Annotated in this window: 48 protein-coding genes and 1 pseudogene (2 of these 49 running past the window's edge); 17 read left to right on the forward strand and 32 right to left on the reverse strand. The window is 63.1% G+C overall.

The window, feature by feature from the left end; all coding sequences use genetic code 11:
* Positions 1-22: the end of a hypothetical protein gene (locus VM94_RS22980; protein ID WP_046685455.1), read on the forward strand. Its footprint begins 1,376 nt before the window's first position; 22 of the gene's 1,398 nt are visible here — the last part of the coding sequence; its start codon lies beyond the left edge, outside the window; it ends in the stop codon at positions 20-22.
* Here the strand turns inward: VM94_RS22980 and VM94_RS22985 are convergent.
* From VM94_RS22985 to VM94_RS23045, 13 genes are all read right to left on the reverse strand, one after another.
* A protein-coding gene (locus VM94_RS22985) for a PepSY-associated TM helix domain-containing protein (protein WP_046685656.1) crosses the window boundary here: on the reverse strand, positions 1-1,337 show its 5' portion. The gene continues 7 nt to the left of window position 1, outside the view; only the first 1,337 of its 1,344 coding nucleotides appear in the window; its start codon is at positions 1,335-1,337; the stop codon falls past the left edge of the window. The genes VM94_RS22980 and VM94_RS22985 overlap by 29 nt on opposite strands.
* Before the next feature lie 8 nt (positions 1,338-1,345).
* Positions 1,346-3,469 carry a TonB-dependent receptor family protein gene (locus VM94_RS22990; RefSeq protein ID WP_235432990.1) on the reverse strand — a complete coding sequence of 708 codons (2,124 nt, stop codon included), beginning with the start codon at positions 3,467-3,469 and terminating at the stop codon, positions 1,346-1,348.
* Between the two features lie 77 nt (positions 3,470-3,546).
* On the reverse strand, positions 3,547-3,954 hold the full coding sequence (locus VM94_RS22995) for a DUF2946 domain-containing protein (protein ID WP_235432991.1): 408 nt from the start codon (positions 3,952-3,954) through the stop codon (positions 3,547-3,549).
* Positions 3,955-4,001: 47 nt separating this feature from the next.
* Positions 4,002-4,598, reverse strand: a complete 597-nt coding sequence (locus VM94_RS23000) for a PqiC family protein (RefSeq protein ID WP_052755896.1) — start codon at positions 4,596-4,598, stop codon at positions 4,002-4,004.
* The gene (locus tag VM94_RS23005; RefSeq protein ID WP_046685457.1) at positions 4,595-6,226 is read right to left on the reverse strand and encodes a PqiB family protein; all 1,632 of its coding nucleotides are present in this window, start codon (positions 6,224-6,226) and stop codon (positions 4,595-4,597) included. The genes VM94_RS23000 and VM94_RS23005 overlap by 4 nt, the downstream gene beginning before the upstream one ends.
* The gene (locus tag VM94_RS23010; RefSeq protein WP_409929560.1) at positions 6,219-7,511 is read right to left on the reverse strand and encodes a paraquat-inducible protein A; all 1,293 of its coding nucleotides are present in this window, start codon (positions 7,509-7,511) and stop codon (positions 6,219-6,221) included. Before VM94_RS23010 ends, VM94_RS23005 begins: the two co-directional genes overlap by 8 nt.
* A 128-nt stretch (positions 7,512-7,639) precedes the next feature.
* Positions 7,640-8,989, reverse strand: a complete 1,350-nt coding sequence (locus tag VM94_RS23015) for an amidase (protein ID WP_046685459.1) — start codon at positions 8,987-8,989, stop codon at positions 7,640-7,642.
* Positions 8,990-8,993: 4 nt separating this feature from the next.
* Entirely contained in the window at positions 8,994-9,671 is a 678-nt protein-coding gene (locus tag VM94_RS23020) for a DUF2848 domain-containing protein (protein WP_046685460.1), read from the reverse strand.
* A 4-nt stretch (positions 9,672-9,675) separates the two neighbouring features.
* The gene (locus VM94_RS23025) at positions 9,676-11,004 is read right to left on the reverse strand and encodes an MFS transporter (protein WP_046685461.1); all 1,329 of its coding nucleotides are present in this window, start codon (positions 11,002-11,004) and stop codon (positions 9,676-9,678) included.
* 108 nt (positions 11,005-11,112) lie between these two features.
* Complete coding sequence (locus VM94_RS23030; RefSeq protein ID WP_046685462.1) at positions 11,113-11,784, reverse strand: DUF4286 family protein; 672 nt, start codon at positions 11,782-11,784, stop codon at positions 11,113-11,115.
* 174 nt (positions 11,785-11,958) lie between these two features.
* Positions 11,959-12,873 carry a LysR family transcriptional regulator gene (locus tag VM94_RS23035; RefSeq protein WP_046685463.1) on the reverse strand — a complete coding sequence of 305 codons (915 nt, stop codon included), beginning with the start codon at positions 12,871-12,873 and terminating at the stop codon, positions 11,959-11,961.
* Between the two features lie 57 nt (positions 12,874-12,930).
* Complete coding sequence (locus VM94_RS23040; protein WP_046685464.1) at positions 12,931-14,166, reverse strand: M20/M25/M40 family metallo-hydrolase; 1,236 nt, start codon at positions 14,164-14,166, stop codon at positions 12,931-12,933.
* A complete protein-coding gene (locus VM94_RS23045; RefSeq protein WP_046685465.1) occupies positions 14,163-15,395 on the reverse strand; it encodes a urate hydroxylase PuuD in 1,233 nt (410 codons plus the stop codon). The genes VM94_RS23040 and VM94_RS23045 overlap by 4 nt, the downstream gene beginning before the upstream one ends.
* Before the next feature lie 131 nt (positions 15,396-15,526).
* Between VM94_RS23045 and VM94_RS23050 the strand changes: the two genes are divergently transcribed.
* Together VM94_RS23050 and VM94_RS23055 are read left to right on the forward strand one after the other, a co-directional pair.
* Complete coding sequence (locus VM94_RS23050) at positions 15,527-16,465, forward strand: LysR family transcriptional regulator (RefSeq protein ID WP_034754583.1); 939 nt, start codon at positions 15,527-15,529, stop codon at positions 16,463-16,465.
* Between the two features lie 72 nt (positions 16,466-16,537).
* Positions 16,538-18,292 (forward strand): allantoate amidohydrolase, encoded by a 1,755-nt coding sequence (locus VM94_RS23055; protein ID WP_046685466.1) that lies wholly within the window; start codon positions 16,538-16,540, stop codon positions 18,290-18,292.
* A gap of 2 nt (positions 18,293-18,294) precedes the next feature.
* Here the strand turns inward: VM94_RS23055 and VM94_RS23060 are convergent, their stop codons facing one another.
* The 7 genes from VM94_RS23060 to VM94_RS23090 form a co-directional block, all read right to left on the reverse strand.
* Complete coding sequence (locus VM94_RS23060) at positions 18,295-19,530, reverse strand: Zn-dependent hydrolase (protein ID WP_046685467.1); 1,236 nt, start codon at positions 19,528-19,530, stop codon at positions 18,295-18,297.
* A gap of 10 nt (positions 19,531-19,540) precedes the next feature.
* On the reverse strand, positions 19,541-20,932 hold the full coding sequence (gene hydA / locus VM94_RS23065) for a dihydropyrimidinase (RefSeq protein ID WP_046685468.1): 1,392 nt from the start codon (positions 20,930-20,932) through the stop codon (positions 19,541-19,543).
* A gap of 17 nt (positions 20,933-20,949) precedes the next feature.
* Positions 20,950-22,434, reverse strand: a complete 1,485-nt coding sequence (locus VM94_RS23070; protein WP_046685469.1) for an NCS1 family nucleobase:cation symporter-1 — start codon at positions 22,432-22,434, stop codon at positions 20,950-20,952.
* Between the two features lie 122 nt (positions 22,435-22,556).
* Positions 22,557-23,837, reverse strand: coding sequence for an NAD-dependent dihydropyrimidine dehydrogenase subunit PreA (preA, locus tag VM94_RS23075; RefSeq protein WP_046685470.1), 1,281 nt, complete (start codon positions 23,835-23,837; stop codon positions 22,557-22,559).
* On the reverse strand, positions 23,837-25,204 hold the full coding sequence (locus tag VM94_RS23080; RefSeq protein WP_046685471.1) for an NAD(P)-dependent oxidoreductase: 1,368 nt from the start codon (positions 25,202-25,204) through the stop codon (positions 23,837-23,839). The genes preA and VM94_RS23080 overlap by 1 nt, the downstream gene beginning before the upstream one ends.
* 46 nt (positions 25,205-25,250) lie before the next feature.
* Positions 25,251-26,753, reverse strand: a complete 1,503-nt coding sequence (locus VM94_RS23085) for a CoA-acylating methylmalonate-semialdehyde dehydrogenase (RefSeq protein ID WP_046685472.1) — start codon at positions 26,751-26,753, stop codon at positions 25,251-25,253.
* A gap of 118 nt (positions 26,754-26,871) precedes the next feature.
* Positions 26,872-28,188: an aspartate aminotransferase family protein gene (locus VM94_RS23090; protein ID WP_046685473.1), complete on the reverse strand. Its 1,317-nt coding sequence runs from the start codon at positions 28,186-28,188 to the stop codon at positions 26,872-26,874.
* Positions 28,189-28,387: 199 nt separating this feature from the next.
* Between VM94_RS23090 and VM94_RS23095 the strand changes: the two genes are divergently transcribed.
* Positions 28,388-29,845 (forward strand): aminotransferase-like domain-containing protein, encoded by a 1,458-nt coding sequence (locus VM94_RS23095; protein WP_046685474.1) that lies wholly within the window; start codon positions 28,388-28,390, stop codon positions 29,843-29,845.
* A gap of 10 nt (positions 29,846-29,855) precedes the next feature.
* On the forward strand, positions 29,856-30,539 hold the full coding sequence (locus VM94_RS23100) for a TetR/AcrR family transcriptional regulator (RefSeq protein WP_046685475.1): 684 nt from the start codon (positions 29,856-29,858) through the stop codon (positions 30,537-30,539).
* A gap of 27 nt (positions 30,540-30,566) precedes the next feature.
* On the opposite strand, the gene VM94_RS23105 is transcribed toward VM94_RS23100, so the two are convergent.
* Positions 30,567-31,502 (reverse strand): choice-of-anchor A family protein, encoded by a 936-nt coding sequence (locus tag VM94_RS23105; RefSeq protein WP_046685659.1) that lies wholly within the window; start codon positions 31,500-31,502, stop codon positions 30,567-30,569.
* Between the two features lie 310 nt (positions 31,503-31,812).
* On the opposite strand from VM94_RS23105, the gene VM94_RS23110 reads away from it, so the two are divergent.
* The 4 genes from VM94_RS23110 (at position 31,813) to VM94_RS23125 (ending at position 34,465) form a co-directional block, all read left to right on the forward strand.
* Entirely contained in the window at positions 31,813-32,295 is a 483-nt protein-coding gene (locus tag VM94_RS23110; protein WP_046685476.1) for a hypothetical protein, read from the forward strand.
* A 142-nt stretch (positions 32,296-32,437) separates the two neighbouring features.
* A complete protein-coding gene (locus VM94_RS23115) occupies positions 32,438-32,707 on the forward strand; it encodes a hypothetical protein (RefSeq protein WP_046685477.1) in 270 nt (89 codons plus the stop codon).
* 160 nt (positions 32,708-32,867) lie between these two features.
* Entirely contained in the window at positions 32,868-33,290 is a 423-nt protein-coding gene (locus tag VM94_RS23120; RefSeq protein ID WP_034754561.1) for a VOC family protein, read from the forward strand.
* Between the two features lie 11 nt (positions 33,291-33,301).
* Complete coding sequence (locus VM94_RS23125; protein ID WP_138828919.1) at positions 33,302-34,465, forward strand: dipeptidase; 1,164 nt, start codon at positions 33,302-33,304, stop codon at positions 34,463-34,465.
* Here VM94_RS23125 and VM94_RS23130 read toward each other — a convergent pair.
* From VM94_RS23130 to xapA, 7 genes are all read right to left on the reverse strand, one after another.
* Complete coding sequence (locus VM94_RS23130; RefSeq protein ID WP_185982141.1) at positions 34,462-35,679, reverse strand: nucleoside deaminase; 1,218 nt, start codon at positions 35,677-35,679, stop codon at positions 34,462-34,464. The genes VM94_RS23125 and VM94_RS23130 overlap by 4 nt on opposite strands.
* A 4-nt stretch (positions 35,680-35,683) precedes the next feature.
* Complete coding sequence (locus VM94_RS23135) at positions 35,684-36,091, reverse strand: cytidine deaminase (protein WP_034754695.1); 408 nt, start codon at positions 36,089-36,091, stop codon at positions 35,684-35,686.
* 106 nt (positions 36,092-36,197) lie between these two features.
* Complete coding sequence (gene deoA, locus VM94_RS23140; RefSeq protein ID WP_046685479.1) at positions 36,198-37,520, reverse strand: thymidine phosphorylase; 1,323 nt, start codon at positions 37,518-37,520, stop codon at positions 36,198-36,200.
* Positions 37,521-37,596: 76 nt separating this feature from the next.
* Entirely contained in the window at positions 37,597-39,978 is a 2,382-nt protein-coding gene (locus VM94_RS23145; RefSeq protein ID WP_409929559.1) for an aldehyde dehydrogenase family protein, read from the reverse strand.
* 12 nt (positions 39,979-39,990) lie between these two features.
* Positions 39,991-40,950, reverse strand: coding sequence for a deoxyribose-phosphate aldolase (gene deoC, locus VM94_RS23150; protein WP_046685481.1), 960 nt, complete (start codon positions 40,948-40,950; stop codon positions 39,991-39,993).
* Positions 40,947-42,140 (reverse strand): phosphopentomutase, encoded by a 1,194-nt coding sequence (locus tag VM94_RS23155; RefSeq protein ID WP_046685482.1) that lies wholly within the window; start codon positions 42,138-42,140, stop codon positions 40,947-40,949. Before VM94_RS23155 ends, deoC begins: the two co-directional genes overlap by 4 nt.
* 120 nt (positions 42,141-42,260) lie before the next feature.
* Positions 42,261-43,100: a xanthosine phosphorylase gene (xapA, locus tag VM94_RS23160; protein WP_046685483.1), complete on the reverse strand. Its 840-nt coding sequence runs from the start codon at positions 43,098-43,100 to the stop codon at positions 42,261-42,263.
* A 364-nt stretch (positions 43,101-43,464) separates the two neighbouring features.
* Here xapA and VM94_RS23165 point away from each other — a divergent pair, with 364 nt between their 5' ends.
* The 7 genes from VM94_RS23165 (at position 43,465) to VM94_RS23200 (ending at position 51,704) form a co-directional block, all read left to right on the forward strand.
* Positions 43,465-44,622 (forward strand): carbohydrate kinase, encoded by a 1,158-nt coding sequence (locus VM94_RS23165; protein ID WP_046685661.1) that lies wholly within the window; start codon positions 43,465-43,467, stop codon positions 44,620-44,622.
* A gap of 3 nt (positions 44,623-44,625) precedes the next feature.
* Complete coding sequence (locus tag VM94_RS23170) at positions 44,626-45,555, forward strand: pseudouridine-5'-phosphate glycosidase (protein WP_046685484.1); 930 nt, start codon at positions 44,626-44,628, stop codon at positions 45,553-45,555.
* 85 nt (positions 45,556-45,640) lie between these two features.
* A complete protein-coding gene (locus VM94_RS23175) occupies positions 45,641-46,543 on the forward strand; it encodes a LysR family transcriptional regulator (RefSeq protein WP_034754538.1) in 903 nt (300 codons plus the stop codon).
* Between the two features lie 502 nt (positions 46,544-47,045).
* Complete coding sequence (locus VM94_RS23185) at positions 47,046-48,041, forward strand: BMP family lipoprotein (RefSeq protein ID WP_046685486.1); 996 nt, start codon at positions 47,046-47,048, stop codon at positions 48,039-48,041.
* Between the two features lie 81 nt (positions 48,042-48,122).
* Positions 48,123-49,652: an ABC transporter ATP-binding protein gene (locus VM94_RS23190; RefSeq protein WP_046685487.1), complete on the forward strand. Its 1,530-nt coding sequence runs from the start codon at positions 48,123-48,125 to the stop codon at positions 49,650-49,652.
* Positions 49,649-50,728, forward strand: coding sequence for an ABC transporter permease (locus VM94_RS23195; protein WP_046685488.1), 1,080 nt, complete (start codon positions 49,649-49,651; stop codon positions 50,726-50,728). Before VM94_RS23190 ends, VM94_RS23195 begins: the two co-directional genes overlap by 4 nt.
* 4 nt (positions 50,729-50,732) lie before the next feature.
* Positions 50,733-51,704: an ABC transporter permease gene (locus VM94_RS23200; protein ID WP_034754516.1), complete on the forward strand. Its 972-nt coding sequence runs from the start codon at positions 50,733-50,735 to the stop codon at positions 51,702-51,704.
* A 421-nt stretch (positions 51,705-52,125) separates the two neighbouring features.
* Here VM94_RS23200 and VM94_RS29245 read toward each other — a convergent pair.
* Positions 52,126-52,710: pseudogene (locus tag VM94_RS29245) on the reverse strand (NUDIX domain-containing protein); the annotation flags it as partial.
* 75 nt (positions 52,711-52,785) lie between these two features.
* Between VM94_RS29245 and VM94_RS23210 the strand changes: the two are divergent.
* Complete coding sequence (locus VM94_RS23210; RefSeq protein WP_046685490.1) at positions 52,786-53,550, forward strand: DeoR/GlpR family DNA-binding transcription regulator; 765 nt, start codon at positions 52,786-52,788, stop codon at positions 53,548-53,550.
* Positions 53,551-53,586: 36 nt separating this feature from the next.
* Here the strand turns inward: VM94_RS23210 and VM94_RS23215 are convergent, their stop codons facing one another.
* The 3 genes from VM94_RS23215 to VM94_RS23225 are packed head-to-tail and all read right to left on the reverse strand — an operon-like array spanning position 53,587 to position 57,605.
* Entirely contained in the window at positions 53,587-54,657 is a 1,071-nt protein-coding gene (locus VM94_RS23215) for a S1/P1 nuclease (RefSeq protein ID WP_046685491.1), read from the reverse strand.
* 2 nt (positions 54,658-54,659) lie between these two features.
* Positions 54,660-55,889: a phospholipase D-like domain-containing protein gene (locus tag VM94_RS23220; RefSeq protein WP_046685492.1), complete on the reverse strand. Its 1,230-nt coding sequence runs from the start codon at positions 55,887-55,889 to the stop codon at positions 54,660-54,662.
* Positions 55,890-55,907: 18 nt separating this feature from the next.
* Positions 55,908-57,605: a bifunctional metallophosphatase/5'-nucleotidase gene (locus VM94_RS23225; protein ID WP_046685493.1), complete on the reverse strand. Its 1,698-nt coding sequence runs from the start codon at positions 57,603-57,605 to the stop codon at positions 55,908-55,910.
* Positions 57,606-57,671 lie beyond the last annotated feature (66 nt).

The raw sequence follows: 57,671 nt of genomic DNA on the forward strand, positions 1-57,671 counted from the left end.
GCAGCCCATCGTCGGCGGCTAGCCCGTGCAAGGATCAGCTCCAGCAGCACCAGCATGGCGCCGGAAACGAGCAGCAGCGGCATCAGTGCGCACATGAGCACCGCCGCCAGCCAGGCCAGCGCGGACGGCGAACTCCAGGCGCCCGGCAGCAGCTTGGGCAAGCCCAGCGAGCCTGGCAAACGCCGCTTGAAAAACATCACCCAGCCCGACACCAGCGAGAACAGCACGCTGGCGCCAAAAACCAGCAACAAGGCCTGGTTCCACCAGCCGAATTCGCCGCGATGAAACGGGATGCCGATGGCCGTGGCCTTGCCGAACGCCGTCTGCGCTTCCCACCCCGCATAGTACAAAGGCTTGCCGCTGTAAGCGTCGAACTGCAGGTCGAAGCGCAAGGTGGGCTGGCTGCGGTCGGCCATCGTGGCGCGCCACACATCGTCCTGGCTGGCCGGCGCCGTCAGCTGCACGGCGATGGCCGGCGCATGGCTGCGCGCCACCTGCCACGCATCCTGCCAATCGAGCGGGGCGCTCTCCTCGGTTGAGTGCAAGCCGCGCGGCACGGACGGCGGCGCCTGGCCGCTGACGTCGCGCAGCGCGCGGATGCGTCCGCCCGCCTGCTGGCTCCACGTCAGCCCTGTCGTCAGGATCACGACGCTGACGATGCCAAGCGCCACGCCGAGAAAAGCATGCCACTGGCGCCAGCCATTGCGACCGCGCGCGCCCCGCTTCGGCAAGCCCGATTGCGCGCCGCGCGGCCACCACAGCACCACGCCCGTCACCAGCATTACCATCAGCCAGCTGGCGGCCAGCTCGATCATCCAGCGCCAGCCATCATTCTGCAGCAAACGCGAATGCAGCTTTTTCGCCCAGTTGCCAAAGCGCTCGCTGCTGGCCAAGCTGCCCAGCACGCGCGCATCGTAAGGGTTCACGTAGACGACGATGGCTTGCGCGGGCAGGCCAAACTTCGGCTTGGCGGGCGTGGCCGGCGCGGCATGCCCGCCATGGCCCGCATGTTCATCCTGCGCGCCACCGGGCGGCGCGAACGCCACCTGCACCGCATCGTCCTGTTGAAAAGGCGGCACCACGTTCTGCACCGTCCAGCCACGCGGGGCCGCCCGCTCCGCTGCCGCCACGGCGGCGTCCAGCGGCAGCATGGAAGCCTGCGGCGCCACATGATCGAGGTGCTGGTACAGCCTTGCCTCGATCTGCGGCGTGAACACATACAACATGCCCGTCAGGGCGGCCACCAGCGCGAATGGCGAGGCGATCAGCGCGGCCCAGAAGTGGATGCGCCAGTACAGGCTTTTGCGCCGTGCGATGAGAAAAGTTGCGTCGTCCATAGCCATCCTCACAGTCCGTTATAGGTATAGGACAGGCCCAGCATCACGCTGCGCGGCGCGCCGGGCGTGTACTGGTTCTGCGTATTGGCCGCGTAACTGCCCACACCCGAGTAACTGCTGCTGGCCGAATCGGCATAGCGCTTGTCGGCGAGGTTGCGCACCTGCGCCCACGCTTCCAGCCCGCGCGCGAGCTGATAGCTGGCGCGCGCATTCAGCAGCGCATGGCCCTTGTACTCCACCGTGTTGGCATTGTTCATCCAGTAGCGGCCCTGGTGCACGGCTTCGAGCGCGATACGCGCGCCCGCCACGGGCTTGTAGCCGATCTCGATCGACGTGATGTCGCGCGGCGCCTGCGGCATGGCGCGGCCGCTGTAGTCGAGAGTGGAGGACACCTGGTAGCGCAGGTAGCGGTGGCGCGCGATGGCCGTGGCGAAGCGCGCGTCGAACGGGCCGCTGTCGTAGTTCAGGCCCAGCTCCAGCCCTTCGCTGCGCGTGCGCCCCGCATTGCGGTTTTCGCTATTCCCCGGTGACACGGTATAGCTGACGATGGTGTCGCGCCCGTCGAGCCGGTACAGGGCTGTGTCGAGTTTCAAACGTCCCTGCAAAAAGGCCCAGCGCAGGCCCAGTTCATAGTTGTTGTAGACGGACGGCTGCAAGTCGGCGATGCCCGTCTTGCCGTACAGCTGGCTCACTTCGGGCGGCGTGAAACCCTGGCTGACGTTTGCATACGCGCTGCCCGCATGGCCGATGGCGTAGGTGGCGCCCAGCTTCGGGCTCACATGCGAAAAGCTGCGCGACTCGTCGGGCGCGCCGTAATTGGCGCTGCCGCCTGGCGCCAGCTTGTTATGGTAGTCGTAGCGGATGGCGTCCGAGCGGCCGCCCAGCACCACGCGCGTGCCGGCCAGCGGAGAGAATTCCCATTGCGCGAAGACGGCCGTGTTGAGGATGTCCGTCTGGTAGTCGCGCACGCCCTGCGGATTGGACGCATTGGCCAGGGTATAGCGCAGATAGCGGCCCGTGGCCGCATCGCGCACGATGGACAGGTTGTCGCTGACGAAGGGGTTGTCGCTCTTGTCCACGTAGACGCCAGCGACCAGGCGCGAGCGCAGCCAGGCGAACTCCTGCTGGTGCTTCACGTCCAGCCCCAGCGAATCGACGTGGTTGTTGTTGATGACGCCCTTGCACAGCAGTCCCGCGCAACTGCCGATGGAGTACGCGGGAAGCTGCCCATGGTCGTTCTTGCGCGTAAACACGGTGACGGTGCTCGTGCCATTGGCCGTCGTCGCACCCTCCCACGCCAGATTCATGCGCGTGGTCTTGTCCTTGCGGTAGCTAAACGTGTTCAGGCTCTTGCCGGGATTATTGCGGTAATCGTTCTCGAACAGGCTGCCCGTCATGGCCGCATCGAGATCCGTGTGGACGATGGTGGCGCGCAGCTGGGAGGTGGGGCTGAATGCATAGTCGGCGCGCAGCGAGAACGAATCCTTGTCGCCATAGCTGTACTCTTGCCAGTTGTCGCGCGAACGGCGCGAACTGTAGTGGGAAAAGCGCAATCCCAGTGGGCCCCAGGTATCGCTGGCGGCCGTGTCGTAACGGGTGAATCCGCCCACGTTATCGCGCCGCACGCCCACACTTGCCGTCGGTGTCGCGCTGGCGCCGGCCGTGAGGAAATTGACAGCGCCGCCGACGGCATTGCTGCCATACAGCGAGGAAGCGGCGCCCTTCACCACCTCCACACCGCTGGCGCCCGCCATGTTCATCTCGTTGAGCGAGTTATGGTTGAAGACGCCCAGCGGGCGGATGGGAATGCCGTCTTCCAGGTACTGGTAGACGGCATTCGTGCCGATGGGCTGGCGGATGCTCATGCTGTGCTGCTCGTTGCCCAGGTCGTTCCAGTACACGCCGGCGATGCGGTTGAGGATATCGCCCATGGTCTTGGGCTTGTCGCGTTCCAGGGTTTTGGCATTGACGACGCCGATCGCCTGCGGCGTCTCGGACAGCCACGCTTGCGCGCGCGAGCCGGAAACGACGACGGTGTCGATGGCGTGGTCGGCTTGGTCAGGTTGCTGCGCCTGCGCGCACGGGTAAGCCACGGTGATGGCAGCGGCCAGCACCAACAGTTTCTTGTTCATGTGATTCTCGTATAAGTGTGCGGATGCGGCGCGTCACACCGCAAGGTGGACAACGCCAGCATTGAAAATGCAAAAACTCAGGCGAGAGCGGGCGGCGCGCGCGATTGCGCCGTGGACCAGATGAACAGCGGTGCAGGTGACTGATAGTACAGGGACGGGAAAATGGCCGTGCCGCTGGCCACAAGCAGCGGCAGCACGGGGCTGGTCGGCGGCAGGCCGACGGAGCCCGCATGCGTGGAACAGAAGGCGCAATGCTCCATCTGCATGGCCTTGCCGACGGATTTCTCATCGGCGGCGCCGTCATCGGACTGGACAAGCTGGACAAAACGGATACCGGCCACCGAGCAGATTTCCGCCCAGCCGGAGCCGGACTCCTGCTTGGCGTTGGCGACGGCCTGGGAAATCGATGGCGCGAGCGCCGCCAGCAGGATCGCGAAGCAGGCGATCCAGGCGGCAAAGCGGCGCGTGAACAAGGTCATTCCCATGGCCGCATTTTACCAGCGGCCGCCGGGACTGGGTAGCGGAAAGCGGCTCAGGCGGCCGGGCAGGCGGCGTTGCCGCTATCAAAAGCGCGCACCACGCTTGCCGTATCGGCGGCGATGCGGTTCACGGCGCGGCGGTGGCCGAGCACCAGTTCATCGTAACCGGCGCCCACCTTTTCATTGGCCACCGTGCGGCAAGTGACCACCTTGTTGCTGGCCAGCTGGCGTACGCTCCAGACGGCGTCGATCAGCGCATACTGGCCCATCACCGACTCGAAACGCTGCACATTGGTGCTGATGCGGTACACGGGCAGCTTGTCCGGATATGGCGTGCGGAACACATCGATGGCGCCCAGGTCGTTCGTCACGGCCGTCGACAGGGCCTGGCCGATCTCGCCGGCCAGCGGCCCCGCCCAGCGCTGCTGCTCCAGCAATTCAATGCGGCCCGACGGCGCCGTCACAACAAACTGGTTGCGGCTCACCTGCTGCGGCACACTGACGGCCAGCACCTCGACATAGTATTTGACGGGCTTGGCCGGCTGCGCGTCGGCGCCGCCGCTGAGCGTATAGAAATGCTCGGGCTGCGGCGTGGAGCAGGCGCCCAGCAGGCTGGCCGCCAGCAGCGCGGAAATAATCGGTTTCATCATTTTTTTTCATCTCCTTTTTTACCGCGGATCAGGGACTCAGGGTGACGCTCCAGGTAATCCGACAGGGCATTGAGCGATTGCAGGGTTTGCGTCAGCTGCTGCAAGGCCTGGCGCACGTCCGACTGCAGCGGCGAATCCTTTTGCAGCACTTGTTCGGCCGTGCCGAAGGTCTGTTTCGCCGCCGTCAGGGTATCGCGCATTTCCGGCACCACCTGGCCATCGAGCTGCTTGAACAAGGTATTGGCCTGCTTGATGGTGGCGTTCAGGTTGTTGCCGATCTCCGCGTACGGCACCTGATCGAGCTTGCGGGCGATGCTGGCGATCTGCGTCTGCAATTCATCGAGGGTATTGGGCACGGTCGGCACTTCCAGCGGGTACCTGTTCGGATCGAGCGCCACCTTCGGCGCTTTCGGGAAGAAGTCGAGCGCGATGTACAACTGGCTGGTCAGCAGGTTGCCCGTGCGTAGCTGGGCGCGCAAGCCACGGCTGACCATGCGTTCGAGCAGCTGGTGGCCGGCCGAGCCTTCCTCATCGTCGACGGCGGCCTTGAAGCGCATGCCCAGGCGGGCCGGGTACAGGTTGACGGTGACGGGCATGCGGAAGTTCTTCTTCACGGGGTCGAATTCGATGCCCACCGAGCGCACCTCGCCCAGCACGATACCGCGGAAGTCCACCGTGGCGCCAGGCTGCAAGCCGCGCAGGGACTGGTCGAAATAGAACACGGTGGTAATCGCCTCGCCATCGGGCTCGCGCATGGCGCTGGCCTCGTCGGCCGCCAGGCGGTAGTTGGTGCCGGCCGGCGCCGGTTCCACGGGTTTACGGCCATGTTCCGCCTCGAAGGCGATGCCGCCCACCAGCATGGCGGCCAGCGATTGCGTATTCAATTTGAAGCCGTTCGAATCGAGGCGCACGTCGACGCCGCTGGCATGCCACCAGCGCGCATCCTTGCCGACAAACTGGTCATACGGCGCGTTCACGAAGACCGACATGGTGATGCCGTTGCCATCCTTGTCCAGCGCGAAGCTGACCACCTTGCCCACGCGCAGGCGGTGGAAGAACAGCGGCGAGCCCACGTCGACGGAGCCGAGGCTGTCCGCATGCAGGGTGTACAGCTTGCCCTTCTGGTCTCCCGCCACAGCGGGCGGGCTCTCCATGCCGATGAAGTTCTCTTTTTTGGCTTCCGACTTGCCCGTGTCAACGCCGATGTAGGCGCCCGACAGCAAGGTGCCCAGGCCCGTCACGCCGCTGGCGCCGATCTGCGGGCGCACCACCCAGAAGCGCGAATCGGCGGTGGCGAAGCGGCGCGCTTCCTTGCTCATGTCGATCGTCACGAGCACCTTGCTCAAGTCGTCGCCCAGGGTGATGGCGCGCACCTGGCCGATATCGACATCCTTGTATTTGACCTTGGTCTTGCCCGGCTCCAAGCCTTCGGCGCTCTTGAAGCTGACCGTCACCGTGGGGCCCTGGTCGAGGATGGACTTGGCGGCCAGGCCGGCGCCGATCAGCGCGGCCAGCAGCGGAATGAGCCACACCAGCGACGGCAGCCAGCGGCTGGCCGGGTCCACATCGGGTTCGGGCAGAGGCCGTGCGCCGGTTTCGGCAAGGTCGCCCGTTTCTTTGTCAGCCATGCTGTTCTCCAATCACTGTATTGTTTCCGGTATTTTCTGCACTGCTGCGTTTTTCATCCTCGGCCGCCTTGTCGTCGACGGGGTCCCAGATCAGGCGCGGGTCGAACTGCATCGCCGCCAGCATGGTCAGCACCACCACGGCGCCAAAGGCCAGCGCGCCGGGTCCGGCCGTGATCACGGCCAGCGACTTGAAGCGCACCAGCGCCACCGTCAGAGTGACGACAAAGATGTCGAGCATGGACCAGCGGCCGATGAATTCAACCATGCGGTACAAAATGGTGCGCTGGCGCGGCCGCCAGCGCGAACGCCGCTGCGCCGTGAACGCCAGCAGCGCCAGCACGCCCAGTTTCAGCATCGGCACGACCACGCTGGCAATGAAAATAATGATGGCCAGGCCCTTCGAGCCGCTGGTCCAGAACAGCACCACGCCGCTCATGATGGTGTCGTCCTGTGCGCCGAACAGCGATTGCGTCACCATCACAGGCAGCAGGTTGGCGGGAATGTAGAGGATCATGGCGGCGATCAGCAAGGCCCAGGTGCGGTTGATGCTGTCCGGTTTGCGCACGTGCAGGGCCGTGCCGCAGCGCACGCACTCCAGGTGCCTGCCCTTGCCCAGGGGCGGTGCCACCAGGCCGCAGGCATGGCAGGGAACCACCTTCTCGCCCGGAGCGAAGGCCTTGTAACGCAGGCCGGGCAGCGCCTGGCGGGTCAGGTCGTCGCCCAGGTTCCACAGGGCCTTGGGGTCGAACGAGACGACGATGGCCAGCATCAGCGTCAGCGCGCCAAACGCGAACAAGCCCGGTTGCGGCAGCACTGTGGCCAGGCTGGTCATCTTGACGACGGTGATCAGGATGCCGATCATCAACACCTCCGTCATGCCCCATTCGCGCGCCGTCTGCACGGCGCGCAGCACGCGGTTAAAACCGGGCACCTTGACGCCACAGCGCAAGCCCAGCGCCACATACAGCAGCGAACCGAGTTCGATGGCGGGAAAGAGTATGGTAAACAGGAAGACCATCGTCGCCACGATGTGCATCTGCTCGGACCACAGCACGCGGATGGAACCGAGCAAGGTGGCGCTGGAAGTCAGGCCATTGACGTCGAGTTCGACGATGGGGAAAAACTGGGCGATCAGGAAGACGAAGGCGGCGCCCAGGGTAAGCGCCACCACCTTGCTCAATTCGGCCGATGCGCCCCGCGCGTGGGCGCCCCGATACAACACCGAGCGGCAACGGATGCAGCGCGCCTTTTCGCGTGGACGCAGCGGACGTTTGCGGTACAACACGCCGCAGTCATGACAGCTAATCAGGTCGTATCGGTGCACAGTGTGAAGTTTGCCGGCGCCCGAAGCGCGACTTTCCCATGTTAATGCCAGCCATCATGACAGAGTTGGCATTTTCCTGCACTACGGCATTATTTTTTTGCACGCCCCCGTAGCAGCGCCTCCACGGCGCGGCCGATTTGCAACACTGTATCGTCGGCGCCGGCCAGGCCGCAAATGCCCAGCCCCACGGGCAGCTCGCCCTCGGCATGGCATGGCAAGGACAGCGCGCAGCCGTCGAGAAAGTTGATCACGCTGGCGTTGCGCAGCACGAGACCATTCGTGGCAAAGAAGGTGGCGTCATCCGCCTCCAGCGGCGCGACTTCCGGCGCGAGTATGGCCACGCTGGGCATCAGCCAGGCGTCGAATGGCGCCAGACGCTGCTTCGCGGTGGCGATCAGGCGCGCACGCGCATCGAGCAAATCGATGTAGTCAAACGCGCCCTGCTGCTGGCCGCGGCGAATGCGCGCCGCCACGCGCTGGTCGTACTGCGCGCCCTTCTCTTCCAGCAGCGCCCTGTGCCAGTGCCAGGCTTCCGCCGCCACCAGGCCGCCACCGCCATTGATACCCGGCAGCTCCAGCAATTCGGGGAAATCGAACTGTTCCACTTGCGCGCCCGCTTGCCGCAGCTGGTCCAGCGCCGCATCGAAAGCCTGCTGCACCTGCGGCTCTACGTGCGTACCGACGTAATCAGGGGTAAAACCGAAGCGCAAGCCTTTCAATGCTGGCGCCTGCGCGTCGATGTCATGGCCCGACAGCGCCGCGTACAGAATGGCGCAGCAGTCGACGCTGTGGGCGATGGGGCCGGCCGAATCGAGGGAGCGCGACAAGGGCACCGTGCCGGCCAGCGACACGGACGCCGCCGTTGGCTTGAAGCCCGTCAGGCCGCAAAAGGCGGACGGGATGCGGATCGAGCCGCCCGTGTCCGTGCCCAGCGCGCCGGCCGCCATGTCCAGCGCCACCGTCACGGCGCCGCCCGAGGTGGAGCCGCCCGCCACGCGCGCGCGGTCCAGCGGATTGCGCGGCGTGCCGTGATGGGGATTCAGGCCCAGGCCGGAAAACGCGAATTCGCTCATGTTGGTGCGGCCCAGCAGGACGGCGCCGGCCGCGCGCAGGCGCACCACGGCGCCCGCATCGGCCGCGGCGGGCGGGGCATCGGCCAGCGCCAGCGAGGCGGCACTGCTGGTTTGCCCTTTGACGTCGAACAGGTCCTTGATCGAGATGGGCACGCCGGCCAGCGGCGAGGCAACGATGCCAGCGGCGCGCGCCGCATCGCTGGCCCGCGCCTCCATCAGCGCCTGTTCGCCATCGAGGCTGACATAGGCATGGCCGCCCTGCGCCCGGTGCGCCTCGGCGCGCGCCAGCATCTGCTGTGTCAGTGCCACGCTGGTGATGCGGCCGGCGGCCAGGTCGGCCGCCAGTTCACGGATGGTCTTGGTCATTGTTTTATCCTTCCACGGGCAGGGTTTGCACGGCATAGCGGTGCTGCAGGCGGCGCTGCAAGGCTGGATCATACAGTTCCAGCGCGAAGGCGTCGCCATGGCCCATCTCGCCGATGATCGGTTGCGTGCCGCAGAACATGGCGCTGCCCACGGGCAGGGTCGTTTGCCCCGTGTAGCGCTGAATCAGGTCTTCCGGCGACAGCATGCGCGTCACGGGGCCATCCTGGTACAGGGCCGGCACGCCGGCGCGCTCGCGCCAGGAACGCATCTGCAGCTGGTCCCAGTGGCCGGCCACGTCCGCATGGCGCCACAAGGTATCGCCCACGGGCTTGCCGCACATCTGCTTCGATACCGTCACGCCATAGCTTTCCACCTTGCGGTCCGTGTGGTCCGAGCCGATGCCCACCAGCAGGCCGTATTCCGTGGAAAACAGCACGAATTCCGCCTCGCCCGACGAATCGCCGCCCGGCACTTCGATGGCCCCGTCGCTCGAGAGCAATGCCGCCGAGACGCGGTAAAACGTCGGCACGCTTTTCGGGCGCGCCACGCCGATGGCTTCCAGTTCGGCGATATGGTGTTCCACCATCGCAATGTCGCGGCCCGTCCAGCCGGCGATGATCAGGTGATCGATGTCGAAGGTGACGGGGCCGTGGCCTGCCAGTTGAAAATGCAATGTCGTCATGATGTTATTCCTCAAGAGGGCCGCGGCCCGTTTCGCGTGCCGCAAAAACGGCGGCGCAGGTGATCAACAAGGCCGCCGCCACGTACAGCGAGACGGCCATGGTGCTGTTGTACGAGCGGTACAGGCTGGCGATGACGAGCGGGGCGAAGCCGCCGCCGATGACGCCGGCCAGGGTGTAGGCCAGCGAGGAACCCGCATAGCGCACCTTGGTGGGAAATTGCTCGATGACGAAGGCCGCCTGCGGGCCGTACATAATGGCGTGGATGACCAGGCCCACGACGACGGCCGCGACGATGGCGGCCGGGCTGGCCGTGTCTAACAAGGTGAAGAAGGCAAACGCCCACACGAGGCCCAGGATGGCGCCCAGCGCATACACGGGACGGCGGCCGATCTTGTCAGACAGCGCGCCAAACACGGGCACCGACAGCGCATTGCAGGCCGTGCCGATCATGATGGCGGTCAGCGCCAGGGTCGACGACAGGTGCAGCACAGTCGTTACGTACGTCAGGGTGAACACCACCACCAGCGCATACAGCACGTCCGAACCGATGCGCACGCCACCGGCGATCAGCAGACGGCGCCAGTAGAGGCGCAGCACGTCGCCGATCGGCGCTTCCGCCTTCGCGTCCTGCTGGTCGAGTTCCTTGAACAGCGGGGTTTCCTCGATGCCGCTGCGTATCCACATGCCGAACGCCACCAGCAGCAGGCTGGCGATGAACGGCATGCGCCAGCCCCAGTCCATGAACGCTTCATGCGGCAGCAGGTACGTGATCAGGCCGATGCAGCCGGTCGCCAGCAAGGTGCCGAACGACGGTCCCACCTGCGTCCAAGACGCGTTGCGGCCCCGCTTGTCCGGCGCCCCGTGTTCGACGGAGATCAACACGGCGCCCGCCCATTCGCCGCCCAAGGCGATGCCCTGCACGAAACGCAGCGCCACCAGCAGGATGGGGCTCCAGATGCCGGCCGTCGCATACGTCGGCAAGAGACCCATCAGGCCCGTCGTCACGCCCATCAGCATCAGGGTCACCACCAGCACCCAGCGCCGTCCCAGCTTGTCGCCCAGGTGGCCGAAGATCACGCCGCCGATCGGGCGCGAGATATAGCCGACCGCATACGTGGAAAAGGCCAGGATGGTGCCCGTCAGCGGGTCGAACGAGGGAAAGAACAGGTGGTTGAAGATCAGCGCGGCCATGGTGTTGTAGACGGTGAAGTCATACCATTCCAGGGTCGTGCCGACCATGCTGGCCGTGGCCAGGCGGCCCGTCTTGGCCGTCGTGGCCTTCCCGTCCGGTGCCTGAGCCGCAGGATGCGCAGCGTTCGTATATGTGGTCATAGCCTACCTCTCTCGTCAGTTTTATTGCAAGCCCGGCGCAGGATGCTTTGCCCTGCGCCGTGGCCCGTGTCTCGTGTTATCGGTGCCGGCAAGATGCGCGCGGCCGTGTCAGGCAGCGCGCAGGTCCGCCTCGCGCAGTTGCCAGGACAGTTGCAGGATGGCCGCCTGTTCCGCATCCAGTTCCAGCGCCGCGCAGGCGGCATTGGCGGCCGCCATGGCGGCGCTTTCGGAGGACGCATCGATCATGAAAATCGGGTCAAGCACGCGGCCCTCCGTCCGTTCCGCCGGCAGGGGGCCGGACAGATTCGCGTCCGGTGTCAGCAGACGCGTGGCGATCACGCCGTCGATCTGCAGCAGCTTCGTTCCCAGCGTGGCCATGGCGTCCACGGCTTGCGCATCCTGGCCGATGGCTTGCGCGCCCAGGCGCAGCACTGCCAGCCAGGCGCCCGTGCCCATGCCCGTTTCCGCCTCGATGGCGCAAACCCTGCGCATGGGGTCGACCATGCGCTGCAAGTTCGTCAGCGACCATGGCGTCTGCTGGCCGAAGGCCTTGAAGTAGTCGGGCGTCTGGAAGGCGCCCAGCGACACGGTGCGGTACAGGCCCAGGTATTTGCGGGGGCCGCGCACGCTCTGGTAGCGCGTGCCGCTGACGAAGCCGGGAATGCGCACGCGCTCTTCCACGTGTTCACGGTCGTACCAGCGATTGAAATCGCGTTCGTGTTCGGGGTCGGCGCTGGTCCAGACAAACAGGATGCCTGGCAAGGTGGGGGACGTCGTCATGATGGTTCCGTTCTGCGTTATGGGTGGTGTGCCAACCCAGAATAGGTGGCACGCCATCACTTGGCAAACGGGTTATTCTGAACGCGACTGATAAGTTTTTCTTGTGGGTGGAGATGAGGCCAACAATGTTGTCGGATTACGCGCCGGGGCGCTAATCCGACCTACGCCACAGCGTCAAGCTCCGTACTCTTCCGCGAGTCCCAGGGTAAACCTGGCCGCCTCTTCGCACGCCAGCATGGCCACCAACTGGATCGCTTCCGTGGTGATGTCTTCGCTGTAGCTGATGACGATGCGCTGCGGCGCGAGGCTGCTGGTGCAGGGGATCAGGGCGATGTGGCCCTGCTCGATTTCCTCGCGCAGGGGCGCCAGCGGCAGCACGGCGATGCCGAAGCCCGCTTTCACCAGGCGCACGATGGCGGAAATCGAGCTGACGCAATGGACTCTTCCCAGTTGCACGCCCTCGTCCTGGCACAGCGCCTTCAAGGCCGAATGCGGCTGCGAACCGCGGTTCATGGTGATGATCGGATGCTGCGCCAGTTGCGCCACCGTGAACGGCACGCCCGTATCGGGCCAGTCGGCGGCCCTGCCGGCCCAGCCCATGGCGATGGCGCCGCTGCCCGCGCTGCGGATATGGTCGCCCGTCAGCATGTCCGTCTGCAGCGCGATATCGAGTTCGCCCTGCTGCAGCTGTTCGTGCAGGCGGCGCGTCGATTCCGACGTCAGCTGAATCTCGATGCCAGGATAGCGCTCCTGCACGCGCTGCAGGAACGGGATCAGCCAGGTATGCACGATGGTTTCGATGACGCCGATGCGCACTTCGCCCGTGATCAGCGCGGGCGAGGAATTGGCCGCATACATGTCGCGGCACAGTTCCAGCATGCGTTCGGCGTACACGAGCAGGTTGCGCCCGGCGAAGGTCAGGCGGATTTCACGCGCGTCGCGGTCGAACAGACGCGTGCCGAAATCCTGCTCCAGCGAGGCGATGCGGTTCGAGATGGCCGCCTGCGTGATGTGCAGCTTGTCGGCCGCCGTGCGAAAGCTGCCCAGCCGCGCAGCCCAGACAAACGCTTCGAGAAAACGGGTATTCAATGGGGGCTCTTCTTCACAGGTTGAGTGTCCGCCCCATTGTAAGCCAAAGCACCCGTTCTATTTCTCGCCCAGGAAGTCGAGCAAAGTCAGGGCCACGATCTTGCTGGCCTTGCGCAAGTCGTCGAGCGCCAGGCGTTCGTCGGCCTTCTTCGCGTTCGATTCGGGCACCGTGCGCGGGCCGGCGCCATACAGCACGGCAGGGATGCCACGCTCGCCATACAGGCGCGCATCCGCATACAGGGGCGTGCCGACGGCGGAAATCGTTTCGCCCAAAATCGCTTGCGCGTTTTTCTGCAGGCTGGCCACCAGCTGTTCGGAACCGGGCAAGGGCCGCAGCGCGTGTGACAGCAGCAGGCGGCGGATTTCGATGCGGATGCCAGGCTCGCCGCGCACGGCGTCCTCGATCAACGCGCGCACCTGCGCCTCCACCGTCACCGGGTCTTCTTCCGGAATCATGCGGCGGTCCATCTTCATGACCACCTTGCCCGGCACCACATTGGTATTCGTGCCGCCATCGATGCGGCCCACCAGCATGGTGGGCGAGTCGATGCCGGCCACTTTGGACTTGATCTTTTTCAGCTCCGGCAGCTGGCCATAGATGGCATTGAGGATCTTGTTGGCCGCCTGCAGCGCATCGTGCCCCGTCTCCGGCATCGAGCCGTGGCCCGACTTGCCATGCACGGTGATTTCCAGCTGCAAGCAGGCATTGTGCGCCGTGACGATGCCGTAGCTGAAACCGGCGGCGATGACGAAATCGGGTTTCGTCAGTTGCTGTTCCAGCAGCCAGCCCGGCCCCAGCAAACCGCCGAATTCCTCGTCGTACGTAAAATGCAGTTCCAGCTGGCCCTTCAAGGGAATGCCCAGGGCTTCGAGCGCGCGCGCGGCAAATACATAGGTGGCGAAATCGCCTTTCGACACGGCCGTCGCGCGGCCATAGATATAGCCGCCGTCGATCTGCCCGCCGTACGGCGGATACGTCCAGTTGTCGCCGGGCGGCACCACGTCGCCATGCGCATTCAGGGCCACGGTCGGACCGCCCGCCGCATACGGCCTGCGCACGATCAGGTTGGTGATGCTCTGCATGCCGTAGGCTTCCACTTGGTCCTTTGGGACGGCGTGCTTTTCCGCTTGCCAGCCATACGTCTGCAGCAGCTGCGCCACCAGGTCAGCATGGGGCGCGTTATTGCCGGGCGGCGTATCCGTCGGCTGCTGCACCACCTTCTGTAAAAATGCGACTTCCTCGTCGAAGTGTTCGTCGATCCAGGCCGTGATTTTTTCTGCGTGCGTAGTCATTTTTCTCCTTGCATGGTCTGTTGCAGCCAGGCGCCAAGCTCGCTGCGCTCGGCCTCCGTCATATTCGTCAGGTTCCCGATCGGCATGGCTTTCAGCTCGATGGCCTGCTTGTAGATTTGCGCCGCGTGCTGGCGGATTTGCGTTTCATTATCCAGCATCATGCCGGCTGGCGCCGTGGCGAAACCCGGTTGCGTGGGCTGGGCCGAATGGCAGGTGGCGCAGCGCTGGGCGATGATGGCATGCACGGCCTTGAACTGCGCGGCCGGGTCCACCGCAGCCACGGTCGCTACCGGCGCCGGCGCCTTCGGTGCGATGGCCACGGCAACGGCCAGCAGCAAAGCCACGCCGAGAGCAGGATAACGCCACTCGACACGTCCCTTGTGGCGCAGGTTGAAGAAGTGGCGAATGAAGACGCCGGCCGCCATGATCAGCGCCAGCACCAGCCACGCGTGGTCGTTCCGGTAAGTCATCGCGTAATGGTTGCTGATCATGATGAACAGCACCGGCAACGTGAAATAATTGTTATGCACGCTGCGCTGCTTGGCTTTCAAGCCGTGCTTGGGATCGGGCAGCTTGCCTGCCGCCATGGCCTCGACCATCTTGCGCTGGCCGGGAATGATCAGCATCAGCACATTGGCCACCATGATGGTGCCGATCATGGCGCCCACGTGGATGTAGGCGGCACGCCCGCTGAGCAAATGCGTGAGCACGTACGCGGCACCGACGATCAGCGCGAACACCGTCACGCCGAACCACAGTTCATATTCCGCCAGCTTCGAGCGGCACAGCAGGTCGTACACGGTCCAGCCGATGACGAGGGTGGCGATGCCGATGCCGACGGCCTGCCCGCTGCTGATATCGGCCACGGCCTTGTCGATCATCATGGCCTGCGCATTGAAATAGTAGGCAATCGTCAGCAGCGCAAAACCGGACAGCCACGTGGAATACGCTTCCCACTTGAACCAGTGCAGCTCCTTCGGCAGTTCGGCCGGCGCCACCAGGTATTTCTGTGGATTGTAGAAGCCGCCGCCATGCACGGCCCACAATTCTCCCGACACGCCCTTCTTCGCCAGCTCGGAGCCGGGCGCAGGCGGGCGGATCGAGTTGTCGAGCCAGACGAAATAAAAGGAAGCACCGATCCAGGCGATGCCCGTGATGACGTGCAGCCAGCGGACGATCAGGTTCAGCCACTCAAGGCCGTACGGGATCAGGTAGGCAAATACTTCCATAAATTTCCTCTAGTCAGACCGAACCAATATTCGTGCCAATCTACACAAGATAAACGGATTTACCGCCCATCACATGAAAAATATCGTATATTTGACATATTCAAATCGATATACAACAGAGCCGCCGCCACATGTCCAGCCTGCCGCAACACCTCGACCTGCACCTGATCCGCATCCTTTACCTGCTGCTGGTGGAGAAGAATGTCTCGCGCGTGGCATTGAAGCTCAATCAGCCGCAGCCCTCGATTTCCGCCTCCCTGCGAAAGCTGCGCGAATTGACGGGCGACCCGCTGCTCGTGCGCGGCGCGCGCGGCATGGTGCCCACCCAGCATGGCGAAAGCCTGCTCAATCCGGCCAAGCGCATCCTCGACCAGACGGAAAGCCTGTTCGTCAAGAAGACGCCGTTCGTGGCGCAGGAAGAGGCGCGCACCTTCCATATCGCCGCACCCGACTACCTGGACAGCCAGTTCCTGCCCAACGTCGTGGCCCTGCTGCGCCGCGGCTCGCCGAAAAGCCGCGTCGTGCTGCATAGTCTGGGGCCGGGCATCGACCATATTCGCCAGCTGTCAGATGGGGGCCTGGACCTGGTGATCGCCAACTGGGACGAGCCGCCCGCCCACCTGCACATCTCGAAGCTGTTCGAAGACCCCATCATCTGCGCCATGCATGCGGAAAACGCCTACGCGCGGCGCACGGCCAGCGACGCGATGACCCTCGACGATTATCTGAGCCTGCCCCACGTGGCGCCGTCGCAGATGATGCCCGGCTATCACGGCGTGATCGACTCCTTCCTCGAGCGGCAAAACCTGCAGCGCAACGTCGTGGTGGAATCGGCGTATTTCGGCCTGATTCCCTACATGCTGACGCAGACGGACCTGGTGCTCACCACGGGCCGGCAATTCATGCGCTTCTATGAAAAGACCCTGCCGCTGAAAACGTACACCGTGCCCTTGAAATTCCCGCCCATGCGCTTTTACCAGCTGTGGCACCAGCGCGTGCACCAGGCACCCGAGCACAAATGGCTGCGCGACCAGGTCAGCGCGGCCGCCAAGGCGCTGGTGCAGCGATAGCCGCTATCAGCGCGCGCATATAATGGACGCAGAACGGGGCGCTATCATCACCGCTTGCATGATCGGAAAACCATGACCACCCTTTCAGACCTGAACGCTGGCAGCCCGGCAGACTTTATCGCACGGCTGCACGGCATCTACGAACATTCGCCCTGGATCGCCCAGCGCGCGGCGGCCGCGCGGCCGTTTGCCAGCCTGACGGCGCTCAAGACGGAACTGCAGCGCGTGCTGGCGCAAGCCTCGCCCGAAGAGCAGCTGGGGCTGATCCGCGCCCACCCGGAGCTGGCCGGCAAGGCCGCCATCGCCGGGCAGCTGACGGCGGAATCGACGCGCGAGCAGGCCAAGTCCGGCCTGAACCTGTGCAGCGCCGACGAATTTTCCACCCTGCAGCGCCTCAATAGCGACTACAACGCCAAGTTCGGCTTTCCCTTCATCCTGGCCGTCAAGGGCCCGACGGGCGAAGGCTTGACGCGCCAGGACATCATCGCCACGTTTGCGCGCCGCCTGAAGAACCGCCACGCCGATGAACTGGCCGAATCACTGCGGCAGATCAAGCGCATCGCCGAGCTGCGCTTGAACGACCTGTTCGACGTGCGCCTGGACTTCGGCCCGGCCATCATGCAGCAGGCGGAAACCCTGGCCGGCTGGAGCGACAGCGATTACAACCTGACCTGCGCCTACCTGACGCCGGCGCACCGGAGAACGGCCGCGCAGCTGGCCGACTGGATGCGGGACGCCGGCATGCAGGTGCACATCGACGCCGTCGGCAATGTCGTCGGCCGCTATCTGTCCGACCTGCCTGGCGCAAAGACCCTGATGACGGGATCGCATTACGACACGGTGCGCAACGGCGGCAAGTACGATGGCCGGCTGGGCATCGTGCTGCCGATCGCCGTCGTGCGCCACCTGCACGAACGGGGCGAAAAACTGCCCTTCCATTTCGAGGTCGTCGGCTTCGCCGAGGAAGAAGGCGTGCGCTTCAAGAGCACATTTTTAGGCAGCACGGCCGTCACGGGCAAGTTCGACGTGTCGCTGCTGGAACAGCTTGACGCGGACGGCGTAAGCATGCGCGACGCGTTGGCCGCCGCCGGCCACGATGCGGGCGCCATCGGCGCCATCGCGCGCGATCCCGCCGACTTGCTCGGCTATGTGGAAGTGCATATCGAGCAGGGACCCGTGCTGCTCGAACGCGACCTGCCGCTGGGGATCGTCACGGCGATTGCCGGCAGCTCGCGCTACCTGGTCAATCTTGGCGGCGTGGCCAGCCACGCGGGCACCACGCCCATGAGCATGCGCAAGGACGCAGCCAGCGCGGCCGCCGAAATCATCCTGCTGGTGGAGCAGCGCTGCAACCAGGGCGAGGCGCTGGTGGGCACCGTGGGCCAGCTGCACGTGCCCAACGGCTCCGTCAACGTGATCGCCGGCGCCTGCACCCTGTCGCTCGATATCCGCGCGGCCAGCGACACGGTGCGCCAGGCGGCAGTCGACGATATCCTCGATGGCATCGCCGCCATCTGCGCGCGGCGCCAGATCGACTACCAGCTGGAGCTGCTGCTGTCGGCGCGTGCGGCGCCGTGCGCGCCTTGGCTGATGGCGCAACTGGCGCAGGCCGTGGAATCGGTGGGCATCGAACCATACGCATTGCTGTCGGGCGCCGGCCACGACGCCATGGCCATGGGCGTCATCACCGACGTGGCCATGCTGTTTACCCGCTGCGGCAACGGCGGTATCAGCCACAACCCGCTGGAAACCATGACGGCCGACGACGCCGACATCGCGGCGCGCACGCTACTGGCGTTTTTGCGCGGCTTCCAGCCCAAGCCATAAGGCTATACCGCCACGGCCCGCTCCAGCATCGCGTGCAGCAGCACGTTACAGCCCGCTTCCAGGTGCTCGGGCTTGGCGTCTTCGATTTCATTGTGGCTGATGCCGTCCTTGCACGGCACGAAGATCATGCCGGCCGGCGCCAGCCGGGCCGCGTAGATGGCGTCGTGGCCGGCGCCGGAGACCACGTCCATCACCGAGTAGCCGAGTTTTTCCGTGGCGTTGCGCACGGCGCCCACGCAGTCGGGGTGGAACGGGCATGGCGGGTAGTAGGACACCCTTTCCAGTGAAATGCTCAAGCCTGTTTTTTCGCGCGTGGCATCGATAAAGGCCGTGATCTCGCCATGCATGGTGTTGAGCAGTTCGTCGTTCACGTTGCGCAGGTCGATGCTGAATTTCACCTCGCCGGGGATCACGTTGCGGCTGTTCGGGAACACCTGCACCATGCCCACCGTGCCGCGCCCATACGGAGGATAGCGGTTGGCAATGGCGACGACTTCCTGCATGATGGTGGTGGCCACCTGCAGCGCATCCTTGCGCAGTCCCATGGGCGTGGGACCCGCATGCGCTTCCATGCCCGTCACCACGCAGTCGTACCACGACAAGCCCATCACGGCCGGCACGACGCCGATGACTTTATCGGCGTCTTCCAGCACGGGCCCCTGTTCGATATGCGTTTCAAAGTAGGCGCCGATCGGATGGTCGCCCGGAACCTGCTCGCCCTTGTACCCGATGCGCGCCAGCTCCTCGCCCACGGTTTTTCCTTCCGTGTCTTTCGCCGCATACGCGGTTTCGAGCGAGAAGGCGCCGCAAAATACGCCGGAACCCATCATCACGGGCACGAAGCGCGAGCCTTCCTCGTTGGTCCAGAAGGCCACTTCGATGGGCGCCTGCGTCTTGATTTTCAAGTCGTTCAGGGTGCGCACCACTTCCAGGCCCGCCAGCACGCCATAATTGCCATCGAACTTGCCGCCAGTCGGTTGCGTGTCGATATGGCTGCCCGTCATCACGGGCGGCAAGGTATTGTCCACGCCGTCGCGGCGCATGAAGACGTTGCCGATCTGGTCGATGGTGATGCTCATGCCAGCTTCGCGTCCCCAACCCACCACCAGGTCGCGTCCCTGTTTGTCCAGGTCCGTCAGGGCCAGGCGCTTGACGCCACCCTTCGCCGTCGCGCCGATCTGCGCCAGCTCCATCAGGGCCGCCCACAATCGTTCGCCATTGATACGCAATGCATCCATCGTCAACTCCTTATGCGGTGGTGGCAGAAAAGGCGGGCCGCTCGATATAGCGCCCTGCACCTTCGACGGCCATCAGTTCACCCTGGTGGAACACCACCTTGCCGGCGGCAATCGTGGTGCTGGGGATGCCGCGCACGGTGCGCCCTTCGAAGACATTGAAGCCTCCCTTGGCAAACTGCGTGACGGCGGAAATGGTGCGCGTGCCATGCGGGTCCCACAGCACGATGTCGGCGTCGCTGCCGACGGCGATGAGGCCCTTGCGCGGATACATATTGAAGATCTGCGCCGCATTGGTGGAACTGACCTTGACGAATTCGGACGGCGTGAGCATGCCGGAATTGACGCCAGCGTCCCACACGACGGCCATGCGTTCCTCGACGCCGCCGCAGCCGTTCGGAATGCGCGTGAAGTCGTCCTTGCCGGCCGCCTTCTGCTCGACGCAGAAGGTGCAGTGGTCGGTGGCCGTCGTATGCAGGTTGCCGCTTTGCAGACCGTGCCACAGGGCCGATTGATGGTGCTTGCCGCGAAACGGCGGGCTCATGACGTGGCCCGCCACGTAATCGAAATCATCGCTCTGATAGACGCTGTCATCGATCACCAGGTGGCCCGCCAGCGCTTCGCCATACACGCGCTGGCCGTTGGCGCGCGCCCGCGTGATGGCGTCGAGCGACTCGGCGCACGAGACGTGCACGATGTACACGGGGGTATTCAAGACGTTGGCAATGGCGATGGCGCGGTTGGCCGCTTCCGCTTCCACGGCCGGTGGGCGCGACAGGGGATGGGCCTGTGGTCCCGTGATGCCTTTTTTCAGCAGGTCCTGCTGCAGCTGGTAGACCAGCTCGCCGTTTTCCGCATGCACAGTAGGAAGGGCACCCAACTCCAGCGACCGGGTAAAGCTTTTCACGAGGGTTTCATCGTCGGCCATGATGGCGTTTTTATAGGCCATGAAATGCTTGAAGCTGTTCACGCCATGCTCGCGCACCAGCACTCCCATCTCTGCATGTACCTGCTCGCTCCACCAGGTGATCGCCACGTGGAAGGTATAGTCGCCAGCCGCCTTGGCCGACCACTCGCGCCACTGGTGATAGGCCTCGATCAAGGATTGCTTCGGCGCCGGAATGACGAAGTCCATGATGGTGGTGGTGCCGCCCGCCAGACCCGCCGCCGTGCCCGTGAAAAAATCGTCCGACGTCACAGTGCCCATGAAGGGCAGATTCATGTGCGTGTGCGTGTCGATCCCGCCCGGCATCACGTACAGGCCGCCCGCATCGATCACGGTAGCCCCTGCCGGTACGGCCAAATTCTCGCCGACGGCGGCGATGATGGCGCCCTCGATCAGCACATCGGCGCGAAACGCGCGGTCGGCGTTGACGACGGTACCGCCACGTATCAGTGTAGTCATCTTGTCTCCTTGAGTGATTACGACTGCGGCGCCTGCTGCACGTGCGCCACGGCCTTGCCCTTCATCATGACGCCGTACACGACGGCGGCGATGGCCACGCCCACGAACCAGGCGTAGGTGTAGATGGTTTTAAAGCCTTCGCCCACGCCGGGAAACGCCGCGGGAAAGGCCGCGTTCAAAAAACCGGGGATGTTCGGCAGCACGGCGATGACAAAGGCGATCAGGGCCGCCATGTTCCAGCCATTGCCATACGAGTAGACGCCGTCGTCGCGGTACAGCTGTTTGACGTCCAGCTGCGTCTTGCGCACAAAATAATAGTCGACGATGAGGATGCCGGCGATGGGTCCCAGCAGGGCCGAGTAGCCGATCAGCCACGTGAAGATATAGCCTTGCGTCGATTCGAGCACCTTCCACGGCATCATGACGATGGCGATGAAGGCCGTGATGTAGCCACCCATCTTGTACGAAATCTGCTTCGGCGCCAGCGAGGAAAAATCGTACGCGGGACCCACCAGGTTGGCCGCCAGATTGACGCTGACCGTGTCGATCAAGAGGATGATCAGGGCGATCAGCACGGCGGCGCCCGTCATGCGGCTGGCCAGGTCGACGGGGTCCCAGATGGCCTTGCCGTACATGACGACGGAACCTGCCGTGACGATCACGGCCAGCATGGCCAGGAGGCCCATGGGCACCGGCAAGCCGATCGACTGGCCAATCACCTGGTCGCGCTGCGTCTTGGCAAAGCGCGTGAAGTCGGGGATATTCAATGCCAGGGTGGCCCAGAAACCCACCATGGCCGTCAACGATGGCCAGAAGACGCTCCAGAACTGGCCCGCTTTTTTACCGCCGGGGATAAACTGCGATGGCTGGTCCAGCAGGCTGGCCACGCCGCCCGCCTTGCTGTGCACCCAGTACAGCAGCACGAAGCAGATGAGGATTTTCAGCGGCGCCGTATAGGTTTCGAGTTTGCGGATCGATTCCATGCCGTGCAGGATGTAATAGAACTGGATGGCCCAAAAAGCCAGGAAGCACAGCAGCTGGCTGCCGTTGATGCCCAGGCCCGCGATCTTCTCGCCGCCCAGTTCATGGCCCACCAGCACGCCCATCAGAGTGTAGATCATCTGCCCGCCGAACCAGGTCTGGATGCCGTACCAGCCGCAGGCGACGATGGCGCGCATCAGGGCGGGCAGACGCGCGCCCATGGTGCCGAACGAGGCGCGCGCCAGCACCGCGTACGGGATACCATACTTGGTGCCAGCATGGCCGATCAGCAGCATCGGCAAGAGCACGATGGCGTTGGCGAGAAATACCGTGAGCACAGCCTGGTAACCGGACATGCCGCTGTCGATCAGGCTGGCCGACAGGGTGTAGGCGGGAATGCACATCACCATGCCCACCCACAGCGCGGCGAAGTGATACCAGCGCCAAGTGCGCTGCGCCGCCGTGGTGGGCGCCAGGTCTTCATTCCAGAGTTGCGTGTTGCCTGAATAGTCGTGGTTCACAGGTATGCTCCATCGGTTGGGAGGGGATCGGTTTTATAGAAACGGCACGACATTTAAGTCAATCTAGCTTACCGCAAAGGCCGGCCGCTGTTTACAAATAAAACGCACGCAATAACCGTGCCCTATGCCGTCTCCGCCAATGCCCGAGGGTTGCGTGGATCCTGCGTCCAGTTCATGTATGGCTTGCCCGTTGTCTGCGGCACCATCGTGATGCAGCCCTGCACCGGACAGGTGATTTCGCACAGGTTGCAACCCACGCATTCGTCCTTGATCACTTCATAGGTACGCGTGCCGGCCGCGTCGATCAGTTGCGCGATCGACTGGTGCGACGTGTCTTCGCAGGCCACGTAGCACTTGCCGCATTTGATGCAGTCGTCCTGGTTGATCTGCGCGATGACCTGGTAATTCATGTCCAGGTATTTCCAGTCCGTCGTGTTGGCCACGGCCTTGCCGGAAAAGTCGCTGATGCGTGCATAGCCCTTCTCATCCATCCAGCGCGACAGGCCATCCTTCATCTCTTCGACGATGCGGAAACCATGCAGCATGGCGGCCGTGCACACCTGCACGCAGCCGGCGCCCAGGGCAATGAATTCGGCCGCGTCGCGCCAGTTGCCGATGCCGCCGATGCCGGAAATGGGCAAGCCATGCGTCTGCGGATCGCGGGCGATTTCCGCCACCATGTTCAGGGCGATCGGCTTGACGGCGGAGCCGCAATAGCCGCCGTGCGTGCTGGCGCCGCCGACGATGGGCAAGGCCACCATGCGGTCCAGGTCCAGCGAGGTGATCGAGTTGATGGTGTTGATCAGCGAGACGGCATCCGCGCCGCCCGCCTTGGCCGCGCGCGCCGGCATGCGCACGTCCGTGATGTTGGGCGTGAGCTTGACGATGACGGGCAGCTTGCTGTGCTTTTTGCACCAGGCGGTGACCATCTGCACATATTCGGGCACCTGGCCCACGGCCGCGCCCATGCCCCGCTCCGGCATGCCATGCGGGCAACCGAAATTGAGTTCGATGCCATCCGCCCCTGTCGCCTCGACCTTGGGCAGGATGTCGGCCCAGTAGTGTTCTTCGCACGGCAGCATCAGGGAGACGATCATGGCGCGGTCAGGCCAGTCCTTTTTCACCTGCGTGATTTCGCGCAGGTTGATTTCCAAAGAGCGGTCGGTGATCAGCTCGATGTTGTTGAAGCCGACCACTTCGCGGTTCTTGCCGTACAAGGCGGAATAACGCGACGAGACGTTGACGGCGGCAGGGTCTTCGCCGAGCGTTTTCCACACGACGCCACCCCACCCCGCCTCGAAGGCGCGCACCACGTTGTAGGCCTTGTCGGTCGGCGGTGCGGACGCCAGCCAGAAGGGATTCGGCGCCTTGATGCCGCAAAATTCGATGCTGAGATCAGCCATTATGCAGCCTCCACTTTATTGAACAAATCGGAATGGATGGCCAGTGCGGCCAGCTTGCCATGCTGGACGGCTTGCACCGTCAAGTCCTGTCCCGGCGCCACGCAATCGCCGCCCGCGTAAATCCCCGGCAGCACGGTGCGAAAACCCGCATCGACGGCGATCTTGTCGCCTTCGCGTTTCAGCAGCGACGCCATCGGGTCATGCAGCACTTCCGTGTCGAGGCTCTGGCCGATGGCCTTGAAGATGGCGTCGGCCGCCACGTCGAACGTTTCGCCCGTTCCCGCTAGGCGCGTGCCCTGCATGGCGGTTTTTTCGAAACGCATGCCCGCCACCTTGCCGGCAGCGTCGAGCAGTACCTGCTGCGGCTGGGCCCACGTCAGCATGCGCACCTGATTCGCCTTGGCGATCTCCTGTTCATGGTGGGTGGCCGTCATAGCGTCGAAACCGCGCCGGTAGACGAGGGTGACTTCCTCGGCGCCCAAGCGCTGTATCTGCACGGCCATGTCGATGGCCGTATTGCCGGCGCCAATCACGATCGCCCGTTTCGGCACTGGCAGCGCGGCCAGGTCGTCCGCCTGGCGCAGCGCGCTAATATAATCGACGGCGGCCAGGAGACCTGGCGCATCTTCGCCCGTCAAGCCCAGCTTGCGGCTGGCGCCCAGGCCCAGTCCCAGGAACACGGCGTCATACTGCGCGTGCAGGTCGCGCAGTTGCAGGTTCTCGCCCAGCGCCTGGCGACATCGGATCTCGATGCCGCCGATATCCAGCAGGAAGTCGATTTCCTTTTGCGCAAAATCGTCCGTCAGCTTGTACTTGGCGATGCCGTATTCATTCAAGCCGCCCGCCTTGTCTTCCTTCTCGAAGATCACCACGTCGTGGCCCAGCATGGCCAGGCGGTGCGCGCACGACAAACCGGCCGGCCCTGCGCCGACAATGGCAATCGTCTTGCCCGTGGCGGCCGCCCGCTTGAACGGGTGGCTGGCAAAGTGCATGTGGTCGACGGCGTAGCGCTGCAAGAGGCCGATCTTGACGGGCTGGCCTTCGGCGTCGTGGTTGCGCACGCAGACGTCTTCGCACAGGATTTCCGTCGGGCAGACTCTGGCGCAGCTGCCGCCCAGGATGTTCTGTTTCAGGATGCCGGCGGCGGCGCCGTTGATGTTCTTGTCGTGGATATTGCGGATGAAGCTGGCCACGTCGATTTCGGACGGGCAGATACGGCTGCACGGCGCGTCGTAGCAATACAGGCAGCGGGCGCTTTCGATGGCCGCCTGGCGTGCCGTGAGCGGCGGCGCCAGGTCCGTGAAATGGCCCGCCAGTTCCTCGTTGGGCAGGGCGGGATGGGGCAAATAGTTCAAAGACTCGATCATCGCGTATTCCTCTTGTTATGTGCGGCCGGCTTGTGATTTGAAACCTTTACTTCATCTGGGGAAAAGCAAATTCCACACCAGCGCTTGCCGTGTTCGGCCAGCGCTGCATCACGGCCTTGTGGCGCGTGTAGAAACGCACGCCTTCGGGCCCATACGCGTGGTGGTCGCCGAACATGCTGCGCTTCCAGCCGCCGAAACTGTTGAAGGCCATCGGCACGGGCAAGGGGATATTGACGCCCACCATGCCGACCTGGATCTGGCGCACGAATTCGCGCGCCACGCCGCCATCGCGCGTGTAGATGGCCACGCCGTTGCCATACTCGTTGGCGTTGATCAGTTCCACCGCGTGAACCACGTCAGGACAGCGCAGCACGCACAGCACGGGGCCGAAAATTTCTTCCTTGTAGATGTTCATGTCGCGCGTGACGTGGTCGAACAAAGTACCGCCGACAAAGAAGCCGTTCTCGCGGCCCGGCACCACGTGGTTGCGGCCATCGACGACCAGAGTCGCCCCCTGCTCCATGCCCGAGGCGATGAGTTTTTCGATGCGCTGCTTGGCTGCCAAGGACACGACCGGTCCCATTTCCGCACCATCTTCCATGCCGTCGCGCACTTTCAGTGCGGCCGTGCGCGTTGCCAGTGCATCGATCAATTTGTCGCCCGCGTCGCCCACTGCCACCACCACGGAGATGGCCATGCAGCGTTCGCCCGCAGAACCGTAGGCCGCGCCGATCAGCGCGTCGACCGTCATGTCCATATCCGCGTCGGGCATCACCACCATGTGATTTTTCGCGCCGCCCAGCGCTTGCACGCGCTTGCCGCTGGCGCTGCCGCGCGCATAGATGTATTCCGCGATCGGCGTGGAACCGACAAAGCTGATCGCCTGCACCACGGGATGGTCGAGCAAGGCGTCGACCGTCACTTTATCTCCCTGCACCACGTTGAAGACGCCGTCGGGCAAGCCCGCTTCTTTCAGCAGTTTCGCGTGCAGCAGGGACGCGGACGGATCGCGCTCGGATGGTTTCAAGACAAAGGTATTGCCGCAGGCGATGGCGACGGGGAACATCCACATCGGCACCATCACGGGGAAGTTGAATGGCGTGATGCCGGCTACTACGCCCAGCGCCTGGCGCATGGACCAGGCGTCGATGCCGCGCGAAATCTGGTCCGTGAATTCGCCCTTCAGCAGTTGCGGAATACCGACGGCAAATTCCACCATTTCGATGCCGCGCGCCACTTCGCCCTGCGCATCGGCAAAGGTCTTGCCATGTTCGCGCGTGAGCATGGCAGCAAATTCGTCCGTGTGCTGCTGGCACAGCTGCAGGTAGCGGAACAGGACACGGGCACGCGTCAATGGCGGCGTGGCGGACCAGGAAGGAAAGGCGTCGGCCGCTGCCTGCACGGCTGCATCCACGTCTTCCACGGTACCCAGCGCGACCCGGGCGACGGGTTCGCCCAGGGCGGGGTTGTAAACGTCGCCGTAGCGGCCACTTTGGGTGTCGACTTTGGCGCCGTTGATGTAATGGGTGATGGTGTCGAGATCAGTCATGGTGTTCCTTTTTAACCCCAAGGGCAGAGGCTGGGGTCAGACCCTCAATGCCGCTAACGCAAAAGTCGACGCTAATGGATGAGGGGGTCTGACCCCGGGTTTTGTTTGGGTTTGCCGTTCAATCGAGATTTTTGAGTACCTTGGCCAGCTTGCCAAACAGCTCGTCGACATGCTGTTTTTCCAGCACCAGCGGCGGCGACAGGGCGATGATGTCGCCCGTCGTGCGTATCAGCACGCCGTCGGCGAAGGCCTGCTTGAAGGCGTTGAAGGCGCGCGTGCCCGGTTTGCCGGCGATGGGGTCGAGTTCGATGCCTGCGATCAGGCCGATGCTGCGCAGGTCGATCACGTGCGGCAAGCCTTTCAGGGAATGCACGGCGTCGCTCCAATACGCCTGCATCGCTTTCGCGTGGCCGAGGATGTCCTGTTCCTCGAACACTTGCAGTGTCGCCAGCGAGGCGGCGCAAGCGAGCGGGTGGCCGGAATACGTGTAGCCGTGGAACAGTTCGATGCCGGCCGGCGCGTCCATGAAGGCGTCGTGGATATACTTTTTGCTGAACACGGCGCCCATCGGCACCATGCCGTTGGTCAGCCCCTTGGCCGTCGTCATCAGGTCCGGCTCGACGTCGAAATAATCGGCCGCGAACGGCGTCGTCATGCGGCCGAAGCCCGTGATCACTTCGTCGAAAATCAGGAGGATGCCGTGCTTGGTGCACAGTTCGCGCAAGCGTTTCAGGTAGCCTTTCGGCGGGATCAGCACGCCCGTGGAACCGGCCACCGGTTCGACGATGACGGCGGCAATCGTCGAGGCGTCGTGCAGGGCGACGATGCGTTCCAGTTCATCGGCCAGGTGGGTGCCGTATTCGGGCTCGCCCACCGTATAGGCGTTCTTGTCCAGGTTATGCGTGTGCGGCAGGTGATCCACGCCCGGCAGCAAGGGGCCGAAGGTCTTGCGGTTGCCGCCGATGCCGCCCACGGAAATGCCGCCGAAGCCCACGCCGTGGTAACCGCGTTCGCGGCCGATCAATCGGGTCCGTGCACCCTCGCCGCGCGCCCGGTGATAAGCCAGCGCGATCTTCAATGCCGTGTCGACGGCTTCGGAACCGGAGTTCGTATAGAACACGTGGCCAAATTTATGCCCCGTGTAATCCATCAGTTTTTCCGCCAGGTCGAAGGCGGCCGGATGGCCCATCTGGAAGGTGGGCGCGAAGTCCAGCTGGCCCACCATCTCGCGGATGGCGCCGACGATTTTCGGCTGCGCATGGCCGCACGGCACGCACCACAGGCCGGCCGTGCCATCGAGGATGGCATTGCCATCGACGTCCTTGTAGTACATGCCTTCGGCCGACACCAGCAAGCGCGGGTTGGCCTTGAAATCACGGTTATTCGTAAACGGCATCCAGAATGCCGACATCGATTCCGGCCTTGTTTCGTTCATGACCTTCTCCTTGGGATGGGCTGGCGCGGGGCCAGGATCGTTTTTGACGATGCGTAAAATAATTTACCAGTTGGCAAAAAGCTGATGTAATAATAGACAGGCCATCCCCAATGGCACAGATACACAAACGGCAAAGTATCCCAACCGTACAGGTCGAAAAACCACTACAGTTTTGTGCAAGGCAGCATAAGGAGCCACCGTGAAGCACAGCGACAGCACAGACGATGCCCCCGAGCAAGCCAGTGGCTGGCCCGTGCTGGACATCGACCGCCAGAAGAAGGGCGGCCTGGTCGAGCAGATCGTCATCGCCATCAGCGTCATGGTGGGCAGCCGCGCCCTGCGCATCGGCACGCGCATGCCGTCCGTGCGCCAGTTCGCCCGCTGCAATGGCGTGTCGACGTTTACCGTCGTCGAATCGTATGACCGCCTGGTCAACCTCGGCTTGCTGTCGTCGCGCCGCGGTTCCGGCTATTTCGTCGCGCGCCACGATATCGCCGCTACGCCACAAAGCACCGTACACGCGAGTCCCACCGCCATCGACGCCCTCACGCCCGATCTGTATTCGGGCGTGTCCGACGCCCTGCCCGTGGGTGCGGGCTGGCTGCCGCCCGAGATGTATGGCGAGGCGACCGTGCTCGACGCCGTGCGCCAGGCCATGCGCATACCCGCCAGCCGGCTGCGCGGCTATGGCCACCCGCTCGGTTTTCCCTCGCTGCGCCAGCACCTGGCCAGCAGCCTGTCGGAAGAGCTGTTCCAGGTGGAGCCGGACCAGGTCTTGCTGACGCACGGCGCCACGCATGCATTCGATCTGATCCTGCGCAGCCTGACCAAGCCGGGCGACACGGTGCTGGTGGAAGATCCCGGCTACAGCAATCTGCAGTCGCTGATACGCCACCACGGCTGCATACCCGTGGGCATTGCGCGCGGCGAGGCGGGTCTCGAGCTCGATGCGCTGGCCAGCGAGGCCGCGCGCACGCAGCCAAAACTGATGTTCGTCAACACGGTGCTGCAAAATCCGCTCGGCACATCCTTGAGCCAGGCGCAGACGCACCGCCTGCTGGCACTGGCCGAGCAATTCGATTTCTGGCTGGTGGAAGACGATATCTACCGCGAACTGGCGGCGCGCGGCGACGCATCGCTGGCGGCCATGGACGGCTTGCGCCGCGTGATCCGCGTGGGCAGTTTTTCCAAGACCTTGTCGCCCGTGCTGCGCGTGGGCTCGATCTGCGCCTCGCCATCGCTGGTGGCGGAACTGGTGCGCGTAAAAATGCTGGCGGGGCTGACGACGTCGGAAATCAACGAGCGCGCCGTCTACCACGCCATCTCCGCGCGGCCCTACAAGCGCATGGTGGAACGGCTGGTGGCGCAACTCGATGCAGCCCGCGAGCGCAGTATCGACTGCCTGGCGCAGGCGGGCATGGCGCCCGTGGCGCGGCCCCGCGGCGGCATGTTCGTCAGCGCCGGCTGGCCCGACGTGCAGACGCCGGAATGGAATGGCAAGATCATCGCCGACATGGCCTTGAAGGCGGGCATCCTGCTGTCGCCGAACGATTTTTTCATGCTGCGCGCGCCCGAGACGGTGTGGTTCCGCTTCAACGTGGCCTACACCGATACCCCCGTGCTGCAGGCATTCCTGCAATCGATCCGCCCACGCTAAAGAACCCGCCATGGCCAGCGACAAATCCCCTGCCCTTTCCGTGAAAAATGCCGGCGGCCGGCGCCTGCAAAACCGCGACCGTCTGGAAGCGGACATCCTCGAGCAAGCCGTGCGCGTGTTCGCGGAAAGCGGCTATGAAGGTGCATCGATCGCCACCATCGCCGAGCGGGCCGGCCTGTCGAAGCAGAACCTGATGTATTACTTCCCGTCCAAGCAGCTGCTGTACCAGCGCGTGCTCGACGACGTGCTCGACGACTGGCTGGCGCGCATGGACATGCTGGCCAATGCACACGACGAGCCGCGCGACGTGCTGCGCGCGTATATCGGCGCCAAGCTGCGCTTTTCGCGCGAACAGCCATGGGCTTCGCGCGTGTATGCGCTGGAAGTGATCAATGGCGCTCCCCTGTACGGCGCGCAGATACGCGAAAGAGTCGTGCCCCTGCTGCGCAAGGATATCGCCGTCTTCGAAGCGTGGATCGCGGCCGGCAGGATCGCGCCCGTCAACGCCACGCACCTGATGTTCGCCATCTGGGCCATGACGCAATCGTATGCGGATTTTTCAGCGCAGATGGCCCTGGTGCTGGAACGCAAGCAGCTCACGCGCAAGGATTACGAGGATGCGGAAACCCTGATCGCGCACATGGTGCTGGCGGCCGTGTCCATGCCGCCGGCAGGCGAAAAAAAACCGCCTTGAAAGGCGGTTTCCTGAACAGCGCAAACGTTACGCTGCCGTCTTGCTCTTGCGGCGGCGCGCCATGAAGCCAACCAGGCCCAGGCCGGCCAGCAGCATCGCATAGGTTTCCGGTTCCGGCACGGCCGACACATAACCGGCCACGTTGGTGGCGTTGAAATAATGGTTGGCGTTGACCTGGATGTTCGAGGCCCAGTTACCCACCACCACGCTGCCATTGATCTGGCCATTGCCGCCGGCCAGGGTCGCCAGCGGCGCCAGGACGCTGCCGTACAGGCCCACGCCGTTCAAGGTGATCGTCTTCGCTTCATAGAAGTTGTACAGCACATTGTATTTGCTGAAATCGCCATAGCCGCCGGACAGGTTCACATTCGTGCCGCTGATATTGAGGATCAGGGTGTCGTTCGTGTGCAGGTTGCTGAACTTGAAGTTGTTCACCCCACCCAGGGCTGCGGAAGTCAGGTCGAACACTTGCACGCTGCCCGTGCCACCCTTCAGGGTCATGCCGCCGTAAGCCACGGAGTTGCTGCCCGTGGCCGCCACTTTGGCCAGCGAGGTCGACGTATTTTTCAGCTGTGCCGAGGTGGAGGCAAACGATACGGGCGACGCCGTCGTCTTGTTCGCCGTGTTCAGGCCCACGCTGCTCGTCGTCGTGCTGCCGCCCACAAAGTAATTGCCGTTCTTGATCGAACCGGAGCTGTAGTTCAGGTTGCCGCCGACCACCAGCGCATAGCCCGTATTGCCGTGCGTGACGTAGGCGTCCTTGTTCTTGTCATTGACCGAATAGTTCGATGCCGTCAAATTACCGGCCACCAGCACGCCGCCTTCGACATCGCTGCCGGACGCGCTGAAGTTGCTCAAGGAATACAAATTGGCGCCACCGATGCCCAAATCGACAACACCGGCTTGCGCGGCGCCGGCGGCGAACACGGCCGACAGAACGAGAACGAATGATGATTTAGGCATGATTGACATTTTATTTCCAAAAAGAAAATTAACTTGACGCCAGAATATCATATCCATCGACTTTGATATGTCGCAAATCAACAACTTTTGTAACAATAATGCAAACATAATTGCATAATTGAAATCATTCCTCTATCGCTGCCCGGGGAACGTTCAAACCATCCGGATGACGCTTTGAACAGACGGGCAAACAGCTGTCTGTTCTGCACTTTCAATATTGCTTAGAAGCGCAGCCAACTTGGTGATACGATCGCGGCAGCGCCAGACCAGGCCGGCCCACAGAGTACGAAATCATAAGGATGAAGCACGCATGAAACGATTGTCCCTAGGCGCACTGATGCTGGCATATGCCTGCGGCGCGCACGCCGATGTGTTTAACATGATCGACAACCAGCCCCTCAGCGAAACCTGGCTCAACGCGGGCTTTTATTCGTATCACTTTCAGCGCGACAAAGACCTGAACGACAGCAATCCGGGCCTGGGCGCCGAATACCGCTTTTCCACGGTCGCCTCGGTCACGGCTGGCCGCTTCTACAATAGCGACCGCGCCTACTCGAACTACCTGGGCGTGTACTACCAGCCGATCAAGGTGGGCCCGCTGCGCATCGGCGCCGTCGTTGGCGGCTTCAGCGGCTATCCGAAGATGCGCGATGGCGGCTGGTTCCCGGCCCTGGTCCCCACCATCAGCTATGAATACCAGCGCGTGGGCGTGAACATCGCCATCGTGCCGTCCTACAAGGACCGCCTGTATGGCGCCCTCAGTTTCCAGCTGAAACTCAAGGTGTTCGACTAACCGCTTGTCCCTGTCTATGGCCGTTCGGTCCGTCATTCCTGCCATTCGTCGCATACGCGATACCTGGCAGCACCGTTTTGCCTATAGTGGCTTCATCGCCAGCATGCATACGGCAGCGGCAACCACACGACAGGAGAACAGCATGAAAGACATCAATTCGGCACCGGGCAGCACTTCCTTCAGCGCTTTCTGGAACGAGCTGTGCGCTTACACGCGCCAGGGCATGGCTGCCTTGCGCGCCATGCCCTGGCCCATGCTGCTGGCGTGCTGCCTGGGCCTGGCGTTCGTGATCACCATCTTGCCGCTGGCCATCATGCTGTTTGCCCTCGTCATGCTGCTGAAATGGGCAAGCAACAGCGACGATGCCGGTACAGACGAGAAAGCCTCGGGCTCGCAGCAGTCGCCGCAATAAAAATTTGCGTCGTGGCAAGAGTGCAATGATGGTTCTATGGCACTATGGACGGGAGCAGCACTGACGGGCGTCAAACCCATCCCACGGGATGGTCTTAATACGGAACGCCACGCAGTATCCATGATCGAAGCTACTCCCCCATAGCCATAGGAGTTTTCTGATGACCACGACAGCAAAAGCGACAGCAGCGACGACCATTCCCTGCCTGCGCTATCGCGACGCGCCCGCCGCCATCGAGTGGCTATGCAAGGCGCTCGGTTTTGAAAAACAATTGATCGTGCCTGACGGCAACGGTGGCGTCGCTCATGCGCAGCTGAGCTTTGGCAATGGCATGGTCATGGTGGCGCCCGCCATCGACAGCGACTATGGCCGCCTGATGAAACTGCCTGGCGACATCGGCGGCGCCAACACGCAAAGCTGCTACCTGGTCGTCAGCGATGCCGATGCCGTCTACCGCAGCGCGCGCGAAGCCGGCGCCGAGATCGTGCTCGACATCAAGGATGAAGATTACGGCGGACGGGGCTTTACCTGCCGCGACCCGGAAGGCCATATCTGGAGCCTGGGTACCTACGATCCATGGTAAAACGGAGAACAATGATTATCAGCACCCTCACCGCCGCCAGCCTTGCGCTGATCGGCGGTTTCCTGTCCGCTCCCGTCCTCGTCGACGAACACCTCAACCGCATCCATCCCCCGTCCGGCAAGGCGCCATCGGCAGCCACTGTGGCCCTGCACCAGAGCCTGTGGATCGCCGACCTGCACGCGGACAGCCTGCTGTGGCAACGCAACCTGAACCGCGACAGCCAGCGCGGGCATGTCGACTTCCCTCGCCTGCAGCGCGCCAACGTGGCGCTGCAAGCCTTTTCCGTCGTCACCAAGACGCCGCGCAAGATGAATATCGAACGCAATGGCAGCGACACGGACAACATCACGGCGCTCGTGGTGGCGCAAGGCTTGCCGCCCGCCACTTGGAACAGCCTGCTGGCGCGCGCCACCTACCAGGCCGACGAGCTGCGCCAGCAAGCGGCCAGGAGCGATGGCAAGGTCCGCGTCATCGGCAGCCGCGCCCAGTTGCGCAGCTTCATCGCCGCGCGCGAAAAAGACCCAGCCTTGCTGGCCGGCTGGCTGACTCTGGAAGGCGCGCATGCGCTGGAAGGCAAGCTGGACAATCTCGATACCTTGTACCGGGCCGGCTACCGCATGGCCGCGCCCACGCATTTCTTCGACACGGAAATCTCCGGCTCCCAGCATGGCTTGAGGAAAGGCGGCTTGACGCCGCTGGGCAAGCAATGGCTGCGCGCCATGGAGCAGCGCAAGATGATCGTCGACCTGGCGCACGCGTCGCCGGCCACCATCGACGACGTGCTGACGATGGCGAAACGCCCCGTGATGGTGTCGCACACGGGCGTGCGCGGCACGTGCGCCAACGGTCGCAACCTGAGCGACGGACAACTGAAACGCATCGCGGCCCAAGGTGGCCTGGTGGGCATCGGTTTCTGGAATACGGCCGTCTGCGGCAAGGACGTGGCGTCCATCGCGCGCGCCATCAAGTACACGGTCAAACTGATCGGCGCCGAACACGTGGCCTATGGTTCGGACTTCGATGGCGCCGTCACCACGGCCATCGATGCGACGGGCTTGCCGCGCTTGACGCAGGCGCTGCTCGACGCGGGCCTGTCGGAAGCGCAGATCCGCCGCGTGGCCGGTGAAAACGTGCGCGATTTCTTGCTGCAAAACCTGCCGGACGATGACGCCTAAGCCAAGGCGCTGATCAAGTCCTGGCTCGTCACCTGGCGCGGCCGGATGCGTATCAGCTTGCGGTACAGCGGCGGCATCGACTCGCACAGCGCCAGCAGCGCGTCTTCCTCCATGGCCGGACGCACGTACTGGAACTGCGCAGGATTATTCTCCGGCAGCGCTCCCTCCATCGTGGAGCCGTAGGCGCCCAGGGTCATGAAACTGGCGGCGCCGTCGTCCGGGCCGATGGCCAGCACGAAGGTGCCGTGCTTGGAATGGCCCAGATAGCTCTTGATGTCTTCCTGCAGCGCGGGCTGGGCGCCAGCCATCAATTCATAGCGCAATTGCGCGTACTGGCGCGTGCATTCCATGAACGGCGTGCGGATGACCGATTGCGACAATTTTCCCGGCATGCATAGCAGCAGGTTGCCGAAGGAGTCGAGCAAGGCGGCAGCGTCGCCCTGCCCGCCATCGCGCACATCCTGCTCCATGGCCGCCTGCAGGAAGGGCGCCAGGCCCGCATCGGGCGCATGCGGTTCACAACGGTAAGTCAGGGCGTCCGGATAGCGGCGGCGCAGGGCGCGCACCACGGCATGCTCGGACGGCAAGGTGGCGGGATCGCGCAGGGGCACGTCGTCGCCCGCGTTCAGCAGCTGCATCACCTGCGCCGATGTCGACTCGAACACGAGCGAACACAGTGCCTGCGTCGCCTCGTGGATGCTCTTGCCGATGAAAAAAGATTTGGGTGCGGGGCCGGAAGGCAGGCGCGCATATTCGGTTGCGCCGCGCACGGCCGGGTAGCAAAAGCTGCGGCCGGCCTGCGCCCGCAGCGGCGCCGGCAAGGCCGTGAACGTGGCGCTGCCATCGTAATTGATGCCGGCCTTGACGTCGGGCGCGGCCACCACCACGTTAAAACCGGCCGCCAGAATCGCCCCCGTGCACATGCAGCACGGGTCGAGCGAGGTGACGATGGTCAGTTCCCCCGGCGGCGGCAAGGGCACGCCCTTGGCACGCTCGGCGAAGTACCAGTCCACCAGCTGGCGCTCGCCATGCGCCGTGGGGTCGAACACCAGGCCCTGGCGCACGACGTTGTTGTGCATCGATTGCAGCACGTTGCCGGCGCCGTCGAGCAGCACGCCGCCCACGCCGAACGTGCCCTGCGTCTTGGCCGCCATGGCTTCGGCCGCGGCAATCGCCACGGCGGCCTGGATGTCTATCGTCTTGTTCAAGCGGATCCTGTTACTTCATGTCCAGGTCGGAATTGCCGAAGCCGTGCGGCAGCAGCCAGCCCGCCGTCACTTCCATGACATCGTTTTTCAGGTTCGTCAGGATGACCGGCAAATCGGCGCCGCCCATCTCGAATATCACCTGGCGGCAGGCGCCGCATGGAGAGATCGGTTCAGCCGTGTCGCCCGTCACCGCCAGCTTGGCGAAGTCGCCCGGTTTGCAGCCATGCGCGATGGCGCTGAAAAACGCCGTGCGCTCGGCGCAGTTGCACAGGCCATACGCAGCGTTTTCCACGTTACAGCCACGGAAGACGCGGCCATCCTTGCACAGCAGCGCCGCGCCTACCTTGAAACGCGAGTATGGCGCGTAGGCCAGCTCACGGCCGGCATTGGCTTCGGCGATCAGTTCTTGGTTGTTCATTTTTTCTGTCATACCTTTGAAATCATTAAGGCCGGGGTCAGCCCCTCAACACCGCCAACGCATAGCTCGGCGCCATCGCAGACGGGGGTCTGACCCCAGTTGTAAACTACGGACGAATGGTACGGTAAATCACGGGATTGGCCGTCAACGCCACCGCGCTGATGGCATACGCTTCCTGGATTTCCCTGACGGCTTGCTGCGCCGCCGCTTCCGTGCGCGCGTGCACCATGGCCAGCGGCTGGCCCACGGCCACTTGCTCGCCCAGACCCACCAGGTCCGTCAGGCCGACGGCGAAGTCGATGCTGTCCGTCGGACGGCGGCGGCCACCGCCCAGGGCCACGACGGCCAGGCCGATGGCGCGGCAATCGCGCACGTTGGCAAAACCGGCCGACAGCGCTGGCGCAGGCACGATGAATGGCGCTGTTTCCAGGTGCTTGTCCGGATGTTCGACCAAGTCGGCCGGGCCGCCCAAGGCGGAAACCATGCGAGAGAATCGTTCGGCCGCTTCACCCGAATCGAGGGCCGCCGTCAATTTCACGCGCGCCTCCTCTTCGGTGGCGGCCAGGCCGCCCAGCACCAGCATCTCGGCGCACAGCGCCAGGGTCACTTCATGCAGGCGCGCGGGACGCGAACGGCCCGTCAGGTAATCCATGGCGCCGCGCACTTCCAGCGCATTGCCCGCGTACGGCGCCAGCGACTCGTTCATGTCCGTCAGAATGGCCGACGTCTGCATGCCCGCGCCATTGCCGACGGTGACGATGCTCTCGGCCAGCTCCACCGATTTGTCATAGGTCGGCATGAAGGCGCCCGTGCCCACTTTCACGTCCATCACCAGCGCGTCCAGGCCGGCCGACAGTTTCTTCGACAGGATGGAGCCGGTGATCATGGCCACCGATTCCACCGTGGCGGTGACGTCGCGGATGCTGTAGAAGCGCTTGTCGGCCGGCGCCAGCTGCGCCGTCTGGCCGATGATGGCCACGCCGATATCCTGCACCACCTTGCGGAACAGTGCATTGTCCGGCACCGTGCAATAGCCTGGAATGGCGTCGAACTTGTCGAGCGTGCCGCCCGTGTGGCCCAGGCCGCGGCCCGAGATCATCGGCACGTAGCCGCCGCACGCGGCGACCATGGGGCCCAGCAGCAGGGAGACCACGTCGCCCACGCCGCCCGTCGAATGCTTGTCGACGATGGGGCCAGGCAGATTCAGCGAACGCCAGTCCAGCACGTGGCCGGAATCGCGCATGGCCAGGGTGAACGCCACGCGCTCGTCCATGTTCATGTCGTTGAAATAGACAGCCATGCCCAGCGCCGCGATCTGGCCTTCGCTGACGCTGCCGTCAGTGATGCCACGCACGAAAAACTGGATTTCCTCGGCGCTCAATACGCCCTTGTCGCGCTTCTTGCGAATGATTTCCTGGGTTAAAAACATGAATTAACTCCGATCATAATAAATTTGGGGTCAGTCCCTACGGTTCTGACCCCAGCTTTGCAACGCTAGTTAGCTATCAGACGCCGTAAGGAATCCACACGTTTTTCACTTGCGACGCATGCGCCAGCACGGCGCGGCCACCGCTTTGCGCGGCGCTGTACCAGTCGCGGCCCTTGGCGCCACCGACCCAGGTGCGTTTCAGAGTGCCGGCCGACAGGCGCTCGACTTCCGCGCAACCTTCCGCCGAGCCGTCATGGCGCCAGACGGCGTCGATATCGGCGTGCGTGGCCAGCGTGCGCGCCAGTTCATCGGCGTTGCCGCTGATGATGTTGACGACGCCACCCGGCAAGTCGGACGTATCGAACACCTGGTACAGGTCCAGCGCGGAGAGCGGATGCGCTTCCGATGGCACCACCACCACGCGGTTGCCCAGCGCGATTGCCGGCGCCACGAGCGAAATGAAGCCGAGCAATGGCGCTTCATTCGGGCAGACGATGCCGATCACGCCGACCGCTTCGTTCAGCGCCACGGTGATGCCCTTGGCTGGCGGCTGGTGCGCCAGGCCATCGTATTTGTCGGCCCAGGCGGCGTAGTAGAACAGGCGTTCGATCGATGCCTGCACTTCCTTCTCGGGATTTTTACTGCCCGTCATGGCGGCGATGCGGGCAGCGAATTCGTCGGCGCGCGCTGCCAGGTTTTCGGCGATGTAGTACAGCACTTGCGCGCGGTTGTGCGCCGTGGCGCTGGTCCAGCCAGACGCTTTATGGGCCGCTTCGACGGCGTTGCGGATGTCCTTGCGGCTGCCCACGCCCACTTCGGCCAGCAGGGCGCCATTCGCGCCAAATACGGGCGCGCTGTAGGCGCTGTCAGGGCGCGCCTGCTTGCCGCCGATGTACATCTTGGCCGTGCGGTCGATGGCGAACGGATCGGCTGGCGCCGGCTTCACGTTGGCCTTGGCTTTCGCTTCCACCACCGGCAAGGCCGGACGCGCATCTTCGGCCAGGGCCGTCATGTATTCCAGCATGCCTTCGCGGCCGCCTTCACGGCCGAAGCCCGATTCGCGGTAGCCGCCGAAGCCGCACGCCGCATCGAACTGGTTGGCGCTGTTGATCCACACCACGCCAGCCTTGATGGCGGGAGCGATATCGAGGGCCAGGCTGATCGACTCGGTCCACACGCTGGCGGCCAGGCCGTACACCGTGTTGTTCGCCAGCTGCACCGCTTCGGGCGGCGTGCGGAAGCTCATCGCCACCAGCACGGGACCGAAGATTTCAGCCTGCGCCACGGCGGCCGAGGTCGACGCGCCCGTGATCAGGGTCGGCGGGAACCACGAACCGTCGGCCGGCAATTCGCACGCCGGTTGCCACACGTCGCAGCCTTCGGCGCGGGCCGAATCGACGAGCGCGGCGATGCGCTGGCGTTGCACGGGATCGACCAGCGCGCCCACGTCCATCGATTTGTCCAGCGGCGAGCCGAGGCGCAGGTTTTCCATGCGGGCGCGCACCTTGTTCAGGAAGCGCTCCTGGATGGACTCCTGCACCAGCAGGCGCGAACCGGCGCAGCACACTTGCCCCTGGTTGAACCAGATCGAGTCGACCAAGCCTTCCACGGCGCCATCGAGGTCCGCGTCTTCAAAGACGATGAACGGCGACTTGCCGCCCAGTTCGAGGGACAGCTTCTTGCCGCTGCCGGCCGTCGCTTCACGAATGAGGCGGCCCACTTCCGTGGACCCCGTAAACGCGATCTTGTCGACGCCAGGATGGTTGACGATGGCCGAGCCCACTCTGCCGTCGCCGGTGACGATGTTGACGACGCCAGCCGGCACGCCGGCCTGCACGCACAATTCGGCGAACAGCATGGCGGTCAGCGACGTGAATTCAGCCGGCTTGAAGACGACCGTGTTACCGGCCGCCAGGGCCGGGGCGATTTTCCACGACAGCATCAGCAGCGGGAAATTCCAGGGCACGATCTGGCCCACCACGCCCACGGCGCGGTAGTCGGCGAATTCTTCCGACTGCAGCTGCGCCCAGCCGGCGTGATGATAGAAGTGACGCGCAGCCAGCGGCAAGTCGATATCGCGCGTTTCGCGGATGGTCTTGCCGTTGTCCAGGGTTTCCAGCACGGCGAACAGGCGCGAGTGCTTTTGCAGCAAACGGGCCAGCGCGTACATGACTTTCGCGCGGCCGTGACCGCCCATGCCCTGCCATACAGGCAGCGCGCGGCGCGCCGCTTCGACGGCCCGCTCCACGTCGGCGTCAGTGGCTTGCGTCAGTTCGGCCAACTGCGTGCCGTCGGCAGGGTTGGTCGAGGCGAACAGCTCCGCCGGCGCGCTCCAGGCATTGTCGATGAACAAACCGAATGTGCGCTGGTGGCCATCGAGCCACGCCTGCGCTTCTTTTTGACTTTCGGGAGCAGGGCCGTAGTCCATAGTATTGAGAATCTCGTTAATTGTTGGCATGACGATTGTTCTTTAAGGTTGTGCGTGACGATGATTGGCCGAGTAGCTGCCGGTGACGTAGTGCTCGAGCTGGCGCTCGATGTCGGTCAGCAGGCTGGAAGCGCCGATGCGGAACAGGTGCGGCTGCAGCCATTCGTTGCCCAGTTCTTCCTTCATCAGGGTCAGGTATTGCAGCGCGCTCTTGGCCGAGCTGACGCCGCCGGCCGGCTTGAAGCCCACCTGGAAGCCCGTCTGCTCGTGGTATTCGCGGATCGTGCGCACCATCGTCAGGGCCACGGGAATGGTGGCGTTCACGCCCTCTTTACCGGTGGAGGTCTTGATGAAATCGGCGCCTGCCATCATACAGACCCACGACGCCTTGGCCACGTTTTCCATGGTCAGCAAGTCGCCCGTGGCAAGAATCGCCTTCACGTGCGCTTCGCCGCACGCCTTGCGGTAAGCAAGCATTTCGTCGTACAGCACTTGCCAGTTGCCATTCAGGACGTGCTGGCGCGTGATGACGATATCGATCTCGGAAGCGCCGGCGGCGACGGACAGTTCGATCTCGCGCAGCTTCGTTTCCATGCTCGTCAGGCCGGCCGGGAAACCCGTCGACACGGCCGCGATGGGCAAGCGGCCCTGGATGACTTTCACGGCCGGCTGGATCATCTCGTGGTACACGCACACGGCGCCGGTGCTCAGTTCAGTCAGGCCCAGTGCGTCCATCAGGTCGGCGCGCAGCGGGCGCATGGCCTTCATGCACAGGCGTTCGACTCTGCCCGGCGTATCGTCGCCACCCAGGGTGGTCAGGTCGATCATCTGGATGGCTTTCACCAGCCAGGCGGCCTGGTATTCCTTTTTCACGGTGCGGCGGTTCGCCAGGCTGGCCGCGCGGCGGTCTGTCGCGGCGCGGTTGACGCGGATCTGGTTGATCCAGCCCAGGTCGAGGCCAACGGCCTCGTTACGCTTGAATTCGGGGTGCATGAGTGTCATAACAAGCTGGTTCCATTAGCAAGTGGTGGTACGCCAAGGTGCTTGGCGAGGGTTTGGCCAATATCGGAGAAGGTCTCGGAAATACCCAGTGCGCGCGGGGTGACGCCGGGACCGAAGAAGATCATCGGAATGTGTTCGCGGGTGTGGTCGGAGCCGTGCCAGGTGGGGTCGCAGCCATGGTCGGCGGTGATCACGACCAGGTCGCCTTCCTTGAGCTTGGCCATGAATTCCGGCAGGCGCGCATCCATTTCACGCAGTGCGTCGGCATAGCCTTCGACGTTGCGGCGGTGGCCGAACGCCTGGTCGAAATCGACGAAGTTCACGAAGGTGAGCGACTTGTCCTGCACTTCATCGGCCGTCTTCAACAGCGCTTCGAACAGCGCCATGTTGTCGACGCCCTTGACGACGCGCGAGATGCCCTGGGTGGCGAAAATGTCGCTGATCTTGCCCAGGCCGACGACTTCGCCGCCCGCATTCTTGACGTGGTCGAGCAGGGTCGGCGCGGGTGGCGCGACGGCGTAGTCGTGGCGATTACTAGTGCGCGTGTAGTTGCCATTGCTGCCCGTGAACGGGCGGGCGATGACGCGGCCGATGTTGTACGGCTCGACCAGCTTGAAGGCCATTTCGCACACTTCGTACAGGCGTTCGAGGCCGAACGATTCTTCGTGCGCCGCGATCTGCATCACCGAGTCGCCCGAGGTGTAGATAATCAGCTTGCCGGTGGCGACGTGCTCGTCGCCATGCTTGTTGATGATGTCCGTGCCAGAGGCATGGCAGTCGCCGAGGAAGCCCGGCACGCCGGACATGGCCTTGAGCTTGTCGGTCAGGTCGGCCGGGAACGATGGCGTGGTGCGGGGAAAATATCCCCAGTCGAATTCGACGGGCACGCCGGCGATTTCCCAGTGGCCGCTCTGGGTGTCCTTGCCGGTGGAGCGCTCGCGCGCCGCGCCGTAGGCACCGGTGAAACCGTCGCGCTGGTCGAAGCCCGTGGCCCATTCGCCGCTGGCCAGGTGCGCCGCGGCGCCCAGGCCCAGGCGTTCCATGTTCGGGAGTTTCAAGGTCTTGCCGCTTTTGGCGACAGTGCTGGCAATGTGGCCAAAGGTATTGGCACCTGCGTCGCCATACTTGGCGGCGTCTGGCGTCGCGCCAAGGCCGAAGGAATCAAGCAGGAGGATAAATGCGCGTGACATGATAAGGCTCGCTTTATGGAGTGATGCGAAGATGATGCGAACAGTGTAGGCCGGATTTTCCCGGCCTGCCGCGCGGCAGCGCCGCCAAGTGGCGCGCCGCTACTGCGTCAAGAAAAGTGCTTAGGCTTGCGGTTTGGTGGCGACGGTGGCCAGGAAGGCCAGGATCAGCTTGACCAGGTCTTTCGCGCCGATGGCCGCGTATTTCAGGGTTTGCTCGTGCGACAGGGCGAATGGCGACATGCCTTCGGCCAGGTTGGTAATCACCGACACGCCCACCACTTTCAGGTCGCAATGACGGGCCGACACCACTTCCGGCACCACGGACATGCCGACCGTGTCGGCGCCCAGGCGGGCCATCATGCGGATTTCGGCGGCCGTCTCGAAGTTCGGACCAGGGTAGGCGACGAACACGCCTTCGTGCAGGGTGATGCCGTTCGAAGCAGCCGTTTCCTTGACCAGATTGCGCAGGTCCGCATCGTAGGCATTGGCCATGCTGAAAAAGCGCGGGCCGAAGCGGTCGTCGTTCGGGCCGACCATCGGCGTGCCTGGCAGCAGGTTGATATGGTCGCTGATGGCCACCAGGCTGCCGGCGTCCACTTCAGGGCGCAGGGAACCGGCCGCGTTGGTGACGAACAGCATTTCGCAGCCCAGCAGTTTCAAGGTGCGGATGGCGCTCGTCATCACGCCCATGCCATAGCCTTCGTAGAAGTGGCCACGGCCCTTCATGCAGACGACGGCGACGCCCGACAGGGTGCCGATCACCAGTTCGCCGGCATGGCCGTGCACGGTGCTGATCGGGAAGCCTGGCAATTCGTCAAAGCTGATGCTGACGGCGTCCGTCATCTGCTCGGCCAACACACCCAGGCCGGAGCCGAGGATCATCGCCACGCGCGGCTTGAAATTTTCAGGAGCGCGGGCACGGATGATTTCGGCGGCGTGGAAAGGGGTGTTGTTCGACATGGTTATCCTCTGATTGACTATTGATGATGGGTTGCTGCCTGCGCGACGGTGTACGAAAAGTATCGCCCAGGTATCGGGTATGTATGGTGTTACAGGTATATCGAAATGCGTATTGGTTCTATTTGCCGCCACTATGCATCAAACGGAATATGTATGGCAAATACCATTTTTCTTGCCCATTTATACAATTCAAATATAAATGGCCGATATTATAGTCGAGGCAAGCCCAGGCCCGCCATCCCCGGAAAATGCGTGCATACAAGCTCCATACGAAGGTTTTTCGCATGCACTTGACACGAGCTTGACACCGACAAGACAAATGTTTACAGTTCCAGACAAATGTTTAAACCTCAGCGAAAACCCAGTGACCGATACCAATAAAAAAGACCAGCTGTACACGCTGATCCGCAACAACCCCTTCATCTCGCAGCAAGACCTGGCGAGCGAGCTGGGCTTGTCGCGCTCGGCCGTCGCCGGCCACATCGCCGGATTGATCCGCGAGCGCCGCCTGCTGGGACGCGCCTATGTGCTGCCCGACAGCCGTCCCGTGCTGTGCATAGGCGCAGCCAACCTCGACCGCAAGATGCGCACCCTGGCGACCTTGCAGATGGGCACCTCGAATCCCGTGCGTTCGGAAGAAGTATTTGGCGGCGTGGGCCGCAACATCGCGGAAAACCTGGCCCGCTTGTCGATCCCCGTGGCCCTGCTGACGGCGCTGGGCGACGATGCGGCCGGCCACGCGCTGCAGACGCACGCGGAAGACGCGGGCATCGACATGCGCGGCAGCTTGCATCTGAGCAACACCAGCAGCGGCACTTACACGGCCGTGCTCGACGAACATGGCGAAATGCTGCTGGCGATGGCCAACATGCAACTGTACGAACAGCTGACGCCAGCCTTTCTGCACAGCCGCCAGCCGCAGCGCGCCGCAGCCGCCCTCACCGTCTGCGACCTGAACCTGGGCCACGACAGCGTGCAGGCACTGCTGGCCGACGCGCGCCAGGACGCGGCCCACGCGACGCCGCTCGTCATCGTCGCCGTCTCGCAGCCGAAGATGGCGCACCTGCCGCAAGACCTGTCAGGCTTGCACTTGCTGATACTCAACCGGGGCGAACTGGAAACGCGCGTGGCGCGGGCCTTGCCCACGGCAGCCGACCTGCGCGCCGCCTGCCGCGAAGTGCAGCGCCAGGGCGCGCGCCAGGTGATCGTCACCTGCGGTAGCGAAGGCGTGTACTTCACGGATGGCGACAATCTTGATGCGCCCATCGTCCACCTGGCCGCGCGCGAAGTGGACGCCGTCGACGTGACGGGCGCCGGCGACGCTTTTTCCGCCGCCGTCTGCTGGTCGCTGTACCACGACAGCAGCGATTTGAAACTGGCCTGCCGGCGCGGCCTGAAGCTGGCCGCCATGACCCTGGAATCGGCGGCCACCGTCTCCCCCCAGATTTCCGCCGGCGCACTCGACAACATTGACGACGCCGACCTGGCGCCGCCCCCCCCTACCCTCTTTCAACAGGACTGAACCATGACCCAATTACAGAATTTCCTCTTGTTCTCGCAAGAAGTGCTCGACGCGCGCGCCGCCGGCAAGGCCATCGTGGCGCTGGAATCGACCATCATTTCGCACGGCATGCCGTATCCGCAAAACGTGGAAATGGCGCGCGAAGTGGAACAGATCATCCGTGACGGCGGCGCCGTACCGGCCACCATCGCCATCATCGATGGAAAAATCTGCGTGGGCCTGTCGCCCGAACAGCTGGAACTGCTGGGTACCTCGCCCGACGCCATGAAGGTCAGCCGCCGCGACCTGCCGTTCGTGCTGTCGCAAGGCAAGCTGGGCGCCACCACCGTGGCCGCCACCATGATCTGCGCGGAACTGGCCGGTATTGCCGTGTTCGTCACGGGCGGCATCGGCGGCGTGCACCGTGGCGCGGAAACGAGCTTCGACATTTCCGCCGACTTGCAGGAACTGGCGCAAACGTCGGTGGCCGTCGTCTGCGCGGGCGTCAAATCCATCCTCGACATCGGCCTGACCCTGGAATACCTGGAAACCCATGGCGTACCCGTCATCAGCGTGGGCCAGGAAGGATTCCCCGCCTTCTTCACGCGCGAAAGCGGCTTCAAGGCCGATTTCCGCCTCGATACGGCCGCCGAACAGGCCGCCTTCATCGGCACCAAGTGGCAACTGGGTTTAAAGGGCGGCGTGGTCGTCAGCAACCCCGTGCCGGCCGCGCAAGCGATGCCCAAGGAAGAAATCGATGCCATCACTGCGCAAGCGCTGCAGGAAGCGGACGCGGGTGGCGTAAAGGGCAAGCAAGTCACGCCATTCCTGCTGTCGCGCATCAAACAGCTGACGGATGGCCGCAGCCTGGCAACGAATATCGCGCTGGTCAAGCACAATGCGCAAGTCGGCACGGCGCTGGCCATTGCCATGCAGGCGGTCGTGGCACGATAATAGGACTGCTGTAAAGAAAGCGCGCGCACCTTCACGGGTCCGCGCGCCGTTCCATCGCCTAGCAACACGCAACGCCAAGGAAAGCATGTCCATCGATCTGAAACAGTTAAAGTATTTTCTTGCCGTTGCCGAGGAGAAAAGCTTCAGCCGCGCCGCCGAGCGCCTGCATATCTCGCAGCCGCCTCTGAGCCAGCAGATCATGAAACTGGAAAGCGAACTGGGCGTGCGCCTGTTTGCGCGCACCACGCGTACCTTCGAGCTGACCGTGGCGGGCAAGGCGCTGATGAACGAGGCGGCCGACCTGCTGGCCAAGATGCGTATGACCATCGACACCATCCGCCAGATCGACCGCGGCGAAGTGGGCCGCTTGCGCGTGGGCATAGTCGGCTCGGCCATGTGGGGCCCCATCCCCAGCCTGCTGGAAGAATTCCAGACCAAATTTCCCCGCGTCACCTGGACCATCCATGAATTCGGCCCCACGGTGCAATACGAAGCCTTGCGCGCCAAGCAGATCGACGTAGGCTTCTGGCGCGAACCCAAGCTCAACGACGACGACTTGCGTCACGACAATCTACGCCAGGAACTGTGCTTCCGCGAAAACGTCTGCGTGGCCGTCAATGAACACCATCCGCTGGCGAAAAACACGTCCATCGAACTGATCGACATCGCCGAAGAGCCGATGCTGACCCTGAACCTCGACAAATCCGCGTTTCCCCGCTACCTGGTGCAATGCTGCATCAACGCCGGTTTCGAACCCGTGATTTTCCAGGAAGCGAGCGAACCGCAAACCCTGCTGGCCATGGTGGGCGCGGGCCTGGGCGTGACCCTGGTGCCGGAAACGACAAGCCGCATCGGCTGGCCCGGCGTCGTGTTTCTGCCCATCAAGACCAATCCGCCATCAGCGAATCTGTACATCAGCTACACGACGCTGGACGACGCCCCCGTCGTGCGGGCCTTCCTGAATATCCTCAATCCCCCGGCTGCCTGAAACGCGAACAAAACCTACTGCGCGTCGCGGGTCGCGGCCTCCGATGCTCACTCTGCATTCGCACAGCTCCGCTTCTCGACCACAACTCACTGCCGCTCGCTACGGTTTTGTTATGCGTTCTTAAAACCTATTTATATGCAGTGCATATAAATACATAAACAAAAACGTATTTGTCATACATATCTGGCATGATGCATAGTGATTCGGACGCCCATCGCGGCGCCGGTCCCGTGCTTGCCCTGCCCGTCCACTGACGGCGCATCCCAGCCCGCTCCGGCAGCCCTATTCGATGTTGTACCTATAAAAGAGACGGGGTGCGACTGTTGCATGAGCATCACACTGACGAGATGAAAGCAGACGAGGTCAGCAATGATCTTGTGCAATACAGTGCAATGTTAATAAGGAATTATCACCTCGTGCATCAAAAACAGGCTAAATCGACCCCAAATTATATGTTTCACCTATAAAAAATATACAATATCGATCTTCCAGGAGCCAATTCATGAAACTTACACAATTTAGTTTGACGATCGCAGCCGTATTTCTGACTGCTCAAGCGTCCGCGGCTACCCCAAAACTGGGTGTCGTGTATGACGCGGGCGGCAAGTTCGACAAGTCGTTCAACCAATCCGCTTTCGAAGGCGCATCGCGCTTCAAAAAAGACACGGGCATTTCCTTCATCGAAGTACAGGCATCGAGCGATACGCAAGCCGAACAAGTCATGCGTGGCCTGGCCCGCAAGAAACTCGACATGATCGCCGCCATCGGCTTTGCGCAAACACAAGCCGTGCAAAAGGTCGCCAAGGAATTTCCGAACGTGAAATTCGTGCTGATCGATGGCCAGGCCGCCGGCAGCAACGTCAATTCCGTCGTCTTCAAGGAAGAAGAAGGCTCCTACCTGGTGGGCGTGGCTGCGGCCATGGCCAGCAAGAGCAAGAAAGTCGGCTTCATCGGCGGCATCGATATTCCCCTGATTCGCAACTTCGCCTGCGGCTACGCGCAAGGCGCGAAGGCCGTCAATCCGAAAACGGAAATCACGCAAAACATGGTCGGCACCACGTCCGGCGCCTGGAATGACCCGGCCAAGGGTGGCGAACTGGCCCGCTCGCAATTCGAGCGCGGCGTCGATGTCGTCTTCGCCGTCGCAGGCGGCAGCGGCATGGGCACGCTGCAAATGGCCAAGGAAAAAGGCAAGCTGGCCATCGGCGTCGATTCGAACCAAAATCACCTGTATCCAGGCAGCATCCTGACCTCGATGGTCAAGCGCGTCGACAACACGGTCTATGACAGCTTCATGCAAGTCAAGAACGGCACCTGGAAGGGCGGCGTCAGCTATAAAGGCTTGAAAGAAGGCGGCGTGGATTGGGCTCTCGATGAGAACAACCGCAAGCTGATTACGCCGGAAATCGAAAAGCGCGTGTTGGGTGCGCGTAAGGACATTATCGATGGCAAGATCAAAGTGATCGATTACCGCGTCGGCAGCAGCTGCCCGGTTTAATTTTTCTCCGTATCTTTTAGCGCGCCGCCGGGGCCAGTCTCCGCGCGGCGCGTTTCCATGAAACTATCCAGTTATGAACCTATGCAGCCAGCAGTAGAATTTCGCAGCATTTCCAAGCATTTTGGACATGTGAAGGCGAACGCCGACGTCAGCTTCTCCATCGCCAAGGGCAGTATCCATGGCCTGGTGGGGGAAAATGGCGCCGGCAAATCGACCTTGATGAGCATCCTGTACGGGTATTACCGTGCCGACGGCGGAGAAATCCTGCTCGACGGGAAAGTACAGCCGATCCGCAACAGCCAGGAAGCGATCAACCTCGGCATCGGCATGGTGCACCAGCACTTCATGCTGGTCGAGAACTTCACCGTCCTCGACAATATCATGCTGGGCACGGAAGGCGGTTTTCGCCTGGCCAGCCACCGCACGGAAGCGGAAGCGAAATTGCGCGAGATTTGCGCGCGCTACCGCCTCGACGTCGACCCGCTGGCGAAGATCGAAGACCTGTCCGTCGGCGCGCAGCAGCGCGTGGAAATCCTCAAGCAGATTTACCGCAGCGCCAATATCCTGATCCTCGACGAGCCGACGGCCGTGCTGACGGCCCAGGAAACAGCCTCGCTGTTTGAAATCCTGCGCCTGTTCAAGGAGCAAGGCAAGACCATCATCCTGATCACGCACAAGCTGCAAGAGATCCTGGAAATCACCGACAACGTCACCGTCATGCGCGGCGGCACGGTGGTCGGCGCCGTGGCGACCGCCGGCACCTCGAAAGAGGAACTGGCCAACATGATGGTCGGCCGCCCCATCCAGAGCCATTTGCCCCGTGCACCGTACAATCCGGGCGCCATGGTGCTGGAAGTGGACGGTCTGCAACTGGCTGACGATCAGCAAGTCAAATTGCTGGCCGACATAGGTTTCAACTTGCGCGCCGGCGAAATCGTCGCCATCGCGGGGGTATCCGGCAATGGCCAGAGCGAGCTGCTGGAAATTCTGTCCGGCATGCGCCTGCCCACCTCGGGCAAACTGCATTTTCTCGACAAGGACTTGCCATTTGCCAAGCGCCACGATGCCGATGGCTTGCCGCTGGCCTTCCGTGAGCTGGGCATCGCCCACATTCCTGAAGACCGCTTGCGCGATGGCGTGGTAAAGAATTTCTCCGTCATGCAAAACACCATCCTCGGTTACCAGGACCACCTGAAAAACCGCTGGGGCCTGTTCAACTTCAAGGCCATCGGCGCCCGCTGCGCGGAACTGCTGAAAACCTTCGACGTGCGTCCGGCCAATCCGGACTTGCGCATCGGCTTGCTGTCGGGCGGCAACCAGCAAAAGGTGGTGATCGCGCGCGAAGTACTGGCCAAGCCGAAACTGATGCTGGTGGGTCAGCCCACGCGCGGCGTCGACATCGGCACCATCGAAAGCATCCATACGCAATTGCTGGCCCTGCGCGACGCAGGCGTGGCGATCCTGCTGGTGTCCGTCGAACTGGAAGAAGTGCGGGCGCTGGCCGACCGCATCCTCGTCATGTGCGGCGGACGCATCACCGGCGAACTGAAAATTGAAGAATTCGATACCACCCGCATCGGTCTGTTGATGGGGGGAATGCATAAATCATGAATAACGACTTGCCACGCTGGGCGACAGCCTTTGTCATGCCCATGTTAAACCTGCTGTCGGCCTTGCTGGTCGCGGCCTTGGTGATTTATATGCTGGGCGAAGACCCGGCCGAATCGCTGTCCATCCTCGTCCACAGCGCCATCCTCAATCCGGAAGGCTTGAGCTACACCCTGTTCTACGCCAGCACCTTCATTTTCACGGGCCTGTCGGTCTCCGTGGCGATGCAGGCCGGCCTGTTCAATATCGGTTCCGAAGGCCAGATGTATATCGGCGGCCTGGGCCTTACTGTCGCCATGCTGGCCTTCGATCAGACCCTGCCCGCCTGGCTATTGATACCGGCAGCCATGATCGGTGCGGCCCTGTTCGGCGCGCTGTGGGGTTTCCTGCCCGGCTACCTGCAAGCCAAGCGCGGCAGCCACATCGTCGTGACCACCATCATGTTCAACTTCATCGCCGCCAGCCTGATGAACTTCATTATCGTGAAGTATCTGATTCCGCCGGGCGAGCAGAACACGGCCAGCCGCGTGTTTGCGGAAAGCGGCGAAATGCCGCGCTTAAGTACCTGGTTCCCGTCCTTGGGCGACACGCCGCTGAACATCAGTTTCCTGTTAGCAATCGCCGCGCTGGTCATCTACGGCGTCATGGTCTGGCGCTCGTCGTGGGGCTTCAAGCTGCGCGCCACGGGCTTGAACAAGCATGCGGCCCACTATGCGGGCGTGTCGATCAGCAAGATGATCATCATCGTCATGCTGATCTCGGGCGCGCTGGCGGGCCTGGGTTCCGTCAATTCCATCATGGGTTCGACGCATTATTTGTCGCTGAACTTCGTCGGCGGCGCCGGTTTCATCGGCATCGCCATCGCCCTGATGGGCCGCCAGCATCCGGTCGGCATCTTCCTGTCGGCCGTGCTGTTCGGCGCGCTGATCCAGGGCGGTTTCGACCTGTCGCTGGAAAAACCGAATATCCCGACCGAAACGTTCATTTTCATCCAGGGCTTGATCATCCTGTTCTGCGGCGCCATGGAAAACTTCTACGCACCGGCCATTTCCGCCCTGCTCAAGCGCACCAAAGGCTAACACCATGACACTCGACGACTTTCAATTCGCCAGCATCCTGGTATCGACCGTGCGCAATGCGCCCGTCCTGATCTTTGCCGCCATGGCCGGCCTGTTTGCCGAACGCAGCGGCATGATCGACATCGGCCTGGAAGGCAAGATCCTGGCCAGCGCGTTTGCTTCCGCCGCCGTGGCCTACACGACGCAAAACCCATACTACGGCATGGCTGCCGGCATGCTCGTCTGCGTCGCCCTGGCCTTGCTGCAGGCCTACGTCAGCATCACGCAAAAGGGCAACCAGCTGGTGGCCGGCATGGCGATCAACATCGCCATGAGCGGACTGACGTTCGTACTGGCGCAGTTCTTCTTCCAGCAAGGCGGCCGCACGCCCGACCTCGGTTCGGCGCGTCTGTTCGACGTGGTCTTGCCGGGCACACAATACGTGGAGCACATTCCCTTCATCGGCTGGGTTTATGCCCACTTGATCGGCGGCCATTCCATCCTCGTCTACGTGGCCTTCCTGTTGATCCCGCTCGTGCACTGGCTGCTGTACCACACGCGCTTCGGCCTGCGCCTGCGCGCCTGCGGTGAAAACCCCCATGCGGCCGACTCGGCCGGCGTGAGCGTGGAAGCGACGCGCTACCTGGCCATGCTGGTGGCCGGCATCCTGTGTTCGTTCTCGGGCGCGTATCTGGCCATCGTGCAAAGTGGCTTCTTCCTACGCGACATGTCGGCCGGCGCCGGCTACCTGGCCTTGACGGCCATGGTGTTCGGCAACTGGCGTCCCGTCTACACCTTCCTCGGCTGCCTGATGTTCGGCTTCTTCGCCGCCATCCAGATCCAGATCGAAGGCGTGGACTTGCCCGTCGTGGGCCGCATCCCCGGCTCGCTGATCCAGATGGTGCCGTACGTCGTCACCGTGATCGTGCTGGCGGGCTTGATGGCGAAATCCATCGCGCCGAAGGCTATCGGTATCCCCTTCGTGAAATCACGCTAAGTTTCAGCGAGCGCTGACAAAAAAGCGAAGCCCCCGGGCTTCGCTTTTTTTATGCCTGAGCAATCTCGTCCAGCGAGAAAAACACGGCAAGACCCAGGCTGCGCGCCACTTCCACCATCTGGTCCGCCCCCTGGGACGCGCCGCCGAGGCGCAGCACGGCATCGCAATAGCTGAGCAAGCGCTTCGCATGCGTATGAAACATTGCTTCGTAGACGCTGTCGCCTACTTGTTCAGAACCGGCCAGCGCCAGCATTGGCAAGGCCAGCCATTCACCGAGCACGGGCATGTGCCCCTTGGCATACAGCGGCAGGCAGACGGCTTCCATGGCCGCCACATTCGCCGCCATCAGGGCGGGATCGTCGCCCGTGCCGGAGCGATACGGGCCGGCAACGAGGATCTGCATGCCTTGTTTGACCGGCATCAGTTGCAGCTGCGCATGCTGCAGCAGCATGATGGTCTTGCCGTCGCAGATGCGCCCATCGGCGACCATGCGCATGGCCTGCGCCAAGGGCAGTTCCAGCACCTCGATATCCTCGCCCTCTTGCGCCAGGCCGCCGCCGTCGCCGATACGGCTGGCGGGATCGTATTCGGCAACAAAGAAATGCAGGCGCTCCGTCACGGAGCCGGGACTCATGAAGGCTTCGAAGACCTTGTGCACCTGCCCCACCCGGTAACCGGTTTCCTCTTCCACCTCGGCGCGGATGCGCTGCTCCGCACTGGCCTCTTCCAGCAAGCCGGCCGCTGATTCGATGAGGAAACCATCGTGGCCTGCGCGATAGGTGGGAAAGCGGAACTGGCGGATCAGGATCACCGTGCGCTTGATTTTATTGTAGAGCAGGATGGTGGCCCCGTCGCCACGGTCATAGGTTTCCCGCGTCTGCGTCTGCCACCGGCCATCATGGCGCAGGTAGTCGAACGTGGTTTTTTGCAGCAGATACCAGTCGTGCGACAGGGTTTGCACGTCCTGGATGCGGACCCGTTCCTGTTTGCTATTTTCTTTGTGCATATCGTTTCCTTGTGCTTGTCTTTTTCGACTTTATCATGCAAACTCGTGCAATATCAAGAAAATACAAGAAAAACCGTGCTAACACATCAACGCAAACAATATCTGCTGGACTTGCTCCAGCGCGAAGGACAGATCGTCGCCAAGGCAGTCAGCGATGCCCTGGGCTTGTCGGAAGACACCATACGGCGCGACCTGCGCGAGCTGGCAAAGGAAGGGTTATTGGAGCGGGTGCACGGCGGCGCCCTGCCCTTGCTGCCGAGTTCGCCCGCGCTGGCGCCGTTTGCGGCCCGCGAACAGCTTTCGCCGGAAGCCAAGCCCGCCATCGGCCGTGCGGCGGGCGCCATGATACAAACGGGGCAAGTGGTATTTCTCGACGGCGGCACGACCGCCGTGCAACTGGCGCGCCAGCTGCCGCGCGAGTTGCGCGCCACCATCGTCACGCACAGCCCATCGATTGCCATCGAACTGGTGAATCACCCAGGCATCGAGGTGCTGATGCTGGGCGGGCGTTTGTACAAGCACTCGATCGTGGGCGTCGGCGCGGCCACCGTGGAAGCCATCGGCCGCATCCGCGCAGACCTGTACTTCATGGGCGTGTCCAGCCTGCATCCGCAAGCGGGCATCACCACCGGGGATTATGAAGAAGCGTGCGTAAAACGCGCGCTCAGCGACGCGTCGGCCCGTACCGTCGTGCTGGCCTCGCCGGAAAAGTTCAATACAGCTTCGCCGTTCCAGATTGCGCCCTTGAGCCAGGTCAACGACATCATCGTGCACCGCGACGTGGACGACGCCCTGGTGGCGCCCTACCGCGAAATGGGAATTGGCGTCACCCTGGCATAAAAAAAGCGGCCCGCAGGCCGCTTTCGAATGACATCGTTACTGCGGCCAGATCGCCTGCAGCACGGCCGCCAGGTGATAGCCGCCCTCGATCAGCTGCTGCTTCGCCAGCGCCGAGCTGGGCACGGGATAATTGTCCGGCACGTTCAAGCTCCAGACGTTGTAGACTTCGCCCTTGCGGCTCGTCTGCTGCGTGGCCGGACCGGCCACCACGTCCGTGAAAGCAATTTTTGAGGCCGCCAACGAGGCATCGGCCCACTGATACGGCCAGGTGGCAGGGTCACCGGTGTTGCCGCTCACTTGTGGCTGGCTGGCGATCACGGTGCGGGCGAACTGCTGCGGCGTGCGCGTGCTCAGGCGGCGCATGGCGTAATCGACCACGGTGGTATCCCAATACGAATGCAGGGGCTTGGTGGGCGACTTCGGATAGCTGCCTGCCGGCTTGGCCGTGCCATCGTCGTCCGGCAGCTGCGCCGGGATCACGGCATCGGACAGTGCCGTCATCTTCGCATCGTCGAGCAGCAAATCGTTGCCGCCGCGCGCATTGAAAATGGTGACGTCGTCGATCTGCGCCTGCGTGGCGGGCACGAAAAACTGGCCATCCTTGCCAACAAACGCATTGCCCACGTGTAGCGGCTGGTGGATATCGCCCACCAGGTGCGTGATCAAAATCAAGGCTTCGCGCTGGCTGAAGCCGTGCGGATTGCTGGCCGCATCGGCCTTGCCTTGCAACACCAGGATCGCCTGCTTGAGCGTTTGCACGATATCGTCGTCGGCCGTGCCCACGCCATGGTCGTGGTAGTGCGCGTTCTGGAACGGCACATTCGTGTAGTGGTATTCGCCATGCTTGGGGTTCGCCGCCACATAGCTCAGCATTTCCGGCGATTGCGGGCCGCAATACGTGCCCTTCACGCAATCGGGCCAGTTGGCGATCTTTTCCAGGCTTTCGCCAGGCAGCAGCAATTTCGCCACTTGCGCCTGCGCCGCGCTACCCTTGAGCAATTGATCGGCGATGGCGCCCACGGCGCGGTGGCCGTCGTTGCCCCAGGCCAGCACATTGCCGGAAGCAAAAGCGGCGCCCAGCGCCAGCACGCTCAACAGTTTTTGCATGTTCACTCCTTGCCTTGCGGCGTGGCCTTGGCAGGCTTCGGATACTGCTTGTTGATATCGATAGGCTGCGCATACGCCGAACTCCACGTCTGCTCATGCAGCGCGGCGATGCGTTGCGCCATCTGTTCATTGCGCAGCACCACTTCCAGGTTGCGCGACAGGTCGAAATAACCGCCCGCCCAGTTGCTCGTGCCGACCCAGGCCAGCTTGCCGTCGATGGTCATGGTCTTGCTGTGGATCACGCGCGCAAACGGAATGAAGCCTGTCGATGCCGTCGGCAAGGTGACGATGCGGATTTCCACGTTCGGCACCAGGGCCAGGCTTTTCAGGTAAGCAATGGCCGGCGCTTCCGTATTCCAGCTTGATACCATCAGCTTGATTTTCACGCCACGCTGCGCGGCCGCGCGCACGGCGTTGTCGATCACGGCGTAATACGGGCGGGTGCGGTTCGGTCCATACGACAGCGGCGCGTAGTCGAGCAACTGGATGCGCACTTCGTTTTGCGCTTGCGCCAGCAAGGCGGGCAAGCCCGTTTCGGAGTCGCCCACGCCGGCCGGGTTGTAGGCATTCGGGCTGGCCAGCAGGAAAGCGTTCTGCGCGTAGTTGGCGGGCACCACCTTGCTGTTGAGCACCGTGGCGCGGCTGCCCTGCGACGTCAATGCCTGGGCTTGCCAATCCTGTTCGAAAATCGCCTGCACCTGGCCAACCATGGCGGCTTCCGTGATTTTCAAGCCCGTCTCATGGATGTGCTCGAACGAGCGCCAGTCGAAATTCTGGCTGCCGATGTACGCCACCTGCCCATCGACGGCCAGGTATTTCGCGTGCACGATGCCGTTGCCCGTCACCTTGTTGAAATCGATCAGGCGCAAGTCCAGGTTGGGAATCGCCTTGATCTGCGCGATGGTGGCCGCTTCCGACAGGCCCACGCCCTTCTGGTCCAGCAGGAAGCGGATTTTTACGCCGCGCTGGCCGGCGGCCGTCAGGCTGGCCAGCACTTTTTCAAAAGCCGTGCCCGGCTTGCTGACGGCATAGAACTGGGCGATGACGATCTCTTTCTTGGCACCGTCGAACAGCTCGCTCCATACGGCAACGGGCTCGCGCAAGTCGGGATTGGTCAAGCTCGTTTCCACGGGCGACGTGTGCACCAGCTCAAAGCCGGGAATGGTGAAATCGGCGTGGGCACTGCCCGCGAACAGACTGGACAGAACTACAGAAACAAATAAGCGACGCATGGTTTTTCCTGATAAATGTTATTTGACGCGCACGATGCGGCCCGCCGCCGTGGCGCTGCCTGCCGGCTTGCCGGCGCGCGCGCGGGAGATCAGATAGTCGCTGAAGGCGTCGATATCGCGCACGCCCGTGTCGAGGCGGCGCGTGCCGGCCGCCAGCACGGTAAATCGGTCGCCGCCGCCGGCCAGGAAACTGTTGGCGGCGACACGGTATTGTTGATTGTCTTCAAGAGGAATGCCATTGAGCATGATGCTGCCCGGCAGCACGCGCTGGCCTTGCGGCTGCGTGCTGTCCCAGCGGTAGCTAAAACCTTCGGATACTTGCAGCAAATTGCCCTCGCCTGCCTCTTCGCCCGGCCATTGCTGCTCGAGCAAGGTGCGGATTTGCGCGCCGGAAAGACTCACGACGATCAAGGTATTGCCGAACGGGACTACGGCCTGGTTCTGGCCCACGTTCGTCATCAGATCGGCGCCCGCTTCCAGGTCCTTGCGGATGCCGCCATTATTCATCAGACCGATTTGCGCCCCGGCGGCGCGTGCGCCGAACAGGGTGCTGTCGGCCACCAGGTCGCCCAGTGGAGAAGCGCCGCCGCCCTTGGTGCTGCGGCCCACGTTCGGCACGGCAATGAAGGCCACGGGACGCGACAGTTCCGCCGCGCTGCGCTGCTTGACCGATTCCAGGTAGGCTGCCACTGCCGGGTCCGGCTCATACATGCCTGGCAGCATGACGACGTTTTGCGCGCTGGCATCGATGAGCGCGTTCTTGACGGGATCGACCTTGAGCTTGATGCGCGTCAGCATGTGTCCGCCCATCTGTGCCTGCGTCACAAGGCGGCCATCGACACGGCACAGATAGCCCTGGTGCGAATGGCCGCTGATGACCAGTTGAATCGCCGGGTCGAGGCGTTTCACCACATCGACCACTTCGCCCTTCAAGTGGCTGCAATCGGGCTGGTCGACGGCTTCCTTCGTCTCGCCGCCCTGATGCAGCAGCACGACGAACACGCCCACGCCTTGTGCGCGCAATTGCGGCAAGGTGGCGTTGATGGCGTCCGCTTCATCGCCAAACTGCAGGCCGGCAATGCCGGCGGCCGTCACGACGGACGGCGTATCTTTCAGCACGGCGCCGATCAGGCCCACCTTGACGCCATGCGCCTCTTCGATGCGGTAGGCGGGCAGCAGGGACTTGCCCGTTTGCGTGTCGATCACATTGGCCGCCATATAGGTGTAGCTGGCGCCCTTGAAGTCAGGCGTGAACTTGCACGCCTTGTCGGCGCGCGAGGACTCGCAGCCGCCGCGCTGCTGGCGCAGCAATTCCGCCTTGCCCTGGTCAAATTCATGGTTGCCGACGGAGCTGGCCTTCATGCCCAGCATGTTCATGGCCACGATGCTCGGTTCGTCCGCCCACAGCGCCGACATGGCGGGGCTGGCGCCGACCAGGTCGCCATTGCCGACAAAGATCAGCTGCGCGTCTTCACGGCGCCACGCCGTCAATGCACCGGACAAAGTATCGATGCCGCCCGCCTGCACCGTCTTGCGCTCGGTATCGGCGGCGCTCGTGTAGCTGAATTTGCTGCGCTCGAGGTTGCCGTGAAAATCGTTCAAAGCGACCAGGTTCACTTCAATCTGGCCGCTCGGCGCAGGCGCCAGGTTGCTGCAGGCGGACAGGGTCAGGATCAGGGCCGCGGCAGCGACCGGAGTGCGTAGGAAGTGAGCCATGGAATGATATTTATTGAAAAGGGAAAAGAGTAAACCATCTTGTGTATAAAAAAAACGGCTGGTGTC

Origin of the sequence: Janthinobacterium sp. KBS0711 (genome assembly GCF_000988085.1) — a bacterium.
In the GTDB taxonomy this organism is placed as follows: Bacteria; Pseudomonadota; Gammaproteobacteria; order Burkholderiales; family Burkholderiaceae_D; genus Janthinobacterium; species Janthinobacterium lividum_E.

Excerpts from the sequence above, each read along its gene's own strand:
- deoA (WP_046685479.1), bottom strand. The coding sequence starts at position 37,520 with ATGTTTTTAACCCAGGAAATCATTCGCAAGAAGCGCGACAAGGGCGTA.
- VM94_RS23030 (WP_046685462.1), bottom strand. The coding sequence starts at position 11,784 with ATGACGACGTCCCCCACCTTGCCAGGCATCCTGTTTGTCTGGACCAGC.
- VM94_RS23175 (WP_034754538.1), top strand. The coding sequence starts at position 45,641 with ATGTCCATCGATCTGAAACAGTTAAAGTATTTTCTTGCCGTTGCCGAG.
- VM94_RS23090 (WP_046685473.1), bottom strand. The coding sequence starts at position 28,188 with ATGAACGAAACAAGGCCGGAATCGATGTCGGCATTCTGGATGCCGTTT.
- VM94_RS23055 (WP_046685466.1), top strand. The coding sequence starts at position 16,538 with ATGACCACCCTTTCAGACCTGAACGCTGGCAGCCCGGCAGACTTTATC.
- deoC (WP_046685481.1), bottom strand. The coding sequence starts at position 40,950 with ATGACACTCATGCACCCCGAATTCAAGCGTAACGAGGCCGTTGGCCTC.
- VM94_RS23220 (WP_046685492.1), bottom strand. The coding sequence starts at position 55,889 with ATGCGTCGCTTATTTGTTTCTGTAGTTCTGTCCAGTCTGTTCGCGGGC.
- xapA (WP_046685483.1), bottom strand. The coding sequence starts at position 43,100 with ATGTCGAACAACACCCCTTTCCACGCCGCCGAAATCATCCGTGCCCGC.
- VM94_RS23085 (WP_046685472.1), bottom strand. The coding sequence starts at position 26,753 with ATGACTGATCTCGACACCATCACCCATTACATCAACGGCGCCAAAGTC.
- VM94_RS23040 (WP_046685464.1), bottom strand. The coding sequence starts at position 14,166 with ATGACTACGCACGCAGAAAAAATCACGGCCTGGATCGACGAACACTTC.
- VM94_RS23100 (WP_046685475.1), top strand. The coding sequence starts at position 29,856 with ATGGCCAGCGACAAATCCCCTGCCCTTTCCGTGAAAAATGCCGGCGGC.
- VM94_RS23020 (WP_046685460.1), bottom strand. The coding sequence starts at position 9,671 with ATGACGACATTGCATTTTCAACTGGCAGGCCACGGCCCCGTCACCTTC.
- VM94_RS23190 (WP_046685487.1), top strand. The coding sequence starts at position 48,123 with ATGCAGCCAGCAGTAGAATTTCGCAGCATTTCCAAGCATTTTGGACAT.
- VM94_RS23105 (WP_046685659.1), bottom strand. The coding sequence starts at position 31,502 with ATGCCTAAATCATCATTCGTTCTCGTTCTGTCGGCCGTGTTCGCCGCC.
- VM94_RS23170 (WP_046685484.1), top strand. The coding sequence starts at position 44,626 with ATGACCCAATTACAGAATTTCCTCTTGTTCTCGCAAGAAGTGCTCGAC.
- VM94_RS23215 (WP_046685491.1), bottom strand. The coding sequence starts at position 54,657 with ATGCAAAAACTGTTGAGCGTGCTGGCGCTGGGCGCCGCTTTTGCTTCC.
- VM94_RS23110 (WP_046685476.1), top strand. The coding sequence starts at position 31,813 with ATGAAACGATTGTCCCTAGGCGCACTGATGCTGGCATATGCCTGCGGC.
- VM94_RS22990 (WP_235432990.1), bottom strand. The coding sequence starts at position 3,469 with ATGAACAAGAAACTGTTGGTGCTGGCCGCTGCCATCACCGTGGCTTAC.
- VM94_RS23045 (WP_046685465.1), bottom strand. The coding sequence starts at position 15,395 with ATGGAAGTATTTGCCTACCTGATCCCGTACGGCCTTGAGTGGCTGAAC.
- VM94_RS23005 (WP_046685457.1), bottom strand. The coding sequence starts at position 6,226 with ATGGCTGACAAAGAAACGGGCGACCTTGCCGAAACCGGCGCACGGCCT.
- VM94_RS23120 (WP_034754561.1), top strand. The coding sequence starts at position 32,868 with ATGACCACGACAGCAAAAGCGACAGCAGCGACGACCATTCCCTGCCTG.
- VM94_RS22995 (WP_235432991.1), bottom strand. The coding sequence starts at position 3,954 with ATGGGAATGACCTTGTTCACGCGCCGCTTTGCCGCCTGGATCGCCTGC.
- VM94_RS23200 (WP_034754516.1), top strand. The coding sequence starts at position 50,733 with ATGACACTCGACGACTTTCAATTCGCCAGCATCCTGGTATCGACCGTG.
- VM94_RS23155 (WP_046685482.1), bottom strand. The coding sequence starts at position 42,140 with ATGTCACGCGCATTTATCCTCCTGCTTGATTCCTTCGGCCTTGGCGCG.
- VM94_RS23185 (WP_046685486.1), top strand. The coding sequence starts at position 47,046 with ATGAAACTTACACAATTTAGTTTGACGATCGCAGCCGTATTTCTGACT.
- VM94_RS23025 (WP_046685461.1), bottom strand. The coding sequence starts at position 11,004 with ATGACCACATATACGAACGCTGCGCATCCTGCGGCTCAGGCACCGGAC.
- VM94_RS23050 (WP_034754583.1), top strand. The coding sequence starts at position 15,527 with ATGTCCAGCCTGCCGCAACACCTCGACCTGCACCTGATCCGCATCCTT.
- preA (WP_046685470.1), bottom strand. The coding sequence starts at position 23,837 with ATGGCTGATCTCAGCATCGAATTTTGCGGCATCAAGGCGCCGAATCCC.
- VM94_RS23125 (WP_138828919.1), top strand. The coding sequence starts at position 33,302 with ATGATTATCAGCACCCTCACCGCCGCCAGCCTTGCGCTGATCGGCGGT.
- VM94_RS23080 (WP_046685471.1), bottom strand. The coding sequence starts at position 25,204 with ATGATCGAGTCTTTGAACTATTTGCCCCATCCCGCCCTGCCCAACGAG.
- VM94_RS23195 (WP_046685488.1), top strand. The coding sequence starts at position 49,649 with ATGAATAACGACTTGCCACGCTGGGCGACAGCCTTTGTCATGCCCATG.
- VM94_RS23000 (WP_052755896.1), bottom strand. The coding sequence starts at position 4,598 with ATGATGAAACCGATTATTTCCGCGCTGCTGGCGGCCAGCCTGCTGGGC.
- VM94_RS23060 (WP_046685467.1), bottom strand. The coding sequence starts at position 19,530 with ATGGATGCATTGCGTATCAATGGCGAACGATTGTGGGCGGCCCTGATG.
- VM94_RS23115 (WP_046685477.1), top strand. The coding sequence starts at position 32,438 with ATGAAAGACATCAATTCGGCACCGGGCAGCACTTCCTTCAGCGCTTTC.
- VM94_RS23015 (WP_046685459.1), bottom strand. The coding sequence starts at position 8,989 with ATGACCAAGACCATCCGTGAACTGGCGGCCGACCTGGCCGCCGGCCGC.
- VM94_RS23145 (WP_409929559.1), bottom strand. The coding sequence starts at position 39,978 with ATGCCAACAATTAACGAGATTCTCAATACTATGGACTACGGCCCTGCT.
- VM94_RS23135 (WP_034754695.1), bottom strand. The coding sequence starts at position 36,091 with ATGAACAACCAAGAACTGATCGCCGAAGCCAATGCCGGCCGTGAGCTG.
- VM94_RS23225 (WP_046685493.1), bottom strand. The coding sequence starts at position 57,605 with ATGGCTCACTTCCTACGCACTCCGGTCGCTGCCGCGGCCCTGATCCTG.
- hydA (WP_046685468.1), bottom strand. The coding sequence starts at position 20,932 with ATGACTACACTGATACGTGGCGGTACCGTCGTCAACGCCGACCGCGCG.